The sequence below is a fragment of the Bradyrhizobium sp. LB8.2 genome, from assembly GCF_040548035.1.
GTDB lineage: Bacteria > Pseudomonadota > Alphaproteobacteria > Rhizobiales > Xanthobacteraceae > Bradyrhizobium.
The window spans coordinates 56,330-113,661 of the sequence record NZ_JBEPQV010000010.1; the positions used below are offsets into that span (position 1 = coordinate 56,330).

A 57,332-nucleotide genomic window follows, 5' to 3' on the forward strand; every position below is an offset into this window, starting at 1 on the left:
GCAAACTGGCCCGGTGCGGCGGCCGGGATCTGCGTTTCCAGCTTCTGGGCGCGCTCGGCCATGCGCTGATTGTCGGCGCGCAGCCGCGCGGTCAGATCGGCGAGGCGGCTCTCGGCAACCGCGGCCGGAGCAGCGGGAGCCTGCTGTGCCTGCGGCGCCGCGTTCGCGACGGGAGCGCTGGTGGCCTGGCTGTTGCGGGCGATCGCGGCCTGTTCGATGCCGGTGGCGACGACCGAGACGCGGATCAGGCCGTCGAGCGCTTCGTCGAAGGTTGCGCCGACGATGATGTTGGCGTCCTGGTCGACTTCCTCGCGGATGCGGGTCGCAGCTTCGTCGACCTCGAACAGGGTGAGATCCTTGCCGCCAGTGATGGAGATGAGGAGGCCCTTGGCGCCCTTCATCGAGCTATCGTCGATCAGCGGGTTGGCGATCGCGGCTTCAGCGGCGGTCAGCGCGCGCTTGTCGCCGGAGGCTTCGCCCGTGCCCATCATCGCCTTGCCCATTTCCTTCATCACCGCTCTCACGTCGGCGAAGTCGAGGTTGATCAGGCCTTCCTTGACCATCAGATCGGTGATGCAGGCAACGCCGGAATAGAGCACCTGGTCGGCCATCGCGAAGGCGTCGGCGAAGGTGGTCTTCTCGTTGGCGACCCGGAACAGGTTCTGGTTCGGGATGATCAGGAGCGTATCGACGACCTTGTGCAGTTCGTTGATGCCCGCTTCCGCAGTGCGCATGCGGCGGCCGCCCTCGAAGTGGAAGGGCTTGGTCACGACGCCGACGGTAAGGATGCCCATCTCGCGGGCGATCTTGGCGATCACGGGAGCCGCACCGGTGCCGGTGCCGCCGCCCATGCCGGCGGTGACGAACACCATGTTGGCGCCCGAGAGATGGTCGCGGAGTTCGTCCATCACCTCTTCGGCCGCGGCCGCGCCGACGACCGGCTGCGAGCCTGCGCCCAATCCTTGCGTCGCCGCCGTGCCCATCTGCACGATGCGCTGCGCCTTCGACATCGTCAGCGCCTGCGCGTCGGTGTTGGCGACGACGAAGTCGACGCCCTGAAGGCCCGCCGTGATCATGTTGTTGACGGCGTTACCACCGGCGCCGCCGACGCCGAACACGGTGATGCGGGGCTTCAGTTCGTGAATATCAGGAGCATTGATGCTGATGGTCATGTTTGCCTCTCGATCACGCGCGCGTGGGTTCGCCCCGGCCGACGGCCGCGGGAGTTGGTGAAATTCGAAGATTGCGGAACCGGTTCATCAGAAGCCCTCGCGTAGCCATCGTCCGACCTTTCCAAAATAACCGCCCGTCCCTGTCTTGACCTGCTGCCGCGTATGCCGCGGTTCGACATGTTCCTGGTGAACATATTGCGGGTAGACGAGAAGTCCGGCGGGCACCGCGAACGCGGCGTTCTTCGCCTCGTTGGGCAGCCGGCCGAAACCGAGCGGACGTCCGACCCGCACGGGCCGGCCGAGAATCTGCGTTCCGAGTTCGACGAGGCCCGTGAGCTGCGAGGCCCCGCCGGAGAGCACGACGCGGCCGTTGGGCTCCGAGGCGAAGGGCGAATCCTTCAGCTTGTCCCGAACCATTTCGAAGACTTCCTCGGCACGGTGCTTGACGATATTGGCGATGGTAGCGCGGGAGACGATCTGCGGCAGATCCTGTTCGTCACCGGCTGTCGGTACAGACATCAGCTCACGCGAGTCCGATCCGCCGGTGATGACGGTCCCGTATAACGTCTTGATTCGCTCGGCATCGGCAATGGTCGCGGAGAGTCCGCGCGCCAGATCCATCGTGATATGTTGCCCGCCGACCGCAAAACCCGCGGCATGCACGAACCGGCCGCCGGAATAGACCGCGATCGTTGTCGTGCCCGCGCCCATCTCGACGACGGCCGCGCCCAGATCGGCCTCGTCGTCGGTCAGCACCGACAGGCCGGCCACATAGGGGCTCGCCGCCATGGCTTCGACGTTGATGTGGCAGCGTTCGACCGCCAGCATCAGGTTGCGCGCCACGGTGGCGTCGCAGGTGACGACGTTCATGTCGACGCCGAACTGATGCGCGACCATGCCGCGGGGATCGCGGATGCCTTTGACGCCGTCGAGCGTGTAGCCGACCGGCAGCGCGTGCAGCACCGTGCGGCCTTCGCCGGTGGCGTGGCGCATGCCGGTGGAGGTCACACGGCTGACATCGGCCGGCGTCACGGCGCCACCGCGGATGTCGGCCGCAGCTTCGACCAGTTGGCCGGAGAGCCGGCCGCCGGAGACCGACAGCAACACGGACTCGACACGCACCTTGGCCATTTTCTCCGCAAGCCCGACGGCCTGGCGCACCGCCTGCTCGCATTCGCCTAGATCGACCACCGCGCCGGCCTTCATGCCGCGCGACTGGATCTGGCTGTAACCGATCAGTTCCACCGCATGGGTCCGATCGCGCAGGGCTTCGCTCGGCGCCGACGGCCTCAGCCGCGCGATCATGCAGGCGATCTTGCTGGTGCCGATGTCGAGGCAGGCGACGAGGCCGCTGCGCTTGTGCGACATCGGGCGTGTCTTCGGCGTCTGGGTGCGATCAAGACCGGTCATGCGGCGTCCCCGGTCTTTTTCTTCTTCTTGTCCTTGAACAAATCTTCGCGCGCTTTGGCGGCGTCCTCGGACAGCTGCACCACAAGCCGATCGGACAGGCGCAGGTCGACGGCGACGATGTCGCGGGAGAACAGCCTGTCCTCCTTGTCGAGCCTGGACAGCATCGCAAGCGCGTTGCCGACGTCCTGCTCGGGCAGTCGGATATCGAGGCCATCCTTGAGCCTCAGGTTCCAGCGCCGCTCGCCGACGAAGATCGCGGCCTTGGTGATCGAATTGACTCGCGGATAGCGCGCCAGCAGCGCGAGGAAATCGCGGGCCTGCGTATCGGCGCCCTTGCCGACCACGAGCGGCAGCGACAGGAACCGGCGCGAGACATAGGGCTCGAGCACGGCGCCGTCATCGGCGATGACGGAAAGCCGGCCGGCCTCCTGCCACAGCGCGAACGCCTTGCGCTCGGTGAGCTCGATCATGAGCTGGCCCGGATAGAGCTTCAGCACGGTCGCATCCGCGATCCAGGGATTGCCCTTGAGCTTGTCGCGCACGGCGTCGGCGTCGAGGAACAGCAGCGATGAGCGGCCGCTGACGCCGCCGATCGCCAGAATCTCATCCTGGCTGAGCTGCTTGCGGCCGTTGATCACGACGGAGGTGATGCGGAAGCCCGCGGAATTGGCCAGCGCGTTGCGGGTGTCGTTGACCGCGGTGATGAAATCCTGGAGATGGCCGCCCTTGACGATACCGAAGCCGCAGCTTCCGATCAGGAGCAGCACCGTCATGCTGATCCCGACCCGGCGCGGCATAAAGCGCTCGACCAGCGCGACCACGCGCGGCGGCGGCTCGCGCTCGACGACGGCTTTGGCCTTGGTCTTGTCCCTGGCGGCCGCGCGGGCGCCGTGAAGTCTTTCCTCGCGCTTGTCCTGCACCCACTCGCGCAGAAGCACGACCGCTCCGATAGCGGCCGCCTTCAGGTCAGCTTGGGGCCTCAGCGATCTGAAAAGCGACCGAGTGAGGCTTCCTGCTCCATCCATTGCACGAGCTCGTCAACAGTTTGCCCGCGACATCGCGCGGGTCCTGGCGAATATGACGTCTCGGACTTGCCGGGCCGGGTGCTGGTCTTCAGCAGAAGAAAACCTCTCCCCTTCAGAGCGTTCGCTGGAGGTGACAACACCCGCAACGGTCCACGCGCCGGCAGCCAAAGCGTCATATGCGCCGCCAGCGTTAACCTTCGGACGTCCTGGTAAACAAAAGGTAAAGTTCGTTAACGGCGAGAGCTTTTTGCCCAGGCCGGTGAGGCATTTATGCCGCAATGTCCGGCATTTTACCGGTTTTGGGTTCCAAAACCGGCCGTTTCGCCACTTCGGCCGTTAACCAATCCTAATTATTTTCGCACACCGGGCACGGCGAGCTCGACCAGGCCGCGCAGGAAGTCGACGAATTCGATGCCCTCGGCCTTCAGCGCCTTGGGATAGAGCGATGACTTGGTCAGGCCCGGCAGCGTATTGGTTTCGAGATAGACCAGGCCCTTGTCCGAGACGATGAAGTCCGAACGGGAATAGCCGGTACAGGACATCGCCCGGTGCGCCAGCATCGATTGCTGCTTCAGCGCGGCGGTGATCTCCGCCGTGAAACGGCCGGGGCAGATCTCCTGGGTCGACTTCAGGAGATATTTCGCGGCGTAGTCGAAACTGCCCTCGCCCGGAATGATCTCGATCGGCGGCAGCGCGATGATCGAGCCGTCCGGCCGCTCCAGCACGCCGCAGGTCGCCTCGACGCCGGCGATGTAGGGTTCGATCACGTATTCTTCGTGCTTCGCCGCGTTGCGGACGGCGACGAGATCCTGCTTGGCGTTGACGAAGATCAGGCCGTAGCTCGAGCCATCCTTCGCGGGCTTTGCGATCAGCCGGCCGTATTCGGCGAACGCCTCGTCGATCTCGTCCAGCGCAACGTTGGCCGGCGGCGTCACGCCGCCGAGCGCGGCGAAATGCTTGGCCGCGATCTTGTCGAAGGCAAGATGCGAGGATGCCGAGCCCGAGCCGGTGAAAGGCACGCCGCGCGCTTCGCACATCACCTGCAATTCGCCGTTCTCGGCACGCCCGCCATGCAGGCCGAGCACCAGCACGCGACCTTCGGCCTTGGCCTGGTCGAGCGCCTGCGCCAGCGGAATGCCTGATGTACCCGGCTTGAACTCGTCCTCGAACGGGCGGGCATGTTCGAGCAGCTGCTTGGACTGCACGACATGCACCTTGTCCTCGACGTCCCACCACCAGAGATCGGCCTCGGGCAGCGCCTGATGCAGCGCCTGGGCTGACGCGACCGAAACCAGACGTTCGCGGTTGGAGCCGCCGAAGAGGATGGTGATGCGCATGTTCTCTCGTCGCTTGTCCAAATTAGCCGGGAATTCCGATCCGCTTGATTTCCCAGTGTAGCTCAATTCCGGAATTTGCCTTCACCCGTTCACGCACGGTCTCGCCCAGCGTCTCGATGTCGTGCGCGGTGGCGTCACCCGTGTTGATCAGGAAATTGCAGTGCATCTCGGAGACCTTAGCCCCGCCGACGCGCAAACCGCGGCAACCGGCGGCATCGACCAGCTTCCAGGCGGAATGGCCTTGCGGATTCTTGAAGGTCGAACCGCCGGTCTTTTCGCGGATCGGTTGCGCGGTCTCGCGGTGGGTCTGCACCTCCGCCATGCGCGCGCGGATCGCCTCGGCATCCCTGATCTCGCCGCGGAAACCCGCGGAGGTGAAGATGATGGAGGGATCGACGCCGCTGTTGCGGTAGACGAACTTCATGTCGGCATTGGAGAAGACGTGCTTCGTGCCGTCGCGCCCGACGCCTCGCGCCTCGATCAACACGTCCTTGGTCTCACCGCCATTGGCGCCCGCATTCATGCGCAGCGCTCCGCCGATCGTGCCGGGAATGCCGAAGTAGAATTCGAGCCCGCCGATATTGGCGGAAGCGGCGACTTCCGCCACGCGCTTGTCGAGCGCGGCGGCTCCAGCTGTGACGACATCGCCACTCGCGCTCGCCTCGCCAAAGGCACGCGGCGCCAGCCGGATCACCACGCCCGCTATGCCGCCGTCGCGCACGATCAGGTTGGAGCCGACGCCGACGACGTAGACGGGAATGTCGCTTGCGAGATGCGCGAGAAAATAAGCGAGGTCGTCCTCGTCCGCCGGCGTGAACAGCACCTGCGCGGGACCGCCGACGCGAAACCAGGTGAGCTCGGCGAGCGACTGGTTCGCGAGCAGCCGGCCGCGCAGCTCAGGCATCGCGGCTTTGAGAGCGGGGGTGATGTCGGGAAAGCTCACTGCCCTACCCCAGCGCCTTCAATTCGCCGGGGAGCGCATACGCCCATTGCGTGATGTTGCCGGCGCCCAGGCACACCACGAGATCGCCCGGCTTTGCGATTGCCTTGATGATGCCCGCAAGCTCCGGCGCCGCCGGCAGCGGAATCACCTCGCGGTGGCCGTGCGCGCGAAGGCCTGAGACGAAATGGTCGCGGTCGATGCCTTCGATCGGCGTCTCGCCTGCGGCATAGACCTCGGCGACGATCACCGCATCCGCATCATTGAAGCAGGTGCAGAATTCCTCGAACAGCGACTCCAGGCGGGTGTAGCGATGCGGCTGCACCACGGCGACGACCTTGCCGTTGGTGGACTCCCGCGCGGCCTTCAGCACCGCGGCGATCTCGACCGGATGATGGCCGTAATCGTCGATCACGGTGACACCGTTCCACTCGCCGGTCTTGGTGAAGCGGCGCTTGACGCCGCCGAAGCCGGCGATCGCCTTGCGGATCGCCTCGTCCGACACCCCGAGCTCGCGCGCGACCGCAATCGCGGCCGTCGCGTTGGAGGCGTTGTGGCGTCCCGGCATCGGCAGCATGAGATCGGCGATCTCGTGCACGCGGCCGGTCTTGCGATCGCGGAACGCGACCTTGAACTTCGATCCGCCGCCCATCGGGGTCAGATCGAGGAAACGCACGTCGGCCTGCGGATTCTCGCCATAGGTGATGATGCGGCGGTCCTCGATCTTGCCGACCAGCGTTTGCACCACGGGATGGTCGATGCACATCACGGCAAAGCCGTAGAACGGCAGGTTCTCGACGAAGTTTCGGAACGCGTCCTGCACGGCCTCGAAGGTCTTGAAGTGATCGAGATGCTCGGGATCGACATTGGTGACGATCGCGACCTCGGTCGGCAGCTTCAGGAATGTGCCGTCGCTCTCGTCGGCTTCGACCACCATCCAGTCGCCCGCACCGAGACGCGCGTTGGAGCCGTAGGCGTTGATGATGCCGCCGTTGATCACGGTGGGATCGAGGCCACCGGCGTCGAGCAGCGTCGCGACCATCGTGGTCGTCGTGGTCTTGCCGTGGGTGCCGGCGATGGCGACACAGCTCTTCAGCCGCATCAGCTCGGCCAGCATCTCGGCGCGGCGCACCACGGGGATGCGCCGTTCGCGCGCCGCCATCAGTTCCGGATTGTCGCGCTTGATCGCGGTGGAGACCACGACGACCTCGGCGCCGTCGACGTTCTCCGCCTTGTGGCCGACCGAGACCTTCGCGCCGTTCTTGCGCAGACGGTCGAGATTGTAATTGTCGGACGCGTCCGAGCCCTGCACGGAATAGCCGAGATTGAGCAGCACTTCGGCGATGCCGCTCATGCCGATCCCGCCGATCCCGACGAAGTGGATGGGTCCGATCTCGCGCGGCAGTCTCATGCGTTGTTCCCTGACCTTGCCGCCCTGCAAGAGCGGCTCTGGCGATGGTCACGGCCAAATCAGCCGCGGGCCTTTCCTACTGGATGCCCCGCTTTAGAAGGCGAAGACAAGGGCTTTTTCGCGTCAGATTCCCGCAACTTTGACCACAAGATCCGCCAGCCGCTCGGCCGCGTCGAGCCGGCCGGCGCTGCGGGCGGCCTCGGCCATGGCGGCAAGACGCGCGGGCTCGGCGGCAAAGGCGGAGATCTCGGCGGCGAGGCGATCGGAGGAAAACTCGGTCTGCAGGATGCGGATCGCGCCATCGACCTTGGCCAGCACGCCGGCATTGGCGAACTGGTCCTGGTCGATCGCGCCGGGCAGCGGCACGAGGATCGAGGGCCGCCCGATCGCGGCGAGTTCGGCCACGGTGCCGGCACCGGAGCGCGACACCACCAGATGGTTGGAGGCGAGCCTTGCCGGCAGATCTGTGAAGAACGGCGCAAGCTCGGCATTGATCTTGAGCTTGTCGTAGACCGCGCGCACGCGCGCCATGTCCTCGTCGCGCACCTGCTGGGTGAGAACGAGCCGGCTCCACAACGCAGGCTCGAGGCGCTCGATCGCGCCGGGCACGATGTCGGCCATGATGCGTGCACCCTGGCTGCCGCCGACGACGAGCAGGCGCAGCGGGCCGTTCACTTCAGGCGCAGCATATGGCACGTCGGCTGCGGCGAGGATTGCCGGTCGCATCGGCGTTCCGACGGTCGTGGTCTTGCCGGATAGCGCCCGATCGCGGTCGAGCACGCCGGGCAACGACGTCGCGATGGCGCGGACGCGGCTCGACAGGAACCGGTTGGCGCGGCCGAGCACCGCATTGGCGTCATGGATGATGCCGGGCACGCCGGCGAATTTTGCCGCGACCAGCGGCGGCAGCGTCGGATAGCCGCCGAAGCCGACGACGGCGACCGGCTTCAATCGCTTGATCAGGCTGTAAGCGGACAGCGTGCCGGCGGCGAGCGTCAGGCCGGCATAGGCGAGCTGCAGCGGATTGCGGCCGCGCGCGGTCTCGCTCGATACGACGTCGATCATGTCCTTGGTGAACAGCCCGCTGTAGCGCAGCGCGCGCTCGTCGGTAACGAGGCGGACACGGAAGCCGCGCCGGATCAATTCGACGCCGAGCGCCTCGGCCGGAAACAGATGGCCGCCGGTGCCGCCCGCGGCGAGAAGAATCAGGGGGGATTTGTCCATGGCGGGGAGTTTTACAGGGACTTTTTCGTCATTGCGAGCCGGCGCTCGTGCCCCGGGCGCAGCGCAGCGCGCCGCCCTTCGGCGCAGTGCGCTGCTGAACCGGGGCCCATGATTGCGGCATTCTGGGTCCCGGCTCTGCGCTCCGCTTCGCTGCGCTTGTCCGGGACACGCAAATCACGCGTAGCTGCGCATCGCCTCGGCGTGGCCGCTTGCCTCGACCTCCGTGCGCGAGCGTAGCCGCGTCAGCGCCAGCATCATGCCGACGCCATAGGCCAGCGACACGATCGAGGAGCCGCCATAGGAGATGAACGGCAGCGTCATGCCCTTGGCGGGGATGAGCTGGAGGTTGACCGACATGTTAATCGCCGCCTGCACGCCGAACAGGATCGCGAGACCCGAGGCCGCAAAGCGCGAGAACATGTCCTCGTTGGCATAGGCGCGCGACAACGTGCGGATGACGACGAAGGCGAACAGCGCCAGCATCGCGAGGCACAGGATGATGCCGAACTCTTCGGCAGCGACCGCGAACACGAAATCTGTGTGGCTGTCCGGCAGGCTGCGCTTGGCGATGCCCTCGCCCGGTCCGAGTCCAAACCAGCCGCCGTTGTAGAAGGCTTCCATCGCGGTATCGACCTGGAAGGTGTCGCCGGAGGCCGGATTCATGAAGCGCTTGATGCGGCCGGCGACGTGGGGGACGAACAGGTAGGCACTGAACAGTCCGGCCGCTCCGAGCCCGGCAAGGCCGAACACCCAGATCATCCGCATGCCCGCGATGAAGAACAGCGAGCCCCACACCATCAGGATCAGCATGGTCTGGCCGAAGTCCGGCTCCATCACCAGGAGCGACACCAGCATCAAGAGCAGTACCAGCGCCATCGAGGTCGCCGGCATTTCCGGACGCTTGGTCGATTCCGCAAACAGCCAGGCCGCGATGACGACAAAGGATGGCTTGGCCACTTCAGAGGCCTGGATATTGACGCCGAGCAGCGTGATCCAGCGCCGCGAGCCCTTGACCTCAGGGCCGATCGCGAGCGTCAGCACGATCAGAATGATGCTGACGGTGAAGATGATCAGCGCGCTGCGGCGGATCGCGCGCGGCGACAGGAAGGAGACCCCGAGCAGCACGATGCAGGACGGCACCAGGAACAGCACGTGACGGCTGAAGAAGTGGAAGGGATCGAGCCCGATGCGGGTCGCAACCGGCGGGCTCGCCGCCAGCGACAGGATCACGCCGGTCAGCATCAGCGCCAGGATGGCGCCCATCAGCGGCTTGTCGACGGTCCACCACCACTCGGAAAAGGGGGTGCGTTCTTCACGGGAGAGCATGGCGGCCGCTTTCGGACAGAGGTCGGTCCATTGGTCGCCGAGGTTGGTTTACGGGGGGTTAAGGAGATCGATGAACTTGTGGAGAGTCTCGTGCCCCGGACGCTGCGCAGCGCCATAAGCGCGTTTACGCGCCTCTTCGACACGCTATGGCGGTGCGCTGCAGAGCCGGGGTCTATGCGGCTTCTCGGCCCCGGCTCTGCGGAGCGTCACTTCGTGCCGCACCGCGTCCGGGACACGGGAGCTCCTACACCACCGGCTTCACACCCGGCAGCGCCTGCACCAATTCGCGGAACCTGGTGCCGCGGATTTCGAAGTTGCGGTACTGATCGAAGGACGCGCAGGCGGGTGACAGCAGGACGACCGCGTCAGTGATGCCCGACATCTCCGCATCGCGCGCGGCATGTTCGAGGGCGACGTCGAGAGTCTGACTGATCTCGTGCGGAACTTGCGTGCCGAGCGTGCCGGAAAACTCCGGTGCGGCCTCGCCGATCAGATAGGCCTTGCGGATGCGCGGGAAGTAGCCGGTGAGCCCAGTGATGCCGCCCGCCTTCGGCTTGCCGCCGGCGATCCAGAAGATATCGCCGAAGGACGACAGCGCATGTGCGGTGGCGTCCGCATTGGTGCCCTTGGAGTCGTTGACGAACAGCACGTTGCCGCGGCGGCCGACCTGCTCCATGCGATGTGCAAGGCCCGGAAAGCTGCGCAGGCCGTTCTGAAGCACATCGAGGCTGATGCCCATCGCGAGCGCGGCGGCTGCGGCGCACGCCGCGTTCTGCGCATTGTGCAGGCCGCGCAGCGAGCCGATGCCACCAAGTCTGGCAACTTCGCTGCGGGCGCCGCCCGAATTGCGCACAATGGTGCCGTGCTCGACATGGATGCCGCTCGCCAACGGGTTCTTGACGGAAATGCGCTCCACCTTCTTGCCTGCGCGATCGAGCCGGTCGGCGATGTCGCGGCAAAACCCGTCGTCGACACCGACGATCGCGGTGCCGCCGCCCTGCACACCGGCAACGAGGCGTTCCTTCACCGCGGCGTAATGCGCGATGGTGCCGTGACGGTCGATATGGTCCTCGCTGACATTGAGCAAAATGCCGACGGAGGGATCGAGCGAGGGCGTGAGATCGATCTGGTAGGACGACATCTCGATGACGTGGACGCGGCCCATGCGCGGCGGCTCCAGCGACAGGATCGCCGTGCCGATATTGCCGCCCATCTGGGTGTCGTAGCCGGCAACTTTCGTCAGGTGTGCGATCAGCGCCGTGGTGGTCGACTTGCCGTTGGTGCCGGTGATGGCGACGAACGGCGCGTCCGGCGCGTTCCGCCGCCGCTCGCGGCAGAACAGCTCGATGTCGCCGATCACCTCGACGCCCACCTCGCGCGCCTTCAGCACGCTCCAATGCGGGACCGGATGTGTCAGCGGCACGCCGGGCGCGAGCACCAGCGCCGCGAAATTCGCCCAAGAGACGTTTCGCAAATCAGCCGTGATGAAGCCCGCCTGCGCGGCCGTGGCGACGTTCTCGGCACTGTCGTCGGCGGCGATCACCTCGGCGCCGCCCGCTTTCAACGCGTGACAGGACGCGAGCCCCGAGCCGCCGAGGCCGAACACTGCGACCGTCTTGCCGGCAAAGGACGTGACGGGGATCATCGACCGGTCACCGCAGCTTCAAGGTCGACAAGCCCGCCAGCGCCAGCATCACCGAGATGATCCAGAAGCGAATCACGATCTGCGGCTCGGTCCAGCCGAGTTGCTCGAAATGGTGATGGATCGGCGCCATCCGGAAGATGCGTTTTCCGGTCATCTTGAACGACACCACCTGCACGATGACGGAGACCGCCTCCAGCACGAACAGGCCGCCGATCACCGCGAGCACGATCTCGTGCTTCACCGCCACCGCGATCGCACCCAGCATGCCGCCGAGCGCAAGTGAGCCGGTGTCGCCCATGAAGATCGAGGCCGGCGGCGCGTTGAACCAGAGGAAGCCGAGGCCGGCGCCCAGCAGCGCGCCGCAGAGCACCGCAAGTTCGCCGGTACCGGCGACATATTTGATCTGGAGATAATCGGCGAACACCGCGTTGCCGGCGAGATAGGCGATCATCGCAAAGCTCGCGGTCGCGATCATCACAGGCACGATGGCAAGGCCGTCGAGACCGTCGGTGAGGTTCACCGCGTTACCGGCGCCGACGATGACAAAGGCACCGAACACGATGAAGAACCAGCCGAAATGCAGCACCGTGTCCTTCAGGAAAGGAATCGTCAGCGCGGTGGACGCGGGATCGCGGTTCAGCCGCACCAGCGCATAGCAGGCGACCAGCGCGATGGCCGCCTCGATCAGCAGGCGAAGCTTGCTGCCGAAGCCGGTCGTGGTCTGCTTGGTCACCTTGAGATAATCGTCATAGAAGCCGACGAAGCCGAAGCCGAGTGTCACTGCCAGCACGATCCAGACGTAGGGGTTGAGCGGATTGGCCCACAACACGGTGCCGACCGTGAGGCCGGACAGGATCATCAGCCCGCCCATGGTGGGCGTGCCTTTCTTGGCGAGATGCGATTGCGGGCCATCGGCCCGGATCGGCTGGCCCTTGCCCTGGCGGAGGCGCAGATGGTCGATGATCCAGGGCCCGAACAGGAACACGAACAGCGCGCCGGTGACGACCGCGCCGCCGGTGCGGAAGGTGATGTAGCGGAAGACGTTCAGGAAGGTGCGAACGGCACCGAAGCCCGGAAATGTGTTGGAGAGCTCGATCAGCCAGTAAAACATTCAGACGGTCCTATGGCGCTTTTCGCACGCGGTCTTGGTCGTGGTTATGGCCGTGTTCTTGGTACTGGCCTCGACGTGCCTCACGCGCATTCGCTGGTCTTCATCATGGGGTCGGGCGACCTCTAAAGAAAACGGACGGTTTCGCGCCGCAAAGGGTGGGATTCGGGAGCAGCGCCTTCCAAGCAGTTTACGCCTTTGCCTGCAAGGCGGCCACTAGGCCCGGCACAAACTTGTTGACCCAGAACATCTTCTTGCTGCCCTTGACAACCACGACATCGCCTGCCCTCAGCAGATTTGCGACCTCGCCCGGCTTCAGCGTGACGGGATCGTCGTGCCAGCCGAGACCCTTGCCGGCCGGGAGCACCTCGAAGAGGTGACGCATCAGGGGCCCGACGCAATAGACGCCGTCGATGCCGTCGAGATGCTTGGCGAGGTCGGTGTGATAGCCCGGCGCGCCGTCGCCCAGTTCCAGCATGTCGCCGAGCACCGCAATGCGGCGGCCGCTTGTCATGTTGCGCGCCTGGAGGCTTTGCAGCGCAGCAGCAACGCTGGCCGGGTTGCCGTTGAAACTGTCGTCGATCACGGTGACGCCGCCGACCGCCTGCTCGACGCCGCGGCCGGTCATGATGCCGACGCGGTCGAGCTTGGTCGCAAGCGTCGCCGCATCGAGGTTGGCCGCACGAATCGAAGCGAGCGCGGCCAGCGCATTCTGCACGCGGTGCGGCGCGCCCGGCGTCAGGCTGAAGGCGATCTCCTTCTTGCCGAGCGCGGCCACGACCTGCCAGCTGTCGCCATGCGGCGCGTGCGCGACCTCGTGCACTTCGGCTTTCTCGCCGAAGCGTGCGACCTTGCCCTTCCAGTCCGGCGCCTTGATCCCGGCGGGCAGCACCAGCACGCCGTCCGAGGACAGACCGAGGGCGATCGACACCTTCTCGCGGCGGATGGCTTCGAGCGAGCCGAGCTTCTCGAGATGCACCGGCTGGACGTTGACGACGAGCGCAACCGTCGGCCGCGTCAGTTCGCTGAGCCGCGCGATCTCGCCGGTCTGGTTCATGCCCATCTCGACGACCCAGAGACTGGCATCGGGCCGCGCATTGCACAGCGTCAGCGGCACGCCCCAGAAATTGTTGAAGCTCGCCGGACTGGCATAGGCGCCGGGATAGGCGGCCAGAAACTCCTTGGTGCTGGTCTTGCCGGCGCTGCCGGTGAGCCCGATGACTGGTCCTTTGAAGCGTGCGCGTGCGGCACGCGCGAGGCCCCAGAGACCGTCGATCAGCGTGTCCTTGACGACGATCTGGGGAATGCGGATGCCGGCGATCTGGTACGGCACGATCATCGCGACCGCGCCGGAAGCTTCCGCCTTGTCCGCGAACTCCCAACCATCACGCGCGCTGGCGAAGGCCGAGATGAAGCCGCCACTCGGCGTGCCACTCAGCGCGACGAACAGGCTGCCCGGTTTCACCAGCCGGCTGTCCTGGGTGACGACATCGATCGGCGTGTCCGGGAATGATCCGGCAGCGCCCAGCGCATGTGCCACTTCAGCCACCGTCCATATTGGCGCGCTCATGGAATCCTCGACGCTAGTGCGGCGGCGACCGCCTCGTGATCGCTGAAGGGCAAAATCTCTCCGCCGACGATCTGCCCGGTCTCGTGTCCCTTGCCGGCGATGAGCAGCGCATCGCCCTCTTCCAATTCCTCGATCGCAATGCGGATCGCCGCGGCGCGGTCGCCGATTTCGCGCGCGCCCTTGGCGGCCGCGAGGATCTCGGCGCGGATGGCCTCCGGCTTCTCGCTGCGCGGATTGTCGTCGGTGACGATGATTCCGTCCGCGTTGTCAGCCGCGATCTCGCCCATGATCGGACGCTTGCCGGCATCGCGGTCGCCGCCGGCGCCGAACACGACGATCAGCCTGCGCCTGGCGTAGGGACGCAACGCCTGCAGCGCCTTCGCCAGCGCATCGGGCTTGTGCGCGTAATCGACAAAGATCGGCGCGCCATTGCGTTCGCCGACGCGCTCCAACCGACCCTTGGCGCCTTCGAGATGCTCCAGGCTTGCAAACACATTTGCGGCGTCGCTGCCGGTGCCGATGGCAAGGCCGGCCGACACCAGCGCGTTCTCGATCTGGAATTCGCCGACCAGCGGCAGCCGGATCGCATAGCGGTTGCCGCGATGCTCGAGCGCGAGCACTTGCGAAAACCCTTCGACTTCGGCACCAGCGAGACGAATGCCCTCGCCTGCCCCGTCGCCGTTGCGACCGACCGCCATCACGCGCAAGCCGCGCGACTTCGCAGCACCGATCGCCTCTGCCGAGCAATCATGATCGGCCGAAATCACCGCCGCGCCTCCAGGCTGAACCAGCTCACGGAACAGGCGCAGCTTGGCCGCGAGGTAATGCGCGACGGTCGGGTGATAATCCATGTGGTCGCGCGAGAGATTGGTGAAGCCGCCGGCGGAAATGCGCACGCCGTCGAGGCGATACTGATCGAGCCCGTGCGAGGACGCCTCGAAAGCGAGATGCGTGACGCCCTCGCGCGCGATCTCGTCGAGCTGCCGGTGCAGCGCGATCGGATCGGGCGTCGTCAGCGAGCCGTAGACGGTGCGCTTCGGCGAGACCAGGCCGATGGTTCCGATGCTGGCGGAGGCATGCCCGAGCCGTTCCCAGATCTGGCGCGTGAACGCCGCGACCGAGGTCTTGCCGCTGGTGCCGGTCACCGCGGCGATGGTCGCGGGCTGCATCGGAAAAAAACTTGCTGCGGCCAACGCCAGCGCACGGCGCGGATTGGCGACAGTGATGAACGGCACCTTGTCAGCCGCCGGCGCATGGTCGCCGATGACCGCCACCGCGCCTGCGGCAATCGCGGCATCGATGAAGCGCGCACCGTCGGTCTTGCTGCCCGCAAGTGCGAAGAAGAGATCGCCCGGCTTGACCACGCGGCTGTCGAGGGCAACGCCGTTCACATCGAGCGCCGCGACAGCGGGCTCGAGTGCGGCATCATTGCCCAGAACATCCTGACCTAGGAGGTCGCGCAGCTTCATGGTCTTCCAGTCGACATGCCGCACCGGAGCGCCGAATCTTCAGGGAAATCCCGACTCAGCGGCGGCAACGGCCCACCAGGTTGATTACTGGGTTGTCCTGGATGCTGCAAGAATAAGGCGCTCGGACGGCGGCAGGTCGAACCGCGGCTCGATGCCCAGAAGCGGCGCGATCCGCTCGATCACCTTGCCGCCGGTCGGCACCGCGTTCCAACCGGAGGTGATGAAACCCTTCGTTTCCGGAATCGCCTGCGGCTCGTCCAGCATGATCAGGATCTGATATTTCGGGTCGTCGCAGGGCATGATCGCGGTGAAGGAGTTGAGCACGCGCTTCTTGGCATAGCGGCCGTTGATGACCTTTTCGGACGTGCCGGTCTTGCCGCCGACGTAGTAACCCTTGACGTCGGCCGTCTTGGCGGTGCCGATTTCGGCATTGAGCCGCATCAGGAACCGCATCTTGTCGCTGGTGTCCTGCTTGATCACGCGTTTCGCCATCGCCGCCGCTTCGGACTCCGTGCGCTTCATGAAGGTCGGCGGAATCAAATAGCCGCCGTTCACCAGCGCGTTGATACCCATCACCGCCTGCAGTGGCGCCACCGACATGCCCTGGCCGAACGCGATGGTGACCGTGTTCAGCTCGCCCCAGCGGCGCGGTATCAGCGGAGCCGCGCTCTCCGGCAGCTCGGTGCGCAGCCGGGTCAACTGGCCCATCTTGGCGAGGAACGCCTTGTGCGCCTCGACGCCCTGGCCGAGCGCGATCCGCGCGGCACCGATGTTGGACGAGAACGTGAACACTTCCTTGGTGTTGATGAAACGTCCGAGCGAATGGCTGTCATGGATGGTGAACTTGCCGTAGTGCAGGTTTCCCCGTGCATCCCACATCGAGTTCAAATTGATCTTGCCGGAATCGAGCGCCATCGCCAGCGTGAACGCCTTGAAGGTCGAGCCCATCTCGTAGACGCCGGTGGTCAGGCGATTGATGCGGTCGGGGTCGTGCGCTTCCTTCGGATTGTTGGGATCGAAGTCCGGAAGGGAGACCATCGCCACGATCTCGCCGGTCTTGACGTTGGAGACGATGCCGGAGGCGGCCTTGGTGTGGTACTTCTCCTTGGCCTTCAGGAGCTCGTCGCGCAGTGCGTGCTCGACGCGCAGATCGACCGAGAGCTCGATCGGCTTTTGCAGCCGGTCGGTGGCAAAGCCCGCGCGGTGGAGATCGGCCAGCCCTTGATTGTCGAGCCACTTCTCCATGCCGGCGATGCCCTGGTTGTCGATGTTGACGAGACCGATGAGGTGGGCGACCTCGTTGCCGGTCGGATAGACGCGCTTGTTCTCGCGCAGGAAACCGATGCCGGGAATGCCGAGCTTGTGGATGTCCTGCTGCTGCTTCGCCGTGATCTCACGCTTGAGCCAGACGAAGCCCTTGCGCGACGACAGGCGCTCGCGAACCTCGACCTCGTCGAGGTCGGGCACGGTGGCGGTCAGGAGTTCGATCGCCTCATCCTTGTCGATGATGCGGCGCGGCTCGCCGAACAGGCTCGACGCTTTGACGTCGGTCGCGAGGATCGCGCCGTTGCGATCGATGATGTCGGGCCGCGCGGTCGCGACCACCTCCTGCGCCGCGGCGCGGCGCGCGCCGTGGGCGTCGGCGCCGATCGCGAACATCACGAGCCGGCCGCCGATCAGGGCGTAGACCGCGACGAAGGCGAGCATCGCCAGGCCGACGCGCGCGCGTGCCTTCGCGGCGCGATCGACGTTGCGCCCATAAAGCAGGCTGCGGATCAGACGCTGCCGCCAGGGCTCAGTCGGCTTTTCTGCAGGTTTGGCCGGGGTCACAGCACTCATTGCTTGTCCTCGGGCTGAGGCACGGAGCCCGTCACCGTGTCGGGATCGCTCGCGGCTTCGATGGTGTTGAGCATGGCGCCGATCGGATCCGGCTCGCCCGGCCTGAACATCCGCGGCGGACGCTCGGGCAGGTTCTTCAGTGCATCGTACTGCGTGCCGTTGACCGGCTTGAGCTGCAGATGCCGATCCGACAGGCCTTGCAGGCGCAGGGGCGCGTCGAGCTTGGCCCATTCGGAGCGGAGCGCCGCGATGGCGTCGCGCTGCTCGCGAATTTCGGCATGCAGCCGCAGCACCTTTTCGGTGCGCGCCGTGGAGTCCATCTTGATCCGGTAGACATAGGCCGCCGCAAAGACCAGCGCGCCGATGACGAGGAGGTGGATGAAGCGCATGCGCTAGCCGCCTCTCATGACGTCGGAGAGTTTTGGCCAGGGCGATTGCTCGCCATCGTCATGCGCAGGCGCCGAGGTGCGCTCGGCGGCGCGCAGTTTTGCAGACCGCGCGCGCGGGTTCTGCGCGACCTCGTCTTCGCCTGCGATCACCGGCCGCCGTGTCAAAAGCTGGAAGCTGGGCACAGCCTGCGACACTTCCGGCAGATGCCGTGAGCCGCCACCGGTCTTGCTACGCTCGGTGAGAAAATTCTTGACGATGCGGTCTTCCAGCGAATGGAACGAGACGACCACGAGGCGACCGCCGGGCTTGAGCACACGCTCCGCCGCGGCAAGCGCGGTCTGAAGCTCTTCGAGCTCTTCGTTGACGAAGATGCGCAGGGCCTGGAACGTCCGCGTCGCCGGGTGAATATCGCCGGGCTTGGAACGAACCACCCTGCCGACGAGATCGGCGAGCGCGCGCGTGGTCGTGAACGGCGTCTCCTGCCGGTCCGCGACGATGGCGCGGGCAACGCGGCGCGAATGCCGCTCTTCGCCGAGGAGATAAATGATGTCGGCGAGATCGCCTTCGGAGGCACGCGCCACGACGTCGGCTGCGGTCGGTCCCGCCTGCCCCATCCGCATGTCGAGCGGACCGTCGAGACGGAAGGAGAAGCCGCGGCCGGCCTGGTCGAGCTGCATCGAGGATACCCCGACGTCCATCACGACGCCGTCGACGCCATCGACGCCTTGAGCCGCGCAGACCTCAGCGAGGTTGGAGAAGCGATCTTCAACGAGCGTCAGCCGGCCCGCGGAGCGTTCGACCAGCTCGGCGCCGCCTGCGATTGCGGTGCGGTCGCGGTCGATCGCGATCAGGCGGGTTCCCGGCACGTCGAGAATCGCGCGGCTGTAGCCGCCGGCACCGAAGGTCGCGTCGACATAAAGGCCGCCTTCGCGCGGGGCGAGGTGGTCGACAGCCTCGCGGCCAAGAACGGGGATGTGCGGAGCCGAGTTCATGCGCCAAGCCTGCCGGGCGCCCCGCCGGACGTCCATGCGAGATCGGGGACGAACAAGCTCATAACGCCTCGCATGATTCCGCGTCGCGGCGGTTCCACGACCCGACCCCCGTCCAGCATGGTTACCGAGCCCGGTGACCCTGAGCCGCCAACCCAGTGTTCCCAGTGGAATTTGTCGGGCAGCCATGGGATTTCAAGCCAAAATACGCTTTGGCCGCCTCCGGACACGGGTCGGCTCTTCATCTCTCAGTAACGGCCCTTAGCGTTAAGAAAGCGTTGATCGGCTCGTGACAAGTCGAAAAGCTGACGCGACGGTGATGCTGCATCCACACACATGCGCCAAAATGCACCCGTTAACCCCGTCTCCCGATTGCGCACGGTGGAGGGTAAAGAAATAGTAAAGAGAAGGGCTTGGCCCACTCTCTGTCTGTCTCGAGCTGTTTATGTCGTCCGGTTCGTCCACGCCGTCTGGATCTGATTCGAAGCGTCAACGCGTTCTCCCGGTTCCCAAGGCCGCGGCGAACATGCGGACGTTCGAGCCGGATTCCTCGATCGTCTCCGACATCATCCCCTCACCGAACCATGGCGACCGCAACAAGGGCCGGCAGCCCGATATGATCGTGCTGCACTACACCGGCATGCCCGACGTCGAAGGTGCATTGGCGCGGCTCTGCTCCGCGGGCACCGAGGTGTCGGCGCACTATGTCGTGCTGGAAGACGGCCGTATCGTGCAATGTGTGCCGGAGGCCAGGCGCGCCTGGCATGCCGGCGTTTCGTCCTGGGGCGGCCAGGATGACATCAACTCCTGCTCGATCGGGATCGAGATCGTCAATCGCGGCCACGACTGGGGCTATCCGGAATACCCGCTGCGCCAGATCGCCGCCGTGATCGCGCTGTGCCGCGGCATCATGCTCCGCCGCAAGGTGCCCGCGCACCGGGTGCTCGGCCATTCCGACGTCGCGCCCGCGCGCAAGAAGGATCCCGGCGAAAAATTTCCGTGGCATTCGCTGGCCAATTCAGGCGTCGGCCACTGGGTCACGCCCGCGCCGGTGGTGCGCGGCGAGAGCCTGATGCTCGGCACCATCAGCGACGAGGTGTTGAGCCTGCAGCAGGCGCTCGCCAGATACGGCTACGGCGTTCCCCTGACCGGCAAATACGACGCCGGGACGATGGAAGTCGTCACCGCGTTTCAGCGGCACTTCCGGCCGGCGCGACTGGATGGAGTCGCGGATCACTCCACCCTGTCGACCTTGCAGGCGCTGTTGGGGAGTCTCCCTCAGGAGGCAACGACCATCGCGACGAAGTGAGGGCGACTGCCACACACGCCGTCATTGCGAGCGAAGCGAAGCAATCCAGACTGCCTCCGCGGAAGCAATCTGGATTGCTTCGTCGCAAGTGCTCCTCGCAATGACGGAGTATGAGGCAACAACTACTCCATCTCCCTCACTCTTCGCGCATAGAGCCGTCGCAGCGGCTCGAGCTGCGTCGCCTCCGTCGCCGTAGCATACGCCTCCATCGCCTCCTCCTTCCGACCGAGCCGCCGCAACAGATCCGCCCGCACCGCCGGCAGCAGCTCGTAACCATCGAGCCCGCCGCGGGCGGCGATCGCATCCACCAGATCGAGCGCGCGTGCCGGCCCGTCGACCATCGACACCGCCGCCGCGTGATTCAGTTCAACCACCGGCGACGGGTTGATGCGTAGCAGGACCTCGTAGAGCCCGGCAATCTGCGGCCAGTCGGTCTGCTCATAGCTCGGCGCACGCGCATGCAGTGCGGCGATCGCGGCTTGTACTGCATAGGGCTGCGGCCGGCCGGGCACGCGTAGCGCGTCGTCCACCATACGCAGGCCCTCCTCGATCTGTGCACGGTCCCACCGCGAGCGGTCCTGCTCTTCCAGCAGCACGATATCGCCGGCGGCGGTCTCACGCCCGGCGCGGCGCGCATCGTGCAGCAGCATCAGCGCCAGCAGGCCCTTGATGCCGGTCCGATCGGGTAGCAGACGGTCGAGCAAACGGCCGAGCCTGATAGCCTCGGCCGCGAGATCGGGCCGCATCAAATCCGCACCCGACGTCGCCACATAGCCTTCGGTGAACACGAGATAGATCACGGCGAGTACACCGTCGAGCCGCGGCACCAGCGTGTCGCGCTCGGGCACCTCATAGGGAATGCCGGCGAGCCTGATCTTCTGCTTGGCGCGGACGAGACGCTGGGCCATCGCCTCCTCACTGACAAGGAAGGCGCGCGCGACCTGCGCGGTGGAGAGCCCGCAGACGGTGCGCAGCGTCAGCGCGACCTGGACCTCGGGCGCGAACGCGGGATGGCAGCAGGTGAAGATCAGCCGCAGCATGTCGTCGTCGAGCATCGCCGACGGCTCGTCGGTCGCCTGCGCATTGAGCTCGAGCTCGTGCACAAGTGCCTGCTGCTTGCCGCGGAAGACGGCCTGCCGGCGAATCCGGTCGATCACCTTGTGCTTGGCGACATTGACCAACCAGGCGCGCGGGTTGTCGGGAAACTCGCCCGCCGGCCAGTGCTCCAGCGCAACCGCGAAGGCGTCCTGGAGCGCATCCTCGGCGAGATCGAAATCGCCGACGAGGCGGATCAGCGTGGCCAGCGCCCGCACCGCCTCGTCGCGGAAGATCTTATCGATCTCGGACAGTGTCATGCGCCGATGCGCGGCTGCGCCATCACTTGTCGTAGACCCAGATCGGCCGCACCTCGATCGAACCGATGCGCGCCGACGGAATCCGGGACGCGATCTCGATCGCAGTATCGAGATCCTTGGCCTCCACGAGATAATAGCCGCCGAGTTGCTCGCGCGTTTCGGCAAACGGGCCGTCGGTCGTCAGCGTCTTGCCGTCGCGCACGCGGACCGTCGTCGCGGTCGTCGTCGGCTGCAACCGGTCGCCGGCCTTGAAATTGCCGCTCTGGATGATGCCTTGCGTGAAGGCCTGGTATTCGCTCATCATCTTCTGGGCCGTGGCAGCGTCGTTCTTCGCGTATTCGACCTCGTTCTGGTAGATCATCAGCAGATACTGCATCGCTTCACTCCTGTGTGTTCGGGGGATCACCGACATCCAGTCGAACGGGGCACGCACCAAACGACATGTTCAGGATAAATTATCTGAAGGTCGCGTGCGCGGCGATATCGGCTTGACGGAACCGTCGCAAATGCTCCATGCGTAAGCCGTCAGTCGGCCGGACGGCCGCTCCGGCAAGTGCCGAAAGGCCGCCGGGGAGGAAAGTCCGGGCTCCCTTGACATACGGTGCCGGATAACGTCCGGCGGGGGCGACCCCAGGGAAAGTGCCACAGAGAACGAACCGCCCGCCTTCGCCCCTAACGGGGCTATGGCGTGACAAGCCCGCAAGGCTCGCCACGCCGAAGCAGCGCAAGCTGCATAGGCAGGTAAGGGTGAAAAGGTGCGGTAAGAGCGCACCGCGGCTCCGGCAACGGCGCCGGCATGGTAAACCCCACCGGGAGCAAAACCGAATAGGGACGGCGTAGCGGGCTGTTCGCGAAAGCGATAACGCCGCGGGGCGATGTCAGGCCCGCCGTCCGGGTAGGTTGCTCGAGGCCATGTGCAAACATGGTCCCAGAGGAATGGCCGTCACGTATCGTTCGCGCAAGCGGACGATGCCTTACAGAACCCGGCTTACAGGCCGGCTGATATTCTAAAGCGTTTTCGAGAAGAAAACGTGTCTACCAAGAAGTGACGAGGGGTTCGATGCTGACCGCATCGGGCCCCTCACCATTTTGGGGCTCGCTATCCGACGATCTCTTGCAACACCGCCATCAGCGCCTCTGGCGCCGTGACGTTCGGTGTAGCGGCCAGTCTTGCGATGTAAACGTTACGGCCTCCAGGCCGCGCGCGCGTCCGCTTTCACGAAGACGGGTGCAAGCTGACCGGCCTCGCGCCGCAGTTTGCCCGGCTCAAAACCGTGCATGCCGATCTGCCATTGCAGCCCGACGATGGCGCCCTTGGTCGGTTGCAGCAGCGCGAGCGAGGCGAACAGCGTCACCGGCAGCCACACCGCCAGTTGCAACCAGACTGCCGGCGCGTAGGCGGTCTCGACCGCGAGGATCGCCGGGACCACGAGATGGCCGACGACGACCATCACGAGATAGGCCGGAAAATCATCGGCGCGCTGGTGAAACAGCTCCTCGCCGCAATGGTCGCAGGCGTCAGCCACTTTCAGGAAACGGCCGAACGCATGCCCTTCGCCGCAATTCGGGCACTTGCCGCAGAAACCGCGCCACATCGCTTTCGTAAGAGAGACTGAACCGGTTGCCATGACAGCACCTCTTCCTTTTCGCTGATCCATACAATACTATCTTGTATCCATACATTCAAAGGATATGGGCTCAAATTGCATGGATTGGACCCCTACAATCTCGGAGCTGAATGGCCCGCGTTATCAACGCATCGTCGATACCATGGAGGCCGACATCGCCGCGGGCCGCCTCGTACGCGGGCAGCAACTCCCGACGCAGCGCGCCCTCGCAAAAGCGCTCGGCATTGACCTCACCACGGTGACGCGCGCCTACACCGAGGCGCGGCGCCGCGGTATCATGGAAGCCCGGGTCGGTCAGGGCTCGTTCGTGTCGGAGACCAGCGTGCGCCGCGCGGTCGATCTGCCGCATCCCGTCGCGATCGACCTCTCGATGAACGTGCCGCCGCATCCGCTCGAAGCGCAGCTGGACGAGCGAATCATCGCAGGGCTCGAGGCCATCCGCGCGCAATCGGGCCTGACCGCGCATCTCAACTACCAGCCGCCCGGCGGCAGCGCACATGAGCGCGCGGTCGCAACGCGCTGGATGCGCGCACGCGTTCCGCACGCGCATGCCGACAAGCTTGTGATCTTTCCCGGTACGCAGACGATCCTGTTCAACCTGCTCGCCCATCTCGCCAGGCCCGGCGACGTGGTGCTGACGGAGGCCCTCACCTTCCCCGGCATCAAGGCCGCCGCGGCGCGGCTCGGCGTCAAGCTCGTCGGCGTCGCCATGGATGACGGCGGCGTCCTGCCTGACGCGCTGGCGAAAGCGTGTCGCACGCATAAGCCGAAAGCGGTCTACCTCATTCCGACGCTGCACAACCCAACCACCGCGACGCTTCTCCCCGAGCGCCGCAGCGCCATCGCAAGGATCATCAGCGATGCCGATACGATGCTGATCGAGGATGACGCCTACGGTCTGCTCGACCGCTCCGCATTGCCGATCGCCAATCTCATTCCGGAGCGGACATATCTGGCGACCACGCTGTCAAAGTGCATCGCGCCGGCGCTACGGGTAGCCTATCTGGTGACGCCCGACGAGAGCTCCCAGCAGGAGATGCGCAACTATTTGCAGGCGACCGTGCAGATGCCGGCGCCGCTTATGGTCGCGCTGATGACGCATTGGATCGAGACCGGCATCGCCGATCGCATCATCACCGCCATTCGCAGCGAGGCCATCGGACGCCAGCAGCTTGCGCAACGGACACTGAAGGGTCTTCAATTTCTGGCCAAGGCCGCAGCTCATCATCTATGGCTGCGGCTGCCGGAGGGCCGCCCCGACGTCGCGGCGCATCTATTGCGAAATGGACTCGCAGTCGTCGCCGGCGAGGCTTTCACCGTCGACGGGACCGCACCACACGCGGCGCGCGTCTCGCTTGGCGCAGCGCGCAACAGAGCAGAATTGACCGAAGCGCTGCGCATCCTGGTCGGCGCGCTGCACAGGCCCGCCGACACCAGGCAGATCGTCTAGCAATACTTATCGATGCTGGCGGCGATGGTGGTGGGAGCGAACAGCCGGCGCGACGGGGGACGGATAGGCCGCATAGGCCTCGCTCGGCGCAACGGTCTCGCCGCGGGCCCCGCGCGCGGCGGGCGTGAGCTGGCCGCCATTCAGAACATCGCGGTCCGGATGGGCAGCCTGATAGGCCGCAGGCTCGGAAAACTGCGCCTGCGCCATTGTCGGCATCAAAGTCGCTGCCGACAATAGCGCGGCTGCAACGGCAATCTTCGTGCGGGTCATCGTCCTTCTCCATATTCTCATTCGGGTGACCGGCCGATCGAACCGCATGATGGCGTCGGACGGCCCCCCAGAGTTGCAGTACGAGCATCATGTGGGCCTGTCTTTCGCGAACGCCCGCCGTCGGGGATCACGCTTGCGTGCAGTTTTGAAATTGACCGACACGGCCGCAGCTGTGCTATGCGAGCGATGGCGATCAACAGTTCGGGATCGCCCAGATAACAGGGACAATCTGTTGGATACGCTCACCTACGCGCTGCTGCTGTTCGGCGCATTGGCCGGGGGCTTCGTCTCGGGCCTTGCCGGATTCGGCACGGCGCTGATGGCGCTCGGCATCTGGCTCTACGTGCTGCCGCCGTCGCTCGCGGTGCCCCTGGTGCTGATCTGCTCGGTGATCGCGCAGAGCTCAACACTGCCGTCGATGTGGAAGAGTTTTGATCTCTCGCTGGTCTGGCCGTTCCTGATCGGAGGACTGATCGGCGTGCCGCTGGGCACCATGCTGGTCGCCTCCGCCGATCCAAAAGTGTTCAAGCTGAGCGTCGGCGTGCTGCTGCTGATCTTCTCGACCGCGCTGTACCTCAATAAGAAGCCGCTCGCCATCACCTTCGGCGGTCGCATCGCCGACGGCGCGATCGGCTTTGCCGGCGGCATTCTTGGCGGTCTGGCCGGATTGTCGGGCCCGCTGCCAATCCTGTGGGCCAACATCCGCGGCTGGAACAAGCACGAGCGGCGCGGCATCTTCCAGCTGTTCAATTTCACGGTGCTCGCCACCGCTTTGGTGTTGCAGACGGCCTCGGGCCTTGTTGAGTTCAAGGTCGTCTGGCTCGCGGTGGTCGCATTTCCGGGCACGCTGATCGGCGCATGGGCCGGCGCGCGCGTCTATCACGCATTGAGCGACAAGCATTTTGGCGATGTCGTGCTCGGTCTGTTGTTCCTGTCGGGCCTCGGCCTCGTCTGGAACAGTTTTGGCACGCACTAAATTCGCATTTTCTTCGCGGCCAGCGCCATGCCGCCGGCAATGCCGACGCCGAGCACGTAGATCCAGCCCTCTGCGAAATCGAACAGATGCGAGTCGGTCATTTGGCCCCTTGCAGCCGTATCCCCACGGCGCGGCAAATTAGCCGGAGCCGTGGGGCGGGGACAAGCGATCGCTACGCGGGCGCACGTGCAGGAGACGGCACGGGTTCGGGTGCAGCCTGCTCTGGAGCCGCCTCGTGCACCACCAGGCGCTTCCCGAATTCGCGGCGTAGCAGCCACAAGCTCAGGGCCGCCTGCAACGTGGTTGCCGCGATCGACAGGTACCAGACGTACTCCATCCGAAAGCCCGGCCGCGTCGACAGCCAGATCGCAGGCAGCGAATAGGTGAACACGCGCGTTGCCGAGCTCCACAACACAGGCTTGGTATTGCCGAGGCCCTGGAACATGCTCGAGCAGGTGAAGATCAGGCCCTGCGCCACCATGTTGAGCGAGATGATCCGCAGGAACAGGAAAGCGACCTCCATGGTTTCGCGATCGTTCGAGAAGCCGGCGAGCAGGAGCTGCGGCTTCGACTGAGCAAGGCACATGAAGCCGATCATCACGGCACTGGTGATCAGCGCCGCCTTGACGAAGGTTTCGCGCACGCGCTCGCCTTTTCCGGCGCCCATGTTCTGGCCGGCGATCGGCCCGGCGGCGAGCGCGATCGCAAGCGCCGGCATCTGGATCAGGCCCAGCACACGTTGTCCGATCCCGAAACCCGCCTGCGCTGCCGCGCCGAAATCGCGCAGCACGAAATAGACCACCGCCATGAGGATGAACATCATCGCGAACTCGCCACCGGCGGGCAGACCGACGTTGAGAATGCGCTTCAGATGGTGCGCCTGCGGACGCCACTGCGCCGGATTGAAGGCGACATAGCGCTCGACCTTGCGGAAATACGCAAGCAGCATCACGACGCCGATCAACACCGCGATCGAACTCGCCAGCCCCGCCCCGGCAACGCCGAGCGCATGGCCCGTGCCCCAGCCCAAAATAAGGACCGGCGCCAGCGCGATATTGATGACCACCGCAAGCGCCTGCACCAACATGGCGGGACGTACGATGCCGGTGGCCCGCAGCGCGGATCCCATCACCTGGGTCGCGAACTGCAGCGCGAGCGCCGGCATGAACCACAACAGGTACGTGGTCCCCGCCTCGATCGTGGCTTGATCCGCGGCAACCGAACGCATGTAGGCGCGCGACAGCGCGGCGCCCGCGACCAGGGTCAACAGGCCGAACAGCACCGACAGCACGATCGCCTGGTTGAAGATCAAATTGGCATCGGGCCGATCCTTGCGACCCACCGCATGCGCGATCAGCGCCACCGAGCCGACGCCGAGCACCTGCATCAGCGCGTTGACGAGAAAGCCGGCATTGCCGGCCGCCGCTACGCCCGCGACCGCGGCATCGCCCAAGCCCGAGACGAAGTACAGATCGACCAGCTGGCAGAGCATGATCGTGATCATGCCCACCATGATCGGCGGTGCCATGGCCAGGATGTGCTTCGCGACGGAGCCGTTGGTCAGGTCTTTCATGTCATCCCACCCTTGACGACGCAGCCTCCGGATCTTCGTCCGCCGGCCGCCCGTCACTCATTCAGCTGCTGCGAGATGTCCGAGCTCCACCACCTGGCGCTCGAACAGTCCGCGATAAATACCGTCTGGCTTGGCCGCGAGCTTGGCATGCGTGCCTTGCTCGACGATCTCGCCGCGGTCGAACACCAGGATCCGATCCATGCTCCGCACCGTCGACAGCCGGTGCGCGATCACGATCGAGGTCCGGCCCCTCATCAGCCGCTCCATCGCTTGCTGGATCAGCGCCTCCGATTCCGAATCGAGGCTCGATGTCGCCTCGTCCAGGATCAGCACCGGCGCGTCCGCCAGGAAGGCGCGCGCCAGCGCCACGCGCTGCCGCTCGCCGCCCGAGAGTTTGACGCCGCGCTCGCCGACAAGCGTGCCGTAGCCCTTCGGCAGGCGCAGGATGAAGTCGTGCGCATTCGCCAGCCTCGCCGCCTGCTCGATCGCCTCCACGCCGGCCCCGGGCCGGCCATAGGCGACGTTCTCGGCGAGCGAGCGGTGAAACAGGATCGGGTCCTGCTGCACGATCGCGATCTGGCTGCGCAGCGCTTGCTGCGTGGCCAGCGCGATGTCCTGCCCGTCGATCAACACGCGGCCGCCGGTGACGTCGTAGAGCCGCTGCACCAGCTTGACGAAGGTGGTCTTGCCGGAGCCAGAGCGGCCGACGAGACCGACGCGTTCGCCGGCGCGGATCGTGACCGACAGTCCGTCGTACAGCGGCGCGCTATGGCCGCCATAGTGGAACGTGACGCCGTCGAACACGATCTCGCCGCTCTCGATCGCAATCGGCCGCGCGTCCGTCGCATCCGCAATCCCGATCGGCTCGTCATGGATCGCCACCAGCTCCTCCATGTCGTTGACCGAGCGCTGGAGGTTGTTGATTTGCATTCCGACGTCGCGCAAATAGGCGTGGATGACGTAGTAGCTCGTCAGCACATAGGTGACGTCGCCGGGCGAAGCATGCCCGGACATCCACAGCAGCACCGCGCCGCCGATCACGGAGGCGCGCAAGACCAGCAGCAGCGAGAGCTGCGCCACGGCGGTGGTGTTGTAGCGAAGCCAGGTCCGCCGCACGCGTACGCGCCAGCGGTTGATGACGCGGGCGAGCTGCGCATCCTCGCGCGCTTCGGCGCCGAAGGATTTCACCACGGCGTTGCAGGTCAGCGCATCCGCCAGCGTGCCGCCGACCTTGGTGTCCCAGGCGTTGGAGGCGCGCGCGGCCGGCGCGATGTAGCGCGTCGAGAACAGCACGGTCATCGTGACATAGACCAGCGCGCCGAGCGCGATCACCCCGCCGAGCGAGGCCCAGTGCACGCCGAGCAGGACCATCGACCCGATCAGCACGACCAGCGAGGGCAGCAGCGCCAGCAGGACGGTGTCGTTCAACAGGTCGAGCGCCCACATGCCGCGCGTGATCTTGCGCACGGTCGAGCCGGCGAACGAGTTGGCGTGCCAGTCGGTCGAGAAGCGCTGCACGCGCATGAACGCGTCCTGCGCGACCTCGGACATGATCTTCAGCGTGAACGGCACGATCACCTGCAGTCCTGCGAGCCGCAGCACCATCGAGGCCGCGCCGAGCGCCACGATGGCGCCGAACGCGACCAGCGCCGCGTGACGCGCATCGGAATCCGACGGACCGCGCGTCAGGGCATCGATCAGGTGCCCCGAGAATACCGGCATGAACAAGTCGGCGGCGGTCGCGCCCAGCAGGCTGCCAACGACGACAAGCGTACGCCCCGGCTGCTTCAGCCAGTGCCGGAACACGAAGGGCAGCACGACGCGTATCGCTGCGGGCTTTTTTGACAGAGCGGTCATGGCATCATCCGGCCGCTTTTGGCGCAGGCCGGCTCCATTGATGGACGCAGGCCGGCCGCGAGGGCCGAGACGGCGTCACTTGAACTTGGCTTTGACTTGGGGAGCGGAGCGATCGGAACTGGAAGCCCAATCGAAGCTGGCGGAAGAGGCCTCTAAGAGGCCGAGCACATACCGAGCCAGAACATCATCGAGCGCGGGCGTACGATCTGCGAATGCGACGAAATCATGCAAATCCTCCCGGTTCGATTGAATGAGGTGCGCTTTATAGATGTGCCATTGGTGATTTGCAACGGGGCTCGCGCGAGATCACGCACGAGTGTTGCAAATTAGTGCGCGTCGCCGCTGGCGCCGAACGGCGAGGCCGGCCTCTTCAGCAGCGTGACCGTGAGGGTGAGGCCGAGATAGAACAGCGTCAGGATGAAGAAAGCATCGCCGAAGCTCATCACCACGGCCTGGCGATGCACGATCTGGCTCAGCTGCTTCATCGCCATCAGCGTGGAGTCGCCGAGTCCCTGAAACTTCTGCATGAACATGGTCAGGGTTTCGGTCGCGGTCGCATTGCCCCAGGTCACACGCTCCTGCAGGCGGGTGATGTGCAGGTCCGTGCGGTCGTTGAGCACGGTATTGATGACCGCGAGCCCGACCGCGCCGCCGAGGTTGCGCATCAGGTTGAACAGGCCCGAGGCATTCTTCACCCGGTCCGGCGCCAGCGTGCCGAGCGCGATGTTGTTGGTCGGCACCATCGCGAACATCATGCCGATGCCGCGCAGGATCTGCGGCACGAGCAGCTCGTAGAAATCGTAGTCGCGCGTGATCCAGGTCATCTGGTAGGAGCCGATCGCGAACACGACGAGGCCGAACGCGATCATATAGCGCATGTCGTACTTCGCCATGAGACGGCCGACCAGCGGCGCGACCAGGAACATGGTGATGCCCGAGACGAACATGGTCTCGCCGATCATCAGCGCGCTGTAGCCGCGCACCTCGGCAAGATAGCGCGGATAGATATAGGTCAGGCCATAGAGGCCGATGCCGATGCAGAACTGAAGTACGCAGCCGATTGCGAAATTGCGGTTCGAGAACGTACGCAGATTGACGATCGGCTCGGCCGCCGTGAACACGCGCCAGAAGAAGGCGATCGCCGAGATGCCGCAGACCGCGGCGCAGATCGCGACCGAGGGGTCCTGCAGCCATTCGTATTGCGGGCCTTCCTCCAGCACGTATTCCAGCGTGCCGAGGAAGCCGGCCATGAACAGCAGGCCCCACCAGTCGAAGCGGTCGAGCAATTCGAAATGCGGCTCGTCGAAATCGACCAGCGCCAGCACGCCCAGGGTGATGCCGATGCCGGGCACGATGTTGATGAAGAACAGCCAGTTCCACGACATCAGGTCGGTGATGTAGCCGCCGACGGTCGGCCCAATGGTCGGGGCCAGCGTCGCGACCAAGCCGATGATGGGACCGACGATGTGGAATTTGGAGCGCGGGAAGACGGTGTAGGCCGATGCGAACACCGTCGGGATCATGCCGGCGCCGAGGAAACCTTGCAGCGCGCGCCAGAGGATCATCTCCTCGATGGTGGTGGCGAAGCCGCAGAGCAGGCTCGAGGCGGTGAAGCCGGCGGCAGAAATCGCGAACAACAGCCGCGTGCCGAAGGCGCGCGACAAAAACCCCGACAGCGGGATCGCGATCACTTCGGCGATCAGATAGGCGGTCTGGACCCAGGAGACCTCACTGGAGCTTGCCGACAGGCCGGCCTGGATCTCGCTCAGGGACGCCGAGACGATCTGGATGTCCAGGATCGACATGAACATCCCGAACACCATGATGATGAAAGCGAACAGCCGCTTCGGCGCGATGCGCTCCGAAGCGGGGTCCGCCATCATGGCAGGTGAAGCGGTGGTGGCGTTCGCCATGGCCTGACCTCGAAGCGCCGGCGCGCTACTGCGGATGGACCGTGGTGGGATCGTCGAGATCGATTTCGCTGTCGGCGTCGACCGCGCCCTTGTTGGTGTCGACGGTCGCATAGACCGACATGCCGGCGCGGAGCAGGTTTTGCCTCGCGACCGACTTCGGCACCCGGATGCGGACCGGCACGCGCTGCACGATCTTGGTGAAGTTGCCGGTGGCGTTGTCAGGCGGGAGCAGCGTGAACACCGAGCCCGAACCCGCCGCGATGCTGTCGACGACGCCGGAGAACTTGCGCATGCCGTAGGCATCGACCTTGATCGTCACCGGCTGGCCGGGACGGATGCGCTTGAGCTGGGTTTCCTTGAAATTGGCGTCGATATAGACGTTGTCGAGCGGCACGACGTTGCCGAGCCGCTGGCCGACCGCGACGAAGTCGCCGGCACTGACGAGGCGATTCGAGAACGTGCCGTCGACCGGCGCGCGCACCGCAGTGAAGCTGAGATCACGCTCGGCCTTGGCGAGCGTGGTCTTGAGCTCGGCGAGTTGCGCCTGCGCTTCGGCTTGCTGCGCCTTGGCGACGTCGACATTGCTGACCGCGACATCATAGGCAGCCTGCGCGGCCTTGACCGCGGCGGCGCCCTGGTCACGTCCGGCTTCCGAAGTTTCGAAGGTGGCGCGTGAGGCAAAGCCCTTGCTGTTCAGCGCCTGCTGGCGCTCGTAATCAAGGTCGGCGCGCTTGAGGCCGGCTTCGGCGGACACGAACTGCGCCTTGGCCTGTGCAACCTGGCTGTCGAGCGCCGCAACCTGGCGGCCGATGCGATCGATGGTGGCCTGCTGGGTCGCGATCCTGGTCGCGGCGGCATCGACTGCGATCTTGTAGTCGCCGTCGTCGATGCGGAAGACGATGTCGCCGGCACGCACCGTGGCGTTGTCGCCAGCAAGGATCGAGGAGATGTGACCGGCAACGCGCGCGCCCAGCATGGTATTGTTGGCGCGGACATAGGCGTCGTCAGTGGCGACGTAGAAGCGCCCGATCAGCGTGTAATAGCCGGCATAGCTCGCGGCCGCGAGCGCCAGCACCAGGCCTACTCCCATCATCACGAATTTGCGCTTGCCCGACTTCGGAGCGGCGGCGGCAGCGGTCGCCTGTGGGGCTGCGGCCGGCTTGTCGGTCACGGGTTTCTCCGGCGCATCGCTGGTGCGGCGCTTGGTTTCCTCGGTCACATGAGAGCGCAACTGCTCGGCGAGAACTGCGGACGTCTCGGTGGCGGCATCACCGCCCGCGGGCGCCGGCGTCTCCACCGTGTCCTGGCGAAGAACGCGCGCAGACTGGTCTCTCAATACGGCCATAAAGGCTTCCCCAAAAGCGCGATGAGGGACGGCCGCCGTGCGGCCGGTTCCTTTCGCCTATCTCAAATATCATTGACCGAACGGTTCGGTCAATATAGATAATATTCCCGGGCAGACCCTACTGGCCCGAATCCTTTATTTCGGTTTCATGGCTCTGGACCGATCCAAAAACCTTCCGAGACCCTAAACCAATGGTTGTAACCGGCCGCGAACAACTACACGTCGTCCAAGAAGAGGACAGCTCCAAGCGGCGCCAGATCCTGGACGGGGCGCGTAAGGTGTTCATGGATCTCGGTTTCGACGGTGCCAGCATGGGCGAGATCGCCCGCGCGGCGCAGGTCTCCAAGGGCACGCTTTACGTCTACTTCGCCGACAAATCCGCGCTGTTCGAAGCCATCCTCGAGCAGGAGGCGCTGCAGCACGGCCAGGTCGTGTTCAATTTCGATCCCGCCCGCGACGCCGAGACCACGCTGAAGGATTTCGGCCAGGCCTACATCCATCTGCTGTGCCGGCCCGGCGGCGGGTCCGCAATCCGCACCGTGATGGCGATCGCCGAACGCATGCCCGATGTCGGCCGCCGCTATTATGCGCGGGTGCTGGACAAGACCATCAACCGCCTCTCCGACTATCTCAAAGCCCATGTCGTCACTGGCGATCTCGATATCGACGATTGCGACCTTGCGGCGTCGCAGTTCATGGAGCTGTGCAAGGCCTCGCTCTTCCTGCCCTTCGTCTTCCAGGCCGCACCCGCACCGTCGGAAGAGCGCATGACCGAAGTCGTCGACAGCGCGACGCGGATGTTCCTGGCGGCTTATCGGGCGAAGTAGCGGCAAGCCGGGCATGCGTTGCAGGCCGTTCCGGCGGTCCTATATTGGGGCTCATGTCCCGTGATCTTCGGCCGCCGGTCGATATCCTCCATTACGAGATCGTTCAGGAACAAGCCTCCGCGCTTGGACGGATGGGCCACACGCTCGAACAGGCGCTAGCGCGCTTGCGCGAGTTCGACGCCGCCCATGCCCTCCCCGAGGTGCCGGCCTCGATGCAACCGGCCAGGCGCAAGCTGGTGATGGAAGCCGGCCACGCGCTCTGGATGTTCGTGGTGCAGCGTGAGGCATCGGGCTTGCGCGACAGCCGCCAGATCATGCGGACCTACAATGTCCCGGCCGAGGTGCAGCACTGCATGGGCTTGGTCCCAGCACGGTCGAAGTCGGCCTGAAAATGATTTTCTACGGCACCGGGCGGTAGGCGTGCACTCATTGAGCGGCCGACCGCCTGATGTCCGGTTTAACGCCAACACCGGCCGAAGAGCGGATGGCCTCCGAGGTCGCAGATGGGCCAAGAGGCGACATACGTCATCCTGCTTGCTGCGATGTTCGCCGCTCGATCTTGCTCAATCCTTTGCCTTTTCAAGTGCATGCCGCATGACCTTTTGATCATCGCTGGTCATCTGTGTCGGCCCGAGGTTGAATGTCAGCTTGTCGATCTTCCCGGTGAATTGGAATGGCAGCTTGTAGCTGTCATCCACCCCTGTGCGGCTATCGACGCCGATGTCGAAGGATTCGTCGATGGCCATCAAGAACCCAATAGAGTGCGGGATCGACCGGCGGGCGTACTCCTTGCCGTCCACCGAGAGCACCCCGGTGCCGCCCTTGGCTGGTCCGGGCCCATCATATTTGAAATCGAACACGATGGTGTGCTTACCCGGCTTGAGCGCGGAACCCAACCAGTCGCGCGCGCCCACGCCGCCTTCCCAGCGGTATCGTTTCAAATCCAGCATGTTGTAGACAAACACCGGCTTGCCCTTCAGCAAATAGAGGCCATAGCCGCTGAACCTCCCGCCGAGAGTGACGATCATTCCCTCCGCGCCGCCCGCCGGGACCGTTATCTCGGCGGTGATCTTGTAGTCCTTGTTCATAATGCTCGGCGCATTTTCAGCGGGAATGCCGGGGTTCGCTCCCGTGTAGGTGAAAGCAGTTCGCCCGGCGGTCGCGGTTGGCCGCGGGGTGACGAGGCGCGGCAAGACGGAGTTGTCGAGCGGCAAGACCTGGTACTTTGCCGCCTCAGCCAAGAACAATTCCTTCAGCTCTCGCAGCTTGTCAGGATTCTTGGTTGCGACGTCGTTGCTTTGCGAGAAGTCCTCGGCGATGTTGTAGAGTTCCCACTTATATTCGTTGATTTCAGGCATCTTGGCCGTGCCCATAAGCCAGGGTGCTTCGGGCGGCGTCGTGCACGCATACCAGCCATCGTGGTAGATGCCGCGGTTGGCGAACATCTCGAAATACTGTGTGTCGCGTTTTGACGGTGCGTTGGCATTGGTCTGATCAAATGTGTAAGCCATGCTCACACCCTCAATCGACTTTTGCGCGATGCCGTTGACCGTCGCTGGCGCCTGAATGCCGGTGGCTTCAAGGATGGTCGGCACGATATCGATGATGTGGTGGAACTGACTGCGAATGCCGCCAACGTCTTTGATGTGGCCGGGCCACGACATAACCATGCCTTGCCGCGTCCCACCGAAGTGCGATGCCACCTGCTTGGTCCACTTGAACGGCGTATCGAAGGCCCACGACCACGCCACCGACATATGCGGGTAGGTTTTGTCGGAGCCCCAATTCTCGTAATGCAGCATCAGCTCGGCTTCCGGCAGTTTCAGAACGCCGTTGTAGGCGGTCATCTGGTTCGGGGTGCCCTCAAGCGTGCCTTCGGCGCTGGTGCCATTGTCGCCGCTGATATAGATGATCAGCGTGTTATCTAGTTTGCCCATGTCCTTAACCGACTGCACGACGCGGCCGATCTCATAGTCGGTGTAGGCTGCGTAGGCGGCAAACACCTCCGCCTCCCGCGCGTAGAGTTTCTTTTGGATCAATGAGAGCGAGTCCCACTTCGGCAGGGTATCAGGCCAGGGAGTGAGCTGGGTGTTCGCCGGGATCACCCCGAGCCGCTTCTGGTTGGCAAAAATCTGCTCGCGCAGCTTCTCCCAGCCCATGTCGAACTTGCCCTTGAACTTGTCGATCCATTCCTTCTTCGGCTGATGCGGCGAGTGCGTGCCGCCGGGCACGTAATAAAGGAAGAACGGCTTGTCGGGTGCGGCCGCGTTCAGGCTGTTCATGTAGTTGATGGCTTCATCCGCCATATCGGTAGTGAGGTTGTAGCCGGACTTGCCGATCCACGGAAAAATCTGGGTGGTGTTTTTATAGAGATAAGGTGTCCACTGGTCGGTCTCGCCGCCCATGAATCCATAGAAGTATTGAAATCCCATTCCGACCGGCCATTGGTCGAACGGCCCGGCCGCGCTGTACAGATAGGTCGGGGTATTATGATTCTTGCCGAACCACGAGGTCGCAAATCCATTGTCCCTGAGGATCGTCCCGATCGTTGCGCTCTCGGGGCCGATAACGGAATCATAGCCCGGATAGCCGGTCGACAGTTCACCGATCACGCCAAATCCGACCGAATGGTGGTTGCGGCCGGTGATCAGCGCGGCCCTCGATGGCGAGCAAAGCGCCGTCGAGTGAAATTGGGTATAGCGCAAACCCGTTTCCGCGATGCGATCCATGTTCGGTGTCGGGATGACGCCACCGAAGGTGCCGGACACGCCATAACCCTGGTCGTCGGTCATGATCAGCAGCACGTTTGGCGCGCCCTTGGGCGGCACCACGGATGGCGGCCAATACGGCTTAGAGTCTTTCGCATCCTCCTTTATCTCTCCGCCGAACTTCGGAGGCTCAGGTGGAAGCTGCTTGCCGTCGAGTGTCATCGTGGCGCTGGGCGAACCCGGGGTGCCCGTGATTTGCTGGGCCAACGCGTTCGGCGCAAGCGATAGACACAGAAGAACGCTCGTTGATGATAAGAAGCTCGCAATTTTAATCACGACGTGCTCCTCGAACGGCCGGGTTCCCGAGTTTACCGTTTAAGGCTCCTTCACTTCGCGGACTATGCATTTTCGGCAGCACGTGTGAATATTCGAAGGTGTTTAGCGGGGCACTCATGTCCGCTCGGGGTCACAAGCCGCGGATCATGCTCAAGGCGGGAGACGTCCGTTTTACGTCGGTAGGCTGACCTTCATGAGTACACGCCTAGTCGGTAACCTGCCTCCTCAGCGCGGCGAGATCGTTGACGACACCTTGGTCGCGCCAGTGGAGATGATGCCGTCGTCCTGGAGGCGGCTGAGGATCAGGCTGATCGACTGGCGCGTCGCGCCGATCATGCGCGCCAATATCACAAACCTGCGCATCAATTGCACCGGTCCTCGACCGGCAGCCAAATCGCTCGCCCCCGCAGCAACTTCGGCTACAGGCTTGTCAACAAATCGCCGCTCAACGCCGGTTCTGCCCATCCGATCGGACCCGCCAACCTTCTCGATCGCGTCCGCAAAACGCGTTCAACGAACCTCGCACACACACCGCCAGCGACGAATCCCCATAGCACCTGACGTGCCACCTCGCCCGACGTCCCGCGGTTTCCTCCTTTGGAGGTTTTCGTACGCCGGCCCCAGAGCGCGTGGCGCTATTATCGTGGGCCGGCATCCGAAAACCTTCACAATAGGTGACATTCGAGATGTAAGAGGCCGTCGACGTCAGCAAGCGAATAGCCTTGCTTCTTATTGCTCCCGAACCCCTCCCTTCCTCAGCCCATCGAGAATGTCGTCGATCTCTCGGCGAAACTGCGGGTTGGTTGACATTGAGTAAACAAGATCACGGTACCAATGGATCGTGAAGTCTGGTCGCAGCTTGTTCAATTCAGTCAAGCTCCGCTGTGCCTGTTCCAATTGCCCCGTGGCTCCATAAGCCGAAGTCAGATCTACATAAGCGTACATGTGCGAGTTGTTCAGATTGACCGAGCGCCCGCATTCCTCGATGGCTTCTCCATATTGGTGCAGGTGCAAGTGTGCATGACAGAGCCAGAAGCGCCATTGGAAAGCAAAAGGATCTCTGGGACTGAGACGGAGAGCCAACTGGACCGGCGAGAAGGCTTCGCGCGCGCGCCCGGAGGCGACGAGTGCAATTGCTTTAGCTGCGTAGGCAGCTGGATTATTTGGATCAATTTCGAGCGCCGTATCGTATTCAGCCAATGCCTCCTCAGGACGTCCAAATAGAAGAATGGTTCCCTTGGTCGTATGAGCACTCGCGCTTGCCGAGCTTTTGGACAGAACTCTTTCGATGAGGCCGATCGCTTGCTTTTTGTCTTCAACAACGGATGTAGACCATCGGTTGTTCACACCAGCCGCTAGACACCGCGCTTTGCCAATCATGGCTTCGACGTTGTCCGGATCGAGGCGCAGCGCGTCATCGAATAGGTCCTTTGCCTGACCATTTTGGATCTTCGACTGCGGCCCGTAGAGCTTTGCCCAGCCGCGCATCGTGAAGTCCGTAGCGTCTGGATTTCTCGATCGGTCTACTTCGCTGCGACGGCTTTCGGCCTGGATCAGTTCAATGTTAAGCGAGCGAGCCGCGCTGTGATCTGGTCCTGCAAGGCGGCGAGGTTCGTACGATCGCCGTCGAAACGATCGGACCAGACGTCCCGACCGCTCGCGATATCCGTAAGTGATACGTTGACCCGAACCTGATCCCCGTTGCGCCGCACCGCGCCCTGGACCGCCCACCGGATGCCAAGGTCCTTGCCGAGCGTCCTGAAGTCGATCTGCTTGTTCTTGTATGTAAACGCCGTTCCGCGTCCGATAACGAACGCGCCGGGCATTTGCGCGAGGTCGGTCGTTAGGTCGGTTGTGATGCCGTCGGCGAAATAGTCCTGCTCCAGATCGTTGCTGACGTTTGCGAACGGCAGAATGACAAGTGACAAGCGGGGAGCAATGTCGGGCCGGGCCATAGCCTCCCTCTGCGTCTGTTGCTTGTCCGGAAACACGTCGGTCCGGAGCGTCTTCCACACAGTCCAATAGCCGACGAGGCCACCCGCGATCGCACCGATAGCCGCGATCGAAGCGAGCGCCCCGCCGATTAATTGCATTCGCACCCGGAAGCGACCCTTAAAGTTGCGAGTCGATACCGGTTGGTCCGGAGGCTCGTCATCAGATGGCGTTTTGTTCAGTGGGTCACTATCGGATGCCGGTTTATTCGGTCGGTCACTGGAGACTTCTGAGTCTGTCACCATTGCCTCCCCGCAGGGGCCAAACGCCCGGATGCTTGAACCTACCAGAGTTTTATGGCTTTGCGTTGGTCAGGGTTGCTGACTAGGTTCACGGCCCTTACAAGTTGTTGCGGTTGTGTTGAATGGACGGCCGGTTCGGGTCAAAAGCGTCGCTTTGGTGCTCGGACGAAAACTACCGGTCTTCCCTATGACCCGACATTTGGCGCTGGCGCGCTAACGGAAGCGATGGGCCAAACTCAGACCTGAGTTAGACACTCGTGCCGAATGAATTAGTCAACACGACCGACCTTAAATTAATCAATAACCGCCACTCTTGCACGATCGATTGTGCAAGCTTTCCCACATAGCTTAGGTGTACGTTGCGGACGGAATCCTAGAGGTGGTTCTGGTTCTGCATATTTTGACGGAGCAATGTAAGCTGTTGACGAAAGCGACGATTTTCTTCAGTCCGCAAGGGGAAACTCATCCATGGTCCAGCAGAGCGCAATTTCCCGTCGCCGATTTGTCCAAACAACCGCCGCGAGTTCGCTGGCGCTCGCGGGAATAGGTCGGATCGGTCCCGCCGCGGCTCAATCGCGACAGCCGAACATCGTCTTCATCCTGGCGGATGACCTCGGCTACGCTGACGTAAGCTGCTATGGTCAGCGGGACTATACGACGCCGAACATAGACCGGTTGGCTGCCGAGGGGTTGAAATTCACACAGGCATACTCCAATTCGCCTGATTGCTCTTCGACGCGCACGGGGCTGATCACTGGGCGCTATCAGGCTCGCTTGCCGCTTGGGCTCGAAGAGCCACTTTCTCCTTTAAGCCCGAAAGGGATTGGCTTGGCGCCGAGCCATCCCACCTTACCATCACTGCTGAAGAAGGTGGGATATGGCACGACTCTAGTCGGAAAATGGCATCTTGGTGATCTGCCGGATTTCAGTCCGCTGAAAAGCGGCTATGACCAGTTTTTTGGGATACTCGGGTGCTGTGCCGATTATTTCAATCATGGGGCGGAGGCCTCGCAAACGTACATATTGCCGTTCCCCGGACTTGCGCATCAACTCTACGAGCAGGAGGTACCGGTTGAGCGTCACGGTTACATGACAAACCTCCTCGGCGATCGAGCGGTGCAGACTCTTGAAGGCTACGCCAAATCGAAGGAGCCGTTCCTGCTAAGTCTGCATTTCACGGCGCCGCATTGGCCATGGGAGGGGCCGGACGACGAGGCTGAGTCAAAGCGGATCAGGAACATTATTGACCGCGACGGGGGCTCCCAGAAGACATACGCGGCGATGGTGCAAAGTCTAGATGCCAATATCGGTCGGGTACTACACGCGCTTGACGCGAGCGGTCTCGCCAGCAACACCATTGTCATATTCACCAGTGACAACGGCGGCGAACGATTCTCCGATGTGTGGCCGTTCATCGGCATGAAACATGAGCTCCTCGAAGGTGGCATTCGCATTCCAGCGATCGTTCGCTGGTCCGGACGGATCGCGCCTGGAGCGGTGTCCGAACAGGTCACGATTACGATGGACTGGATGCCGACCTTGCTGGCTGCCGCCGGCACGTCGCCGGACGCGGCATATCCATCCGATGGTGAGGACCTCGGACAGATCTTGGCCGGCGGTGCGGGATCGCATCCCCGGAAGTTGTGCTGGCGCTATAAAGCGGGATCGCAGCGCGCCATCCGCGACGGCGATCGGAAATATCTGCGGATAGGGGGAAACGAATTTCTCTTCGATGTCGTGCGAGACCCGCGGGAGCGAGCGAACCTCATGGACCGGGAGAAAGACGTATTCGAACGGCTGAAAAGCGAATGGGCGGTTTGGGACGCTTCGATGCTGCCAGAACGGTCGCGACCGGCGTCTTATGTCCACCCGGGTAACTTCCTGGCTGACCACTACGGCGTCACCAACCCGCCGCCGGCGACCGCGACAATCAATGCTCCCACGAAGTGACTGTTGAGTTGGAAAAGACCTACCGCATTTGCCACTGTCGTCCGAGGCGCTTCTCGTCGGTGTCGGCCTAGAACACTGATGTCTGCTTTGGGTTAAAGGACTAAGCCGCTCGCGCGGTAGGGCGCCGCGGCCGGCGGCACAGCAAACAGGATAGCGCTGTGGGGTGTCCTGTCTTGAAGATGAGGAGTTGGCAAACCTCACTCAAGACAGGAGCATCCCCATGACCGACGAGGCAATGAGCCCGTTGCGCCGGCGCATTATCGAAGACATGACGATCCGGACGTTATCGCCGAAGACCCAGCAAGGCTACATCCGCACGATCAAGAACTCGGCAGCTTTCCTTTGCCGGTCGCCGGACAAGGCGAGCTTCGAGGACGTCCGACGCTTTCAGCTGCATGTGGCCCAGAGCGGCGTCGGCACGGGAGCCCTCAATGCGACCGTGGCGGCGTTGCGTTTCTTCTTCAGGGTCACGCTTAAGCGATCCGCCATCAGGCTTGTCAACAAATCGCCGCTCAACGCCGGTTCTGCCCATCCGATCAAACCCGCCAACCTTCTCGATCGCGTCCGCAAAATGCGTTCAACGAACCTCGCACGCACACCGCCAGCGACGAAATCCCCATAGCACCTGACGTGCCACCTCGCCCGACGTCCCGCGGTTTCCTCCTTTGGAGGTTTTCGCACGCCGGCCCCAGAGCGCGTGGCGCCATCAGGGCCGGCATCCGAAAACCTTCACAACAGCGGTCATTCGATCACTTCGTCCGCACAGCGCAGGGGAGGCTTATTCGGGCAGCCCCGCCTTCCGAAGGCCCTCAATAAACAGCTTTGAGCTTTTGGGGACCCTGGCGATATGCGCCGATATTGTAAACGCGGGATCGATCTCAAGCACACGCGCCGCCGCGGCGTGCGCCTCAGCGTCGCGTCCGAGATGGCCGAAGGCAGACGCGAGTCCGCGGCAAGCTGGCATAAAGGAAGGATTCTGACGAAGGGCTTTCTTCAATACAATGATCGCCTCGTCAAAGCGGCGAAGCCCCATAAGAGCATGCCCAATACCCAGAAACGTCATGTGTAGCAGTGGGTCTACCGGGCTCATGCGAATAGCGGACTGCCTCTTCGGGCAGTCCCGCCATTATATAGACCCAGCCTCTATTGTTCCAAGTGCGCCATGAATTTGGGTTGAGCGCGACCGCCCGGTCAGCCATTTCGATTTCGGCTTCACTATCTCCGACCGTCCCCGCCGAGATTACGGCAACCCTTGACAACGTGTCCGGATCACCATCATCGAGCCTCAATGCCAAACGAGCAAGCCGAACTGCTTCCTTGGCGTCGAACTCGGGATCGTTGGCATAGCCTAAAGCGACGTTGCTCGCGTGACAGTCACCTGCGAGAGCCGCTGCAGAGCTGAACCTCGGGTCTATCTCCAAAGCGCGATGAGCCAGCTTAATCGCCTCGGCTAAACTCTCGCGGGTCGTCAGGTAATACTGTTGCAAGGATCGGAGAAAAAAATCATATGCGGTGAGGTTCTCTGGTCCCCGCCGCGTCGCATTTGAATCTCTGTTTGAAGCATCTTTGGCTGAACAGCCGAGACAACGGCGAGCGCAACTTCGTCCTGGAGAGCGAAAATGTCCGTCAGATCACGCTCGAATCTGTCCGCCCATAGATGCGCGCCTGTCACCGCATCAATCAATTGCCCTGTGATGCGAACTTTCCCCGATGCTTTGCGCACAGCTCCCTCAAGCACATAGCGCACGCCGAGCCTGCGTCGGACCTCCTCGATATCGACAGCTTTGCCTTTGAAGGTGAAACTTGAGTGACGTGCGATAACGAACAGAGACTTAAAGCGGGACAGCGCAGTGATGATTTCTTCCACCATGCCGTCGGCGAAATATTCCTGCTCGCCATCGCCGCTCATGTTCTCAAACGGCAGCACAGCGATAGACGGTTTGTCGGGGAGCGCAAGATCGGCTTTTTGAAGTTCTACCTGATTGTCGGCAACTGCTGCGCCTGCCGGTTCCTTCACTTCCCGGACTGCTCCGACGAAACGGTAGCCCTTGCGCGGTAGTGTTTTTATGAAGCGCTGTTCCTCGCCGGAATCGCCGATTGCAGTCCGGGCGGCATTCAGGCGGGTTGTCAGCGCCGCGTCGGATACACTGCGCCCATTCCAAATGACTTTGATGATGTCGTCCTTGCTGACAACTCGCTCCCTGTTGCGGATCAGGTAATCGATTAGGTCAAATACCTGGGGCGCGACGGAGATGAGGTCTGCCCCGCGATGCAGCTCGCGCCGGTCGGTATCGAATGCGTATTCCTCGAAAAGATAGCGCAAGGTGCCAATCCCGTTAGGCGGTCTCCGGTCATCGGGGGCCTAGCAACGTTTGGGACACAAAGAATACGCTGCCGGTAAGGAAAATGTAAGCAGCACGTCAAGCGTGCCCGCCGAGGACTTGGCAGCTTGTCTGGGTGAAAACTACGCATTCAGGGCTGCTGCAATGAGCACGATTGATCGTACGGCGGGCTTAGCTCAGACGACCGGATCCCAGCGGCGCGATTCCAGCGCCCTCAAGAATTTGTGGGGGGCATTTCAAGAATGGCGAAAATGGGAGCGGCTGCGACGCGATCTTTCCAACCTAAGTGATCGGGAGCTGATGGATATCGGGATTGCGCGTGGCGAGATCGACTACGTCGCCTCAAACCGAGATACCGACCCGCGAGGCATCTGATCCGGCGGGTGAGCGAGCCGCTTAGGGTCACACGCCGCCCATCATGCTCAAGGCGGGAGACTTCCGTTTTGCGCCGGTAAGCTAACCTTTATGAGTACACGCCTAATCGGCAACCTGCCTCCTCAGCGCGGCGAGATCGTTGACGACCATCTTGGTCGGGCCGGTCGAGATGATGCCGTCGTCCTGGAGGCGACTGAGGATCAGGCTGATCGACTGGCGCGTGGCGCCGATCATGCGCGCCAGATTGGCCTGCGTGATGCGGCCGAGCGAGATCGGGCCGCTCTCGTCCTGGGCCGCGTTCTCGCACAGCTTGACCAGGAGCAGGACCAACCGTTCCGCCGCCTTCTGTCCCGCCAGCGTCTGCGCCAGCATCGAATAGGTCTCGCCCTTGAAGCCGAGGCACTCGATCAGCGCGACCGCGAATGACGGCGACTGCGCGATCAACCGGCGGACCGCATCCTGATCGAGATGCAGTGCTTCGACCCGCCCAAGCGCGCGGGCCGACCAGCTGTGGCGATGCTCGCCGAGGATATAGGGCGCGCCGACGAAGTCACCTGCCTCCCAGGTCGACAGCATCAGTTCGCGCCCTTGCGTGCCGGCATGGGTGCTTTCGACGATCCCGTTCAGGATGATGTGGATGCCATTCGCGGACTCGCCCTCCCGCAGCAGATATTCGCGGTTCTGGTAGGTCGCGAGCCTGCCGGTTCGCATCACCAGGTCCAGATCGGGCTTGTCCAACGCCTTCAGCACATAACGTCCGGTCCCGGGCCGTGGCAGCTCGGCGCGCGGCTCACCTGGATCGGCCACCTCATGCGCATCGCTGCGCTCCACGATCAGTCTCCCTTCGAGTGACGGCTCGAAGGCTAGGAGGTCTCCGCTCCGATTGCAACGCGGCGCAGATGGTCGGGCCCGGCTGAAGCCTCCACGAAAGCGCACGCCAGATCGGTGAGCAGGCGCTCCCGGCCGGCCGGTGCCAGGAACGTGACGCCATAGGGCACGCCGGCTGCGGTGACGGCGTTCGGAACGGCGATGGCGGCCAGGCCCAGCGGGTTGGCGTAATTGGTGTAATAGCCGTTGTTGAAGTTGGCCGTCAGCGGATCGCGCGCGACGTCGTCGATGCTCAGCACGGTGCCGACCGTCGGCACGACCAGCGCATCGTGATCTTGCCAGAAATCGCGCAACGATCGCTGGACCTCCTTGACCTTGTAGACCGCACGATAGGCGTCGGCTGCCGTGAACTTCCGGCTGCCGATGACGAGGTCGCGCACGATCTTCACCCCCGCGTCCGGGCTGGCGTCGAGGAACGCGCCGACCGAGACGTCCCGCTCGGCGAGGAAAGGTCCGAAAAACATCAGGTCGTTGACCGAAATGAATGGCGAGAAATCGATCGATGCGACCGACAGATCGAGCTGCCGCAGCTTGCGGAGCCCATCGCCGAACAGCGCCTCCGTCTCCGAATTGCCGAAGAACCTGAGCTGATCCGGACGCGGCGTTGCGATGTTGAGCGGCCGCGCTGGGGATGCCTGCTCCGTCCATCCGGCGAAATCTACCGGTGAAAAGCAGTCCTCGGCATCGCGCCGCGCCAACACGCGATAGACGTCGTGGCCATCGCGGGGATCGCGCGTGTAGAGCGAAATGGTATCAAAACTTCGGCACGCATAGACCATGCCGCGCTGACTGAAGGCGCCGGGCGCCGGCTTGAAGCCGGTAACGCCACAATATGACGCCGGGACCCTGCCCGATCCGCCGGTATCGGTGCCGAAGGCAAAGGACGAGGTGCCTGTCGCGACCGATACCGCGGCGCCCGAGCTGGAGCCGCCGGGGATGTAGTCGGGGTTATGCGGGTTGCGGGCGATGCCATAGGGCGAGCGCACGCCGACCAGGCCGGTCGCGAACTGATCCATATTGGTTTTGCCGAGATAGATCGCGCCGGCGGCGATGGCGTCGGCGACAACCGGGCTCGTGTCTTTCGCGGTGTAGGCGAATTCCGGGCAGGCCGAGGTGGTCTGCTCGCCGGCCACATCGATACAATCCTTGACCGAGAACACGAGGCCGTAGAGCGGCAGTTGGCCGATCTCGCCTATGCGAGCATCGAGCGCGCGCGCCTTTGCCATGACGCTTTCGGGATTTGCCGTCGAGATCCAGACGCCGCTCTGGTCGGCGTCGTCGAGGCGCGAAAGCACATGCGCGGCGACATCGGACGGCTTGAGCTCACCGCTGCGATAGGCGGCACGGAGGTGGCGAGGTGCGAGATTCATGTCGGTCACGTGCTTGCAGGAATTGGCAATGCGCCGGCGAGACAAGCCCGCCGGCACCGACCTTAGCGGCCGATCACCTTTTCCAGATATGCGGGCTGGATGAAGGCTTCGAAGTCGGCGCGCGGCAGCAGCTTCGGCAGGCGCTCCTGCTTCACCAGGAAGTCGGCGGTCGAGACCAGCGTGTCGACGAACTTGCCCTTTTTCGCGGATGTGCCGAGATACTCCTCCGTGAGCTGCCTGTTGCAGGGGACCATCCCGGTGCCCTCCATCATCCGCTGCGCGTCCTCGATGGGCAGCGAAAGCTCTTCCGCGATGATCTCCGCGGTCTTTTCCGGGTTCTTCAGCCAGAATTCGATGCCTTCGCATTCGGCCCTGATGAACTTATCGACGTAGGACGGGTACTTCTCCGCGAACGCGTTCATGACGACGCCGATGTCCCAGGTCGGGTAACCGCGCTTGGCCATGTCGCCCGAGGTGACGAGGATCTTGCCGCCGTTCTTCACGGCCTTGCCGAGATTCGGCTCCCAGAACCAGGCAGCGTCGATGTCGCCGCGAAGCCAGGCCGCCGCGATGTCCGACGGCGCGAGGTCCAAGATCTTCATCGAGGCGGGATCGACACCCTCGTCCTTGAGCGCCTGGAGCAGGAGGTAGTGTGTCGTGGAGCCGAACGGCGCCGCCACCGTCTTGCCCTTGAGATCCTTGAGCGAGGTGATGTTCTTGTCGGTGCGAACCACCATCGACTCGACATAGTCGAGCATGTTGATCACCAGGATGCCCTTGATCGGCAGGGCGCGCGTCGCGCCGATCGCGGTTGGCGGGTTGCCGAGACCGCCGAAGTCGACGTCGTTGCCGGCGATCGCGCGCAGCATGTCGCCGCCGCCGCCGATCTTGACATACTTGATGTCGACGCCCGGCATCTCCTTGGCGAGCAGGCCAAGATGCTTGGTGACCAGCTGCGCGTTCACGAGGTTCAAATAGCCGACGGTCACCTTCGCCGGCTTGTCCTCGGCGCGTACCGCGGCCGTGAGCGCCAACGTGGCAACTGCGAGCGTCGCAATCAGTCTCTTGATCATGTCGATCTCCCTACGATCAGGATTGGATTCAGGCCCACGGCATCAGCAGTTTCGCGATGCCGCGCATAATGAGGTCGAGCACGACGCCGGTGAGACCGAGCACGATCAGCCCCATGATCACGATGTCGGAGAGCAGGAATTTTGCGGCGTCCCAGATCATCCAGCCGATGCCGGCGGATGCCGCGACGATTTCGGCGGCGACGAGAACGGTGTAGGTGAATCCGAGCGAGATGCGCATGCCGGCGAGAATCAGCGGTCCCGCCGCCGGCAGGTAGACGTGAAAGAGCAGGTGGCGCCGGGTCGCGCCGAGCGACTGAGCGGCGCGCACATAGACCGGGTCCACGCTGGTGACGGCCTGGATCGTCGAGATGACGATGCCCGGCAAGCCGGCAAGAAACAGCAGCGACAGCTTCGAGCTCTCACCGATGCCGAGCCACATCACCAGCAGCGTATAAAGACCGAGCGGCGGCAGTGGCCGGTAGAACTCGATCAACGGATTGAGCAGCGCGCGTGCGTTGCGCGACACGCCCATGATGACGCCGAGCGGAATGCCGATCAGGCAGGCCAGCGTGAAGGCCGTGAGGATACGATAGAGGCTTGCGCCGAGATGCTGAAGCAGTGTCGCGCCCTGATAGCCCTTCGTCATCGTCTTGACGAACGCGGCCCAAACCGCCTGCGGCTTCGGCAGGAACAGCTCGTTGGCCCAGCCCCTCTCCGTGACGATGGCCCAGCCAGCCAGCAGCACTGCGACGGTAAGCGTCGAGAGCAGCACCGATCGAGAGACCTTCGGAAGCCGCAGCCGCAGGCTGCCGCGTCGCGTCCGATCCGCCGAGATCGGAATGGCCATGGGGCTCGCCTCGACGCTCATGTCCGCACTCCCAGGATCTGCATGATGGTCAGCGCGTAGATCCGCGTCGCCATCACCGACTTGGTGATCGAGATGTTCTCGTTGTCGACGGCCCAGCCGTCTTCTCCGGGACCGAACGTCACCGCATTGATGCCGGCTTCGCGGAAGCGGATCGTGTCGTTGAAGGCATTCTTGCGGTTGACCCCGGGCTCGCGGCCCATCAGACGCCGGTAAACCGTGCGCAAGGAGCGGCAGGGCTCCTCCTCGACCGGCACCGGTTCGGTCGCGTTGACGAACAGCGAGCCGGGCACCTGGCGCACCTCCACCTTGACGTCGTTCACGCCCGCAAAAGTGTCCCGTCCGAGACGCTCGATGTCCGAGATCACGCTCGACAGGGTCATGCCGGGCACGATGCCGACCACGGCGAGCGTAATGGTGCAGGCATCCGGCGAGAACTGCATCTCGCCAGGCAGGCCGGCCCGAATGCGCACCACGGCGCAGCAGGGCGGCGTATGGCCCATGAACTTGCTGGGCACATGCGTGAACGCCATGTCCTTCAACTTCGGCAACAGCTTTGCCGCTTCCATGATGGCGTTGACGCTGATGTCCGGCCGCCAGATGTGCGACTTGATGCCGTGAACGGTGAGCTCGATCAGGCAGTGGCCGGAATTGGCCACCGACAGGTTCATGCCCCAGTCCTTGTTGACGTCACCCCATGCTGTCGGCTCGGCGGTGATCTCGTAGTCGGCGGTAAGGCCGACCTTGTTCAGCATGTAGATGGAGCCCTCGGTGCCGTTCCGCTCCTCATCGACGGTGTAGCAGCACATCAAGGTGCCATCGAACTTCACACCCGCTTCGATCAGGGCCTGCACTGCGAGCAGCGATGCTGCGAGGTTCCCGCGCGTGTCGGACGTGCCGCGTGCATAAAGCAGATCGCCGTGGCGCGTCGCCTTGAACGGATCGAAATCCGTCATGTGCCATTTCTCGGGCTCGACGACCGGATAGGTGTCGAGGTGATCGTTGAGAATGAGCGAGGGCGCGCCGGCCCGTCCCTTGAGCACGCCGAGCACGTTCGGCCGGTGCGGCTGCGCGCTGTGCTTGGTGACCTCCATGCCGAGCGCTTCGAGCTTGCCCGCGACCAGCATCGAGGTCGCCTCTTCCTCGGCAGGCGGCAAATCTGGATCCAGCGGATTGCCGGAACGGGGCTGGCCGGTGCGGATCAGCTCGGATGCGAGTTCAAGCCAGCGCTCCTCCGTGATGTGCGACAGCACGCGCTGTTCGAGATCCGAGTAAGGAGGGGCAAGAGGCATCCGCATGACGGGTTCCGCTGGCTCACGGCGCCGGCAGCGCCGTTTCGTGGCAGCCTCCCCACTGCAGCGATTGTGCCAACTGCCGGCAAAGCCCGCCGCGACACAATTGTCGTTTTGATTTCAACGATTTAGACAAGAATTGCGAGTTGCGCAAATTTTTGCGCCCGGGATGCGCTCTGCCGAAGACGCGGCGTCGGCTGAACAGGCAGGGCTCAGCGCGAGGCCGGCCGGTCCAGATATTCCATGCGGCGCCACGCGTGCAGGACTCGGCGCCCGTTGCGCGCGAACGCGAAACAATGACCGCCGCCGGCGGAGCGGGCCTGCAATGATCTCGGCGGTCTCGATCGCCTTGCGCTCGCCGCTGGAGACGATCTGCGTGGTGCTTGAGAGCCAGCTCGCATTCGCAAGCCCCCCGGTGCGCGTTCGGCCGATCGGACTGAGGCTCCATTGCGGCACCGGCACCGCGGGGTCAATTTGCACCTGCGGGTGGGTGAGATAGCGACGATATCAGCGGACATTTTAATCGTCCGCGTACTCGTCTTCTTCGCGCTTGTGCGCGGTGCTCTTACGCGCAGCGAGCGAGCCGGTCACGGAGGGATCGCGCGCATTCGCATAAGGATTGCGCCCGCCCGCTCGCGCGGCAACCTCTTCGCCGGAGACGGCGGCGGGCTGGCAGATCAGGCGACGGCTGGCACGGCGCATCAGATCGACGTGGATGTGATCGTAGTGATAGACGTTCGATCCAGGCGCCAACACCGTGGTGAAATGCGCGCACGCGCCGGACTGCACGTCACGCAAAAATCCCTGCTCTTCCGGCATGCCGCGCCAACCATCCTTCACGGTGACGCGGCGGCCGTCGGCGAGCACGAACGCTGCGATATCGAGCGCATTGCCGAAGGCGTGCTCTGAAATGTGGGCATGCGAATTGCCGTTCATGCCGCGGCAGGAATAGGCGGAGATCTGTTTGATCTCGGCGACGCGAGCGCCAAACCAGCGCATTGCCGAGGGCTGCACGGAATCGGCAAGCCAACGGTCTAGCTCGGAGACGATCGGACAGGCCAGCGTCGCGGTCGGCTTCACGGCGACGGGGCCGACGGCGGTGACGGGATTGCCCTGCGCCGGACCAAGACGCGGCAGCGGCTGCTGCGCGGGCGCCTGCGAATACGGCGCCGGCCGCGCCGGATAGCTTGGTGCATTCATGTAGCGCGATGCGCCCGACGCATCGGTGCCCTCGGGCGGCAGGTCGATCTCGTCCTCCTGCTGCGCCACGCCGGGTGCATTCAGAGGCATTGGACCAGGCGAGGCGCCATAGCCGGAAGGCCGCCGCACCGCGCTCTCGGGATAGTTTGAGCGTTGCGGATAGTTCTGGCCTTGCGGGTAATTCGATCGCGGCTGCGTCACCGGCCAGCGCGGCTGGTTGCCGACGCTCCCGGGCGGACGCAGTTCCTCATCGGCAAAGCCGTAGCTGCTCGAGCCTTCGCCGAGGGCGGCGACCTTGAGCGGAAACTCCGCGCCGCACATCCCCGGCCCGGAGATCGGGTCGATGCGGACGAGATCCGGCCCCTCTTTCACCGCGCCTGATTTCAGGCATGCGGCTTCGGCCTCGGCCCGCCACGGTTCACGTTCGGCCTGGAAGAAGCCGCGTCCGCAACCCGCTAGCGAAACAAGGACGATGGAGCCGACGAGATACAAACGAACTCCGCGCGTCATGCACGCACGTTCGGTGAATTTACTTAAAGACTCTTCAACGTGTTGATTTCAGTCTTCTTTAACCATGCCGGCCCGCGCTCGCAGGCGCGCCTGCCGGTGACGAGCGACAGCAAGGCTGGCTTTTTCGGAAAGAGACTCTCTGTTAACCATGACGCTCTCGCGCAGGGCGGCGCGACAGCGGGAGCGACCTCATGACGTTCGCCGGGAGACTGAGCGTTATCACCGCGTACCTCGCCATCGCCTTCGTCGGCGCCATCGTGCTCGGCATGATCTAGCGGCTTCAATCGGCGGTATCGAACGCTTCCCTTACGATCGCGCGCTCCACTGCCGCGACATTGTGATCAATTTCTCCGGCTGCTCTTCGGCTCGCCTCCGGTCGTTTCCGGAACACCAGAAGTGGCCGAGTGCGCAGGCTTCGACGTGGAACTTGGCAGGCTTCGACGTGGAGCTTGCCGGAGCTCTTCAGCGTCACCGTCGCATAATAGGTGCTGCCGCTGGAGCGGCTGTAGATGTTGCCGGTCCAGACCTCGTGCGTTTTTGGCGTCATATTGACGAGCACGCTCTCGCCCCTGGTCGACGCTTCAGTGAGCGCCATCAGCGCGATCAGCGCGATCAATGTGCCAAGCGAAGTCACAAGCCGCATCATCGGCGGCTCCCTCTGTGTCCCGAGACGTTACGCAGATGGAATCGCGGCTGAATGTGCGCTGCCTCACCCAGCGGCGGCGAGCCGTTGTGACATCTATCACAGAACGCTCGATCGGCCCGGCGTAGGGTCGAACCAAGCTTCATCCACGGGTGACTTCAGTCCTGTCGGGACCACACATTTTTCGGAGGTTGTCATGAACAAGCTCACCATCGCCGCCGCTGCCCTCTTCCTCGCTTCGACCGCCGCCGCGCATGCCGGCAATTCGCTCTCGTTCCAGATCGAAGGCCAGCACATCCGCATCGAGACGCCGCGCAACTGCGCCTCGCTCAACTGCGTGACCATCGTCGCACCGGGCCTGTCGGACAAGCCGATCAAGCTGAACAACATCAACCTCAAGGGCCTTGGTTCCAAAGACTTTGGCTCCAAAGACTTTGGCTCCAAGGACGATGACATCGACACCACGCCGGCTCCGGCCACGACCGCGCAGCCCGCGCCGGCTCCAGTGCAGCAACAGGCCCCGGTGCAGTCGACCGCGCCGGCAGCGCCCGCTATCGCGGCTCTGGCCACGACGGTTGCCGCTGCCCCGGCCGCGGGCTACGACACCACGACGCAGACTGCGCCCGTTGCGACTCCTGCTCCCGCTGCCGCCCCCGCGCCGGTCGCGGTTGCGCCGGCTCCGGTTGCCGCCGCGCCTGCGCTTGCCGCCAACACGCCGATCGGCGTCTGGGCCACCGAAGAGAACAAGGGCAATGTCCGCGTCGAACAGTGCGGCGCCAATCTCTGCGGCTACGCCGCGAAGACCAACGAGCGCATCCTGATCAACATGAAGCGCGAGGGCGCGAAGTGGAGCGGCCGCATCCACGACCCCGACTCCGGCAAGAACTACGATTCGACGATCGCGATGAAGGGCCCGAATGCAATGCGCGTGCAGGGTTGCGCCTTCGGCGGCATGTTCTGCGGCGGCCAGACCTGGAAGCGCGTGAGCTGACGCACCACCGTCGTCCCATACTATCGTCATCCCGGGCGATGCAAAGCATCGACCCGGGATCTCGCGCGACAGCTTCACTTTATCCCCTCACCCTGAGGAGCCTGCGAAGCAGGCGTCTCGAAGGGCGAGGCCCGGGATCGAGAGCCGGGCCGGCATGGTTCGAGACGCGCGCAAGAGCGCGCTCCTCACCATGAGGGGAAAGAGTTGCATTTGAACGTTCACCGCTCCCGTGCGATAGACATTCATCCGCCGTTCAGCTGTATCAGGCTGATATCGGTCGATCTCGCCTCGCGTTTCTCACCGGGACCTCTTCGTGACTTTTATCGTGGCTTGGCGCCGCCTCGTGTTCGCGCTTGTGCTGCTGGCGTTGCCACCGGCCTGTGCGAGTGTTGCGTTCGCATCCGATGCGATCGAGCCTGCGCAGGCGCAGCCGCAAGCACAACCGACGCCCGCCCCCTCTCCGACGCCCTCAGCTTCACCCGCTCCCGCGACGGATGCGCAGTCCGCCGCCGTCGAGCCGATCGGCAACGTCGCGACGGTGACAGGCATCGCGACCGTGATCCGCGACAGGAATTCCTACCCGCTGCGGGTGCGAGACGACATCTATCTCAACGACGTCGTGCAGACTTCGTCCAACTCCACGCTCGGCATCACCTTCAACGACGCGACCACATTCAATCTGTCGGCCAGCGCCAAGATCACCATCGACACTTATGTCTATGACGACGGCGGCAAGCAGAACGCAGGCGTCTTCGACATCGCCAAGGGCACGGTGGCGTTCGTCGCTGCGGCGGTGGCAAAGACCGGCGACATGAAGATCACGACGCCGACGGCGACGCTCGGCATCCGCGGCACCACCGGCGTCATCGACGTGCCGGAAGGCGCGGCCGCGAACAACGCCAACAATGTCAACATCAAGCTCTATCCCGACGCCGACGGCCGGGTCGGACACATCGACGTCGACGACCGCACGAACGGGACGCGGCTCGGCGCACTGACGCAAGGATCGAGCGGTTTTGCGATCCGACCGGGCACAGCCGCTGCTGGCGTCATGCGCTTTGCCGCGGTGCCGATCACGATCGCGCCACAGCAGATCGCGCGCGACCGCGGCTTCGTCAGCCAGGTGCATCTGGCGCAGACCACGGGCCGGCAGATCGTCATCGAGCAGCGCGACTTCCGCCGCGCCAATCCGACCGCGAGCCCGCGCATCCCGCGTCCGTTCCAGCCGCCGCAACAGCAGCAATTGCGACCGAACACAGCGCCCGGACAACAGCCGCAGCGGCCGAACGGCCAGCCCGGTCAGAACAACCGTCCAGGCCAGCAGCAGCCGGGCGCACCGAACCGTCAAGGCGCCCAGCCGCCGCAGCGGCAGGGCCAAGGGCAAGGCCAAGGCGGCGCCGTGCAGCCGGGCACGCCGCGCGCGGGTCAGGGTCAGCAACAGCAAGGCCAGAAGCAAGGCGCGGGACGTCCGGTAGGTGCGCCGCGCAGCGGGCAAGGCACGCAGCCTAACGGCGCGCCGCAAACCCAGCCGCAGCGCGGTGGACAAATTCAAACTCAGCCCGGAGGAGTCGCGCCGCCGCCGCCGGGCGGGACACAGCAGCAGCCCGGCCAGCAGCTGCAACTGCCACGCACCGGCATGCAGCCGGGGCAGCCGCCCGCCGGTCAGCAGCCAGGCCTGCAGCGCCCGGGCGGATTCCAGCAACGCCTGCCGGGCGCACAACGACCCGGAGCGCCACGCAAACCGGCGCCCGCTCCGAAGGAGAAGGAGCGGCGGTGATTGTGCCGCCCCTCACCCTGAGGTGCTTGCGAAGCAAGCGTCTCGAAGGGCGAGGCCACAGTTGGGCCTCGTGGTTCGAGACGCGCGCGATGCGCGCTCCTCACCATGAGGATTGACGTCGAGCGCAATCAGCCTCCCTCCTCTCCGTCATTGCGAGCGCAGCGAAGCAATCCAGAGTGCCTCCGCGGAAAGATTCTGGATTGCTTCGCTGCGCTCGCAATGACGATTTGGAGAGAGCTGGTGCGCTCTCCCCAACCGTATCAGCCCGCGGATGCTTACGCGCCCGCAAGCGCGGCACGATGAGAGCTCACGCCTCACCGCGCAACCACGCTCGTACCTTCTGCAACAGGCCATGGCGCAGTTCGTCGCTGGAGGCGGCTTCTACCGGTGTCCGGGTCTGCATCGCGGCGTCGACATCGCCGCTTGCCAACGGCGGCGTCGGCTCCGCATCGGCCGGCGCAAGCCCGGCCGATGCGAGTGCGATCGGGCCGACTTGTACCAGGAACGCGCGCTCATATTCGCGCGACAGGCGCGCAAGCGCGTCTTCTAGCGTCAGCCAGTCGACCGCCTTGATGTCGCTCATCAGCTTGCGGACGGGACCGCCCTCGACCTCCATGCGCCAGAAATGCACGACCTTGGAGCGACCACCGGACTGGTAGACGAGCGTGCCCAAAAACTCGCGGATAGCGACGTCGTGGCCGGTCTCTTCCAGCACCTCGCGGTGCGCGGCTTGCTTCGGCGTCTCGCCGTCGTCGAGCTTGCCCTTGGGCAGAACCCATTCGTTGCGCTTGCGCTGGCGCACGACGGCAATCAGCGGCGTCGCACCACGCCGCAGCACAATACCCCCCGCCGCCATGACCGGCGCCCGTGCCATCACCAAATCCGTAGTCGTAGAAACGTCCCCACGAGCGATATAGGCGGCCGACGCGGCGGATTGAAGGCTAGTTTTTTCTCAGCAGCGCTTGACCCGCCCGGATGCGCGTGCCTTCGGCGATGCCGTCGCAGAACGTGAAATCGCCGGGCGCGAGCATGATGATGGTCGAACCGTGTTCGAACCAGCCGAGCTCCTCGCCCTTGCTCACATTGACGTCGCAGGGAAAATTGACCGGCCCCCTGGTCTGCGCATTCAGCACCATGTCGAGGAAGTGCAAACGGATGCTTGCGACCAGGATCGCGGCGACCGGCACCAGCGTCACGGCTTCGCCGGTTGGCAAATGCGTGCGGATCACCGCGCGCTCGTTCTTGCAGAACAGGCGCTCGACGCGCTTGAGCGCGATCGGGTTGACGTTCCAGACGTCGCCATGGATCAGCGTGACGCGCTCGATATGCGCGTCATAGGGAGCGTGGAAGCGGTGATACATGCTCGAGGTCAGCCGCAGCGTGACGAAGGAGCCGTTGCGGTGCTGGTCGACCAGCGCGGAATCGCCGAGCAAATCGAGCAGCGAGTAAGGCGCGCCCTTGACCTGAAACAGCTCGGTGTCGGCGATCCGGCCATGAGCACCGACGATGCCGTCCGACGGGCTGGCGACCACCGCCGGGTCCGGATCGAACGGCCGCAGACCTGGCTTCAGCTCCCGGGTGAAGCAATCGTGCAGACTCCTGAAATGGGTTTTTCGCGCCTCCGACAGATCGAGGTCTGAAAACAGCTTCCACAGCGCGATCGAGCCGTCCCGAATGAGCGGATTCTCGATCTTGGAGAACCAGCCCATGAAGCGGGTCAGGGCCGCGCGGGGGATGCGGTTGGTCAACAGGAAGTTGAGGTCTTCCTGCTGGGTGAATGAAGCGATGAGGGCTTTGACTGTCATGAATCTGTCAGCTCGCAGTATTAGCGCTTGTTGTCATGGAAACGACACTCCCGATTCTCTCTTTGTCCGTGGCCGCCGCAGCGTCCGCTGCCGCCGCCTTCCCGAAGCTTAAAGCGCGCCTGGAGCTGTCCCGCGCCAAGCATCGCTCCCTCTCCGGGCATTCCAAGATGTCGCGCCGGGTGGCGAAGCTGGTCCCGTTCTACGAGTTCGAAGGCGATGCGTACTTCGCCTGCGATGGCGCGCCGGCGAACGTCGCAACGCAGCGCAAGGACGCCTTCTTCCGTCTCGCCGCCCTCTATGCGGAGCGCTACCCCAAGGGCCGCGCGATGACGAAGGAAGCGGCGGAGAAAATCTCCGACCTGCACTTCACCGAGACCTACCGCGTGCCGTTCCCCTTCTCGCGTCTCGTCCGCGAGCATTTGGGCACCTCGACCTTCGTGGAGTCCTCGCGCGGCGTCACCGTCACGGATGTCGACGGCAACACCTCCTACGACCTCACCGGGTCCTACGGCGTCAACATCTTCGGCAACGACTTCTATAAGGAGTGCATCGAGGGCTCGGAGAAGCGCGCACATGCGCTCGGACCGGTGCTCGGCCCCTACCATCCCGTCATCCTCGAGAACGTGGCGCGGCTGTGCCAGATCTCGGGCCTCGACGAAGTCTCCTTCCACATGTCCGGCACCGAAGCCGTGATGCAGGCGGTGCGGCTTGCGCGCTACCACACCAGGCGCACGCATCTGGTCCGTTTCGCCGGCGCCTATCACGGCTGGTGGGGCGACGTGCAGCCCGGCGTCGGCAATCCGATCACCGCGCAAGAGACCTACACTCTCGCCGAGATGTCGGAGAAGACGCTGCACGTGCTGCGTACGCGAAAAGATATCGCTTGCGTGCTGGTCAACCCGCTGCAGGGGCTGCATCCGAATGCCAGCGCGCCCGGCGATTCCGCGCTGGTGGACTCGTCCCGCGGCGGCAGTTTCGATCGCGCCGCCTACACCGAATGGCTGAAGAAGCTGCGCGAGGTCTGCACCGAGCGCGGCATCGTTCTGATCCTCGACGAGGTGTTCGTCGGCTTCCGTCTCGCCGCCGGCGGCGCCCAGGAGTATTTTGGCGTGCGTGCCGACATGGTGACCTACGGCAAGAGCCTCGCCGGCGGCCTTCCGGTCGGCGTGGTCTGCGGCAGGAAGGAATTGATGCGCCGCTTCCGTGACGATCGTCCCGCCGACGTCTGCTTCGCCCGCGGCACCTTCAACTCGCACCCCTACGTCATGACGGCGATGGACGAGTTTCTGAGCCGGCTCGCCAGCCCGAACTTCCGCGCCGTCTATGACGGATTGGAAGAGACCTGGAACGGCCGCGCGCAAAAGCTCAACCGGACGATGACCGATGCTGACCTTCCGGTACGGTTCGCAAACTTCTCGTCGATCTGGACGGTGAAGTACACCACGCCGTCCCGCTACAATTGGATGCTGCAATACTACCTGCGCGCGGAAGGCCTGTCCTTGAGCTGGGTCGGCACCGGACGGCTGATCTTCAGCCTGAACTACACCGACGCCGACTTCACCGAAGTCGCCGAGCGCTTCGTCCGCGCCGCCGAAAAGATGAAAGCCGATGGCTT

At 64.0% G+C, this 57,332-nt stretch carries 50 protein-coding genes and 1 other RNA gene (2 of these 51 running past the window's edge); 12 read left to right on the top strand and 39 right to left on the bottom strand.

What is annotated here, in order from left to right:
* The 15 genes from ftsZ to rsmH form a co-directional block, all read right to left on the bottom strand.
* Positions 1–1,172 carry the 5' portion of a cell division protein FtsZ gene (ftsZ, locus tag ABIB06_RS14790; protein WP_354049307.1) on the bottom strand. 634 nt of this gene lie to the left of the window's left edge, so the window shows 1,172 of its 1,806 coding nt (coding positions 1–1,172); it begins with the start codon at positions 1,170–1,172; its stop codon lies beyond the left edge, outside the window.
* Positions 1,173–1,259: 87 nt separating this feature from the next.
* On the bottom strand, positions 1,260–2,582 hold the full coding sequence (ftsA, locus tag ABIB06_RS14795; RefSeq protein WP_247347727.1) for a cell division protein FtsA: 1,323 nt from the start codon (positions 2,580–2,582) through the stop codon (positions 1,260–1,262).
* A complete protein-coding gene (locus ABIB06_RS14800; protein ID WP_354049305.1) occupies positions 2,579–3,607 on the bottom strand; it encodes a cell division protein FtsQ/DivIB in 1,029 nt (342 codons plus the stop codon). The genes ftsA and ABIB06_RS14800 overlap by 4 nt, the downstream gene beginning before the upstream one ends.
* Positions 3,608–3,957: 350 nt before the next feature.
* Positions 3,958–4,944 (bottom strand): D-alanine--D-alanine ligase family protein, encoded by a 987-nt coding sequence (locus tag ABIB06_RS14805; protein WP_354049303.1) that lies wholly within the window; start codon positions 4,942–4,944, stop codon positions 3,958–3,960.
* Positions 4,945–4,966: 22 nt separating this feature from the next.
* Complete coding sequence (murB, locus tag ABIB06_RS14810) at positions 4,967–5,887, bottom strand: UDP-N-acetylmuramate dehydrogenase (RefSeq protein ID WP_354049301.1); 921 nt, start codon at positions 5,885–5,887, stop codon at positions 4,967–4,969.
* A gap of 4 nt (positions 5,888–5,891) precedes the next feature.
* Positions 5,892–7,295 carry a UDP-N-acetylmuramate--L-alanine ligase gene (gene murC, locus ABIB06_RS14815; protein WP_354049299.1) on the bottom strand — a complete coding sequence of 468 codons (1,404 nt, stop codon included), beginning with the start codon at positions 7,293–7,295 and terminating at the stop codon, positions 5,892–5,894.
* A 123-nt stretch (positions 7,296–7,418) separates the two neighbouring features.
* Complete coding sequence (murG, locus tag ABIB06_RS14820; RefSeq protein ID WP_354049297.1) at positions 7,419–8,519, bottom strand: undecaprenyldiphospho-muramoylpentapeptide beta-N-acetylglucosaminyltransferase; 1,101 nt, start codon at positions 8,517–8,519, stop codon at positions 7,419–7,421.
* 174 nt (positions 8,520–8,693) lie between these two features.
* Entirely contained in the window at positions 8,694–9,845 is a 1,152-nt protein-coding gene (gene ftsW, locus ABIB06_RS14825) for a putative lipid II flippase FtsW (protein WP_247442556.1), read from the bottom strand.
* 244 nt (positions 9,846–10,089) lie between these two features.
* A complete protein-coding gene (murD, locus tag ABIB06_RS14830; RefSeq protein ID WP_354049295.1) occupies positions 10,090–11,490 on the bottom strand; it encodes a UDP-N-acetylmuramoyl-L-alanine--D-glutamate ligase in 1,401 nt (466 codons plus the stop codon).
* A 7-nt stretch (positions 11,491–11,497) separates the two neighbouring features.
* The gene (gene mraY / locus ABIB06_RS14835; RefSeq protein WP_247347744.1) at positions 11,498–12,601 is read right to left on the bottom strand and encodes a phospho-N-acetylmuramoyl-pentapeptide-transferase; all 1,104 of its coding nucleotides are present in this window, start codon (positions 12,599–12,601) and stop codon (positions 11,498–11,500) included.
* A gap of 187 nt (positions 12,602–12,788) precedes the next feature.
* On the bottom strand, positions 12,789–14,168 hold the full coding sequence (locus tag ABIB06_RS14840) for a UDP-N-acetylmuramoyl-tripeptide--D-alanyl-D-alanine ligase (RefSeq protein WP_247442567.1): 1,380 nt from the start codon (positions 14,166–14,168) through the stop codon (positions 12,789–12,791).
* Complete coding sequence (locus tag ABIB06_RS14845; protein WP_354049389.1) at positions 14,165–15,637, bottom strand: UDP-N-acetylmuramoyl-L-alanyl-D-glutamate--2,6-diaminopimelate ligase; 1,473 nt, start codon at positions 15,635–15,637, stop codon at positions 14,165–14,167. The genes ABIB06_RS14840 and ABIB06_RS14845 overlap by 4 nt, the downstream gene beginning before the upstream one ends.
* An 84-nt stretch (positions 15,638–15,721) precedes the next feature.
* The gene (locus ABIB06_RS14850; protein WP_354049292.1) at positions 15,722–17,476 is read right to left on the bottom strand and encodes a peptidoglycan D,D-transpeptidase FtsI family protein; all 1,755 of its coding nucleotides are present in this window, start codon (positions 17,474–17,476) and stop codon (positions 15,722–15,724) included.
* Positions 17,473–17,865: a cell division protein FtsL gene (gene ftsL / locus ABIB06_RS14855; RefSeq protein ID WP_354049290.1), complete on the bottom strand. Its 393-nt coding sequence runs from the start codon at positions 17,863–17,865 to the stop codon at positions 17,473–17,475. Before ftsL ends, ABIB06_RS14850 begins: the two co-directional genes overlap by 4 nt.
* A 3-nt stretch (positions 17,866–17,868) precedes the next feature.
* Positions 17,869–18,858: a 16S rRNA (cytosine(1402)-N(4))-methyltransferase RsmH gene (gene rsmH / locus ABIB06_RS14860; RefSeq protein ID WP_354049288.1), complete on the bottom strand. Its 990-nt coding sequence runs from the start codon at positions 18,856–18,858 to the stop codon at positions 17,869–17,871.
* 523 nt (positions 18,859–19,381) lie between these two features.
* Between rsmH and ABIB06_RS14865 the strand changes: the two genes are divergently transcribed.
* A complete protein-coding gene (locus tag ABIB06_RS14865; RefSeq protein WP_354049286.1) occupies positions 19,382–20,164 on the top strand; it encodes an N-acetylmuramoyl-L-alanine amidase in 783 nt (260 codons plus the stop codon).
* Between the two features lie 122 nt (positions 20,165–20,286).
* Here ABIB06_RS14865 and ABIB06_RS14870 read toward each other — a convergent pair whose 3' ends face one another.
* Positions 20,287–21,519: an RNA polymerase sigma factor gene (locus tag ABIB06_RS14870; protein ID WP_354049284.1), complete on the bottom strand. Its 1,233-nt coding sequence runs from the start codon at positions 21,517–21,519 to the stop codon at positions 20,287–20,289.
* A gap of 22 nt (positions 21,520–21,541) precedes the next feature.
* The gene (locus tag ABIB06_RS14875) at positions 21,542–21,895 is read right to left on the bottom strand and encodes a YciI family protein (protein ID WP_247347753.1); all 354 of its coding nucleotides are present in this window, start codon (positions 21,893–21,895) and stop codon (positions 21,542–21,544) included.
* A 149-nt stretch (positions 21,896–22,044) separates the two neighbouring features.
* Here ABIB06_RS14875 and rnpB point away from each other — a divergent pair.
* Positions 22,045–22,526: RNase P RNA component class A (gene rnpB, locus ABIB06_RS14880), an RNA gene on the top strand.
* Between the two features lie 177 nt (positions 22,527–22,703).
* On the opposite strand, the gene ABIB06_RS14885 is transcribed toward rnpB, so the two are convergent.
* The gene (locus ABIB06_RS14885; RefSeq protein ID WP_354049282.1) at positions 22,704–23,177 is read right to left on the bottom strand and encodes a DUF983 domain-containing protein; all 474 of its coding nucleotides are present in this window, start codon (positions 23,175–23,177) and stop codon (positions 22,704–22,706) included.
* A gap of 49 nt (positions 23,178–23,226) precedes the next feature.
* On the opposite strand from ABIB06_RS14885, the gene ABIB06_RS14890 reads away from it, so the two are divergent.
* Complete coding sequence (locus ABIB06_RS14890) at positions 23,227–24,597, top strand: aminotransferase-like domain-containing protein (protein WP_354068902.1); 1,371 nt, start codon at positions 23,227–23,229, stop codon at positions 24,595–24,597.
* Between the two features lie 6 nt (positions 24,598–24,603).
* Here ABIB06_RS14890 and ABIB06_RS14895 read toward each other — a convergent pair whose 3' ends face one another.
* Positions 24,604–24,867, bottom strand: coding sequence for a hypothetical protein (locus tag ABIB06_RS14895; RefSeq protein WP_247347756.1), 264 nt, complete (start codon positions 24,865–24,867; stop codon positions 24,604–24,606).
* 232 nt (positions 24,868–25,099) lie between these two features.
* Here ABIB06_RS14895 and ABIB06_RS14900 point away from each other — a divergent pair, with 232 nt between their 5' ends.
* Positions 25,100–25,843, top strand: a complete 744-nt coding sequence (locus tag ABIB06_RS14900; protein WP_354049278.1) for a sulfite exporter TauE/SafE family protein — start codon at positions 25,100–25,102, stop codon at positions 25,841–25,843.
* Between the two features lie 172 nt (positions 25,844–26,015).
* Here ABIB06_RS14900 and ABIB06_RS14905 read toward each other — a convergent pair whose 3' ends face one another.
* The 4 genes from ABIB06_RS14905 to ABIB06_RS14920 all read right to left on the bottom strand — a co-directional run bounded on the left by ABIB06_RS14905 (position 26,016) and on the right by ABIB06_RS14920 (position 32,531).
* Entirely contained in the window at positions 26,016–27,416 is a 1,401-nt protein-coding gene (locus ABIB06_RS14905) for an MATE family efflux transporter (protein WP_247347758.1), read from the bottom strand.
* A gap of 57 nt (positions 27,417–27,473) precedes the next feature.
* Entirely contained in the window at positions 27,474–29,273 is a 1,800-nt protein-coding gene (locus tag ABIB06_RS14910) for an ABC transporter ATP-binding protein (RefSeq protein WP_354049275.1), read from the bottom strand.
* A 326-nt stretch (positions 29,274–29,599) separates the two neighbouring features.
* A complete protein-coding gene (locus ABIB06_RS14915) occupies positions 29,600–31,186 on the bottom strand; it encodes a DHA2 family efflux MFS transporter permease subunit (protein WP_354049273.1) in 1,587 nt (528 codons plus the stop codon).
* Positions 31,187–31,211: 25 nt separating this feature from the next.
* Positions 31,212–32,531 carry an HlyD family secretion protein gene (locus tag ABIB06_RS14920; RefSeq protein ID WP_354049271.1) on the bottom strand — a complete coding sequence of 440 codons (1,320 nt, stop codon included), beginning with the start codon at positions 32,529–32,531 and terminating at the stop codon, positions 31,212–31,214.
* Between the two features lie 191 nt (positions 32,532–32,722).
* Here ABIB06_RS14920 and ABIB06_RS14925 point away from each other — a divergent pair, with 191 nt between their 5' ends.
* Together ABIB06_RS14925 and ABIB06_RS14930 are read left to right on the top strand one after the other, a co-directional pair.
* Positions 32,723–33,358: a TetR/AcrR family transcriptional regulator gene (locus ABIB06_RS14925; RefSeq protein ID WP_247442591.1), complete on the top strand. Its 636-nt coding sequence runs from the start codon at positions 32,723–32,725 to the stop codon at positions 33,356–33,358.
* 53 nt (positions 33,359–33,411) lie between these two features.
* Positions 33,412–33,747, top strand: coding sequence for a DUF6665 family protein (locus ABIB06_RS14930; RefSeq protein WP_354049269.1), 336 nt, complete (start codon positions 33,412–33,414; stop codon positions 33,745–33,747).
* Positions 33,748–33,921: 174 nt separating this feature from the next.
* Here ABIB06_RS14930 and ABIB06_RS14935 read toward each other — a convergent pair whose 3' ends face one another.
* From ABIB06_RS14935 to ABIB06_RS14950, 4 genes are all read right to left on the bottom strand, one after another.
* Positions 33,922–36,393: an arylsulfatase gene (locus ABIB06_RS14935; protein WP_354049388.1), complete on the bottom strand. Its 2,472-nt coding sequence runs from the start codon at positions 36,391–36,393 to the stop codon at positions 33,922–33,924.
* Between the two features lie 234 nt (positions 36,394–36,627).
* Complete coding sequence (locus ABIB06_RS14940; RefSeq protein ID WP_354049267.1) at positions 36,628–36,765, bottom strand: helix-turn-helix domain-containing protein; 138 nt, start codon at positions 36,763–36,765, stop codon at positions 36,628–36,630.
* A 366-nt stretch (positions 36,766–37,131) separates the two neighbouring features.
* Positions 37,132–37,890, bottom strand: coding sequence for a tetratricopeptide repeat protein (locus tag ABIB06_RS14945; protein WP_354049265.1), 759 nt, complete (start codon positions 37,888–37,890; stop codon positions 37,132–37,134).
* 65 nt (positions 37,891–37,955) lie between these two features.
* Positions 37,956–38,636: a hypothetical protein gene (locus ABIB06_RS14950; RefSeq protein ID WP_354049263.1), complete on the bottom strand. Its 681-nt coding sequence runs from the start codon at positions 38,634–38,636 to the stop codon at positions 37,956–37,958.
* A 468-nt stretch (positions 38,637–39,104) separates the two neighbouring features.
* On the opposite strand from ABIB06_RS14950, the gene ABIB06_RS14955 reads away from it, so the two are divergent.
* Both ABIB06_RS14955 and ABIB06_RS14960 read left to right on the top strand, forming a co-directional pair.
* Positions 39,105–40,586: a sulfatase family protein gene (locus ABIB06_RS14955; protein ID WP_354049261.1), complete on the top strand. Its 1,482-nt coding sequence runs from the start codon at positions 39,105–39,107 to the stop codon at positions 40,584–40,586.
* Positions 40,587–40,806: 220 nt separating this feature from the next.
* The gene (locus ABIB06_RS14960) at positions 40,807–41,208 is read left to right on the top strand and encodes a phage integrase N-terminal SAM-like domain-containing protein (RefSeq protein WP_354049259.1); all 402 of its coding nucleotides are present in this window, start codon (positions 40,807–40,809) and stop codon (positions 41,206–41,208) included.
* A gap of 156 nt (positions 41,209–41,364) precedes the next feature.
* Here the strand turns inward: ABIB06_RS14960 and ABIB06_RS14965 are convergent, their stop codons facing one another.
* The 3 genes from ABIB06_RS14965 to ABIB06_RS14975 form a co-directional block, all read right to left on the bottom strand.
* Positions 41,365–41,649, bottom strand: a complete 285-nt coding sequence (locus ABIB06_RS14965) for a tetratricopeptide repeat protein (RefSeq protein WP_354049257.1) — start codon at positions 41,647–41,649, stop codon at positions 41,365–41,367.
* Entirely contained in the window at positions 41,600–41,785 is a 186-nt protein-coding gene (locus tag ABIB06_RS14970; RefSeq protein WP_354049387.1) for a tetratricopeptide repeat protein, read from the bottom strand. Before ABIB06_RS14970 ends, ABIB06_RS14965 begins: the two co-directional genes overlap by 50 nt.
* Positions 41,786–42,054: 269 nt before the next feature.
* Positions 42,055–42,909, bottom strand: a complete 855-nt coding sequence (locus tag ABIB06_RS14975; RefSeq protein WP_354068904.1) for a winged helix-turn-helix domain-containing protein — start codon at positions 42,907–42,909, stop codon at positions 42,055–42,057.
* 163 nt (positions 42,910–43,072) lie between these two features.
* On the opposite strand from ABIB06_RS14975, the gene ABIB06_RS14980 reads away from it, so the two are divergent.
* A complete protein-coding gene (locus ABIB06_RS14980; RefSeq protein ID WP_354049253.1) occupies positions 43,073–43,303 on the top strand; it encodes a DUF1127 domain-containing protein in 231 nt (76 codons plus the stop codon).
* A 102-nt stretch (positions 43,304–43,405) separates the two neighbouring features.
* Here the strand turns inward: ABIB06_RS14980 and ABIB06_RS14985 are convergent, their stop codons facing one another.
* From ABIB06_RS14985 to ABIB06_RS15015, 7 genes are all read right to left on the bottom strand, one after another.
* Entirely contained in the window at positions 43,406–44,134 is a 729-nt protein-coding gene (locus ABIB06_RS14985; protein WP_354049251.1) for a Crp/Fnr family transcriptional regulator, read from the bottom strand.
* Between the two features lie 32 nt (positions 44,135–44,166).
* Entirely contained in the window at positions 44,167–45,561 is a 1,395-nt protein-coding gene (locus tag ABIB06_RS14990) for an amidase family protein (protein WP_354049249.1), read from the bottom strand.
* Positions 45,562–45,623: 62 nt separating this feature from the next.
* The gene (locus ABIB06_RS14995; protein ID WP_354049247.1) at positions 45,624–46,634 is read right to left on the bottom strand and encodes a taurine ABC transporter substrate-binding protein; all 1,011 of its coding nucleotides are present in this window, start codon (positions 46,632–46,634) and stop codon (positions 45,624–45,626) included.
* A gap of 28 nt (positions 46,635–46,662) precedes the next feature.
* The gene (locus ABIB06_RS15000; protein WP_354049245.1) at positions 46,663–47,502 is read right to left on the bottom strand and encodes an ABC transporter permease; all 840 of its coding nucleotides are present in this window, start codon (positions 47,500–47,502) and stop codon (positions 46,663–46,665) included.
* Positions 47,499–48,797, bottom strand: coding sequence for a M20 family metallopeptidase (locus ABIB06_RS15005; RefSeq protein ID WP_354049243.1), 1,299 nt, complete (start codon positions 48,795–48,797; stop codon positions 47,499–47,501). Before ABIB06_RS15005 ends, ABIB06_RS15000 begins: the two co-directional genes overlap by 4 nt.
* A gap of 513 nt (positions 48,798–49,310) precedes the next feature.
* Positions 49,311–50,501: an extensin-like domain-containing protein gene (locus ABIB06_RS15010; RefSeq protein WP_354049241.1), complete on the bottom strand. Its 1,191-nt coding sequence runs from the start codon at positions 50,499–50,501 to the stop codon at positions 49,311–49,313.
* A gap of 280 nt (positions 50,502–50,781) precedes the next feature.
* Complete coding sequence (locus ABIB06_RS15015) at positions 50,782–51,147, bottom strand: DUF2147 domain-containing protein (protein ID WP_354068906.1); 366 nt, start codon at positions 51,145–51,147, stop codon at positions 50,782–50,784.
* Positions 51,148–51,340: 193 nt separating this feature from the next.
* On the opposite strand from ABIB06_RS15015, the gene ABIB06_RS15020 reads away from it, so the two are divergent.
* Positions 51,341–52,135 (top strand): DUF2147 domain-containing protein, encoded by a 795-nt coding sequence (locus ABIB06_RS15020; RefSeq protein ID WP_354049237.1) that lies wholly within the window; start codon positions 51,341–51,343, stop codon positions 52,133–52,135.
* A 322-nt stretch (positions 52,136–52,457) separates the two neighbouring features.
* Positions 52,458–53,912, top strand: coding sequence for a FecR domain-containing protein (locus ABIB06_RS15025; RefSeq protein ID WP_354049386.1), 1,455 nt, complete (start codon positions 52,458–52,460; stop codon positions 53,910–53,912).
* A 307-nt stretch (positions 53,913–54,219) separates the two neighbouring features.
* Here the strand turns inward: ABIB06_RS15025 and ABIB06_RS15030 are convergent, their stop codons facing one another.
* On the bottom strand, positions 54,220–54,786 hold the full coding sequence (locus tag ABIB06_RS15030; RefSeq protein ID WP_354049235.1) for an NUDIX hydrolase: 567 nt from the start codon (positions 54,784–54,786) through the stop codon (positions 54,220–54,222).
* Between the two features lie 67 nt (positions 54,787–54,853).
* Complete coding sequence (asd, locus tag ABIB06_RS15035) at positions 54,854–55,717, bottom strand: archaetidylserine decarboxylase (protein ID WP_354049233.1); 864 nt, start codon at positions 55,715–55,717, stop codon at positions 54,854–54,856.
* A 35-nt stretch (positions 55,718–55,752) separates the two neighbouring features.
* Here asd and ABIB06_RS15040 point away from each other — a divergent pair, with 35 nt between their 5' ends.
* Positions 55,753–57,332 carry the 5' portion of an aminotransferase class III-fold pyridoxal phosphate-dependent enzyme gene (locus ABIB06_RS15040; RefSeq protein WP_354049231.1) on the top strand. It continues 85 nt past the right edge of the window, so the window shows 1,580 of its 1,665 coding nt (coding positions 1–1,580); its start codon is at positions 55,753–55,755; its stop codon lies beyond the right edge, outside the window.

Bases quoted from the DNA above. Each gene is read 5' to 3' on its own strand.
- ftsA (WP_247347727.1), bottom strand. From the start codon at position 2,582: ATGACCGGTCTTGATCGCACCCAGACGCCGAAGACACGCCCGATGTCG.
- ABIB06_RS14800 (WP_354049305.1), bottom strand. From the start codon at position 3,607: ATGGATGGAGCAGGAAGCCTCACTCGGTCGCTTTTCAGATCGCTGAGG.
- ABIB06_RS14805 (WP_354049303.1), bottom strand. From the start codon at position 4,944: ATGCGCATCACCATCCTCTTCGGCGGCTCCAACCGCGAACGTCTGGTT.
- murC (WP_354049299.1), bottom strand. From the start codon at position 7,295: ATGAGACTGCCGCGCGAGATCGGACCCATCCACTTCGTCGGGATCGGC.
- murG (WP_354049297.1), bottom strand. From the start codon at position 8,519: ATGGACAAATCCCCCCTGATTCTTCTCGCCGCGGGCGGCACCGGCGGC.
- ftsW (WP_247442556.1), bottom strand. From the start codon at position 9,845: ATGCTCTCCCGTGAAGAACGCACCCCCTTTTCCGAGTGGTGGTGGACC.
- murD (WP_354049295.1), bottom strand. From the start codon at position 11,490: ATGATCCCCGTCACGTCCTTTGCCGGCAAGACGGTCGCAGTGTTCGGC.
- mraY (WP_247347744.1), bottom strand. From the start codon at position 12,601: ATGTTTTACTGGCTGATCGAGCTCTCCAACACATTTCCGGGCTTCGGT.
- ABIB06_RS14840 (WP_247442567.1), bottom strand. From the start codon at position 14,168: ATGAGCGCGCCAATATGGACGGTGGCTGAAGTGGCACATGCGCTGGGC.
- ABIB06_RS14845 (WP_354049389.1), bottom strand. From the start codon at position 15,637: ATGAAGCTGCGCGACCTCCTAGGTCAGGATGTTCTGGGCAATGATGCC.
- ABIB06_RS14850 (WP_354049292.1), bottom strand. From the start codon at position 17,476: ATGAGTGCTGTGACCCCGGCCAAACCTGCAGAAAAGCCGACTGAGCCC.
- ftsL (WP_354049290.1), bottom strand. From the start codon at position 17,865: ATGCGCTTCATCCACCTCCTCGTCATCGGCGCGCTGGTCTTTGCGGCG.
- rsmH (WP_354049288.1), bottom strand. From the start codon at position 18,858: ATGAACTCGGCTCCGCACATCCCCGTTCTTGGCCGCGAGGCTGTCGAC.
- ABIB06_RS14865 (WP_354049286.1), top strand. From the start codon at position 19,382: ATGCGGACGTTCGAGCCGGATTCCTCGATCGTCTCCGACATCATCCCC.
- ABIB06_RS14870 (WP_354049284.1), bottom strand. From the start codon at position 21,519: ATGACACTGTCCGAGATCGATAAGATCTTCCGCGACGAGGCGGTGCGG.
- ABIB06_RS14875 (WP_247347753.1), bottom strand. From the start codon at position 21,895: ATGCAGTATCTGCTGATGATCTACCAGAACGAGGTCGAATACGCGAAG.
- ABIB06_RS14885 (WP_354049282.1), bottom strand. From the start codon at position 23,177: ATGGATCAGCGAAAAGGAAGAGGTGCTGTCATGGCAACCGGTTCAGTC.
- ABIB06_RS14890 (WP_354068902.1), top strand. From the start codon at position 23,227: ATGGATTGGACCCCTACAATCTCGGAGCTGAATGGCCCGCGTTATCAA.
- ABIB06_RS14895 (WP_247347756.1), bottom strand. From the start codon at position 24,867: ATGACCCGCACGAAGATTGCCGTTGCAGCCGCGCTATTGTCGGCAGCG.
- ABIB06_RS14905 (WP_247347758.1), bottom strand. From the start codon at position 27,416: ATGAAAGACCTGACCAACGGCTCCGTCGCGAAGCACATCCTGGCCATG.
- ABIB06_RS14910 (WP_354049275.1), bottom strand. From the start codon at position 29,273: ATGACCGCTCTGTCAAAAAAGCCCGCAGCGATACGCGTCGTGCTGCCC.
- ABIB06_RS14915 (WP_354049273.1), bottom strand. From the start codon at position 31,186: ATGGCGAACGCCACCACCGCTTCACCTGCCATGATGGCGGACCCCGCT.
- ABIB06_RS14920 (WP_354049271.1), bottom strand. From the start codon at position 32,531: ATGGCCGTATTGAGAGACCAGTCTGCGCGCGTTCTTCGCCAGGACACG.
- ABIB06_RS14925 (WP_247442591.1), top strand. From the start codon at position 32,723: ATGGTTGTAACCGGCCGCGAACAACTACACGTCGTCCAAGAAGAGGAC.
- ABIB06_RS14930 (WP_354049269.1), top strand. From the start codon at position 33,412: ATGTCCCGTGATCTTCGGCCGCCGGTCGATATCCTCCATTACGAGATC.
- ABIB06_RS14940 (WP_354049267.1), bottom strand. From the start codon at position 36,765: ATGCGCAGGTTTGTGATATTGGCGCGCATGATCGGCGCGACGCGCCAG.
- ABIB06_RS14945 (WP_354049265.1), bottom strand. From the start codon at position 37,890: ATGCGCGGCTGGGCAAAGCTCTACGGGCCGCAGTCGAAGATCCAAAAT.
- ABIB06_RS14955 (WP_354049261.1), top strand. From the start codon at position 39,105: ATGGTCCAGCAGAGCGCAATTTCCCGTCGCCGATTTGTCCAAACAACC.
- ABIB06_RS14960 (WP_354049259.1), top strand. From the start codon at position 40,807: ATGACCGACGAGGCAATGAGCCCGTTGCGCCGGCGCATTATCGAAGAC.
- ABIB06_RS14965 (WP_354049257.1), bottom strand. From the start codon at position 41,649: ATGACGTTTCTGGGTATTGGGCATGCTCTTATGGGGCTTCGCCGCTTT.
- ABIB06_RS14970 (WP_354049387.1), bottom strand. From the start codon at position 41,785: ATGGCTGACCGGGCGGTCGCGCTCAACCCAAATTCATGGCGCACTTGG.
- ABIB06_RS14980 (WP_354049253.1), top strand. From the start codon at position 43,073: ATGAGCACGATTGATCGTACGGCGGGCTTAGCTCAGACGACCGGATCC.
- ABIB06_RS14990 (WP_354049249.1), bottom strand. From the start codon at position 45,561: ATGAATCTCGCACCTCGCCACCTCCGTGCCGCCTATCGCAGCGGTGAG.
- ABIB06_RS14995 (WP_354049247.1), bottom strand. From the start codon at position 46,634: ATGATCAAGAGACTGATTGCGACGCTCGCAGTTGCCACGTTGGCGCTC.
- ABIB06_RS15000 (WP_354049245.1), bottom strand. From the start codon at position 47,502: ATGAGCGTCGAGGCGAGCCCCATGGCCATTCCGATCTCGGCGGATCGG.
- ABIB06_RS15005 (WP_354049243.1), bottom strand. From the start codon at position 48,797: ATGCGGATGCCTCTTGCCCCTCCTTACTCGGATCTCGAACAGCGCGTG.
- ABIB06_RS15010 (WP_354049241.1), bottom strand. From the start codon at position 50,501: ATGACGCGCGGAGTTCGTTTGTATCTCGTCGGCTCCATCGTCCTTGTT.
- ABIB06_RS15015 (WP_354068906.1), bottom strand. From the start codon at position 51,147: ATGATGCGGCTTGTGACTTCGCTTGGCACATTGATCGCGCTGATCGCG.
- ABIB06_RS15020 (WP_354049237.1), top strand. From the start codon at position 51,341: ATGAACAAGCTCACCATCGCCGCCGCTGCCCTCTTCCTCGCTTCGACC.
- ABIB06_RS15030 (WP_354049235.1), bottom strand. From the start codon at position 54,786: ATGGCACGGGCGCCGGTCATGGCGGCGGGGGGTATTGTGCTGCGGCGT.
- asd (WP_354049233.1), bottom strand. From the start codon at position 55,717: ATGACAGTCAAAGCCCTCATCGCTTCATTCACCCAGCAGGAAGACCTC.